Origin of the sequence: Pseudomonas sp. B35(2017), assembly GCF_002113645.1 — a bacterium.
GTDB classification, from domain to species: Bacteria; Pseudomonadota; Gammaproteobacteria; order Pseudomonadales; family Pseudomonadaceae; genus Aquipseudomonas; species Aquipseudomonas ekonensis.
The window spans coordinates 37,253-94,923 of record NZ_NEIZ01000011.1 but is presented as its reverse complement, the minus strand read 5'-3'; the positions used below and the strand labels follow the sequence as shown (position 1 = coordinate 94,923).

Annotated in this window: 46 protein-coding genes (1 of these 46 cut by a window edge); 17 read left to right on the top strand and 29 right to left on the bottom strand. The window is 65.6% G+C overall.

Annotated features, from left to right (window positions below; all coding sequences use genetic code 11):
* Positions 1–995: the 3' portion of a hybrid sensor histidine kinase/response regulator gene (locus tag CAG41_RS18575; protein ID WP_085707301.1), read on the top strand. Its footprint begins 646 nt before the window's first position; the window shows 995 of its 1,641 coding nt (coding positions 647–1,641); its start codon lies beyond the left edge, outside the window; it ends in the stop codon at positions 993–995.
* A 12-nt stretch (positions 996–1,007) separates the two neighbouring features.
* Here the strand turns inward: CAG41_RS18575 and CAG41_RS18570 are convergent, their stop codons facing one another.
* The 4 genes from CAG41_RS18570 to CAG41_RS18555 form a co-directional block, all read right to left on the bottom strand.
* Entirely contained in the window at positions 1,008–1,322 is a 315-nt protein-coding gene (locus CAG41_RS18570; protein ID WP_085586826.1) for a hypothetical protein, read from the bottom strand.
* 192 nt (positions 1,323–1,514) lie between these two features.
* Entirely contained in the window at positions 1,515–2,201 is a 687-nt protein-coding gene (locus CAG41_RS28740; RefSeq protein ID WP_178081844.1) for a phage infection protein, read from the bottom strand.
* Between the two features lie 546 nt (positions 2,202–2,747).
* On the bottom strand, positions 2,748–3,926 hold the full coding sequence (locus CAG41_RS18560; RefSeq protein ID WP_085707300.1) for a cystathionine gamma-synthase: 1,179 nt from the start codon (positions 3,924–3,926) through the stop codon (positions 2,748–2,750).
* Positions 3,923–5,299, bottom strand: coding sequence for a pyridoxal-phosphate dependent enzyme (locus CAG41_RS18555; RefSeq protein ID WP_085586824.1), 1,377 nt, complete (start codon positions 5,297–5,299; stop codon positions 3,923–3,925). Before CAG41_RS18555 ends, CAG41_RS18560 begins: the two co-directional genes overlap by 4 nt.
* 203 nt (positions 5,300–5,502) lie before the next feature.
* Between CAG41_RS18555 and CAG41_RS18550 the strand changes: the two genes are divergently transcribed.
* Together CAG41_RS18550 and map are read left to right on the top strand one after the other, a co-directional pair.
* Entirely contained in the window at positions 5,503–5,763 is a 261-nt protein-coding gene (locus CAG41_RS18550) for a ParD-like family protein (protein ID WP_085586839.1), read from the top strand.
* Positions 5,760–6,557: a type I methionyl aminopeptidase gene (gene map, locus CAG41_RS18545; protein WP_085586823.1), complete on the top strand. Its 798-nt coding sequence runs from the start codon at positions 5,760–5,762 to the stop codon at positions 6,555–6,557. Before CAG41_RS18550 ends, map begins: the two co-directional genes overlap by 4 nt.
* A 210-nt stretch (positions 6,558–6,767) precedes the next feature.
* Here the strand turns inward: map and CAG41_RS18540 are convergent, their stop codons facing one another.
* The 5 genes from CAG41_RS18540 to ribBA form a co-directional block, all read right to left on the bottom strand.
* On the bottom strand, positions 6,768–7,922 hold the full coding sequence (locus CAG41_RS18540; protein ID WP_085586822.1) for an ABC transporter ATP-binding protein: 1,155 nt from the start codon (positions 7,920–7,922) through the stop codon (positions 6,768–6,770).
* A gap of 17 nt (positions 7,923–7,939) precedes the next feature.
* Entirely contained in the window at positions 7,940–8,749 is an 810-nt protein-coding gene (locus CAG41_RS18535) for an ABC transporter permease (protein ID WP_085586821.1), read from the bottom strand.
* A gap of 6 nt (positions 8,750–8,755) precedes the next feature.
* Positions 8,756–9,700 (bottom strand): ABC transporter permease, encoded by a 945-nt coding sequence (locus CAG41_RS18530; RefSeq protein WP_085707299.1) that lies wholly within the window; start codon positions 9,698–9,700, stop codon positions 8,756–8,758.
* Positions 9,697–10,722 carry an ABC transporter substrate-binding protein gene (locus tag CAG41_RS18525; RefSeq protein WP_085586819.1) on the bottom strand — a complete coding sequence of 342 codons (1,026 nt, stop codon included), beginning with the start codon at positions 10,720–10,722 and terminating at the stop codon, positions 9,697–9,699. Before CAG41_RS18525 ends, CAG41_RS18530 begins: the two co-directional genes overlap by 4 nt.
* Positions 10,723–10,889: 167 nt before the next feature.
* A complete protein-coding gene (gene ribBA, locus CAG41_RS18520; protein WP_085586818.1) occupies positions 10,890–11,999 on the bottom strand; it encodes a bifunctional 3,4-dihydroxy-2-butanone-4-phosphate synthase/GTP cyclohydrolase II in 1,110 nt (369 codons plus the stop codon).
* 67 nt (positions 12,000–12,066) lie between these two features.
* Between ribBA and CAG41_RS18515 the strand changes: the two genes are divergently transcribed.
* Complete coding sequence (locus tag CAG41_RS18515) at positions 12,067–12,363, top strand: DUF1330 domain-containing protein (protein ID WP_085707298.1); 297 nt, start codon at positions 12,067–12,069, stop codon at positions 12,361–12,363.
* Between the two features lie 104 nt (positions 12,364–12,467).
* Here CAG41_RS18515 and CAG41_RS18510 read toward each other — a convergent pair whose 3' ends face one another.
* The 7 genes from CAG41_RS18510 to CAG41_RS18480 all read right to left on the bottom strand — a co-directional run bounded on the left by CAG41_RS18510 (position 12,468) and on the right by CAG41_RS18480 (position 17,789).
* A complete protein-coding gene (locus CAG41_RS18510; protein ID WP_085586815.1) occupies positions 12,468–13,031 on the bottom strand; it encodes an NUDIX hydrolase in 564 nt (187 codons plus the stop codon).
* Position 13,032: 1 nt separating this feature from the next.
* Positions 13,033–13,785, bottom strand: a complete 753-nt coding sequence (locus CAG41_RS18505; protein WP_085640548.1) for a GntR family transcriptional regulator — start codon at positions 13,783–13,785, stop codon at positions 13,033–13,035.
* Between the two features lie 37 nt (positions 13,786–13,822).
* A complete protein-coding gene (locus CAG41_RS18500) occupies positions 13,823–14,227 on the bottom strand; it encodes a carboxymuconolactone decarboxylase family protein (protein WP_085707297.1) in 405 nt (134 codons plus the stop codon).
* A 130-nt stretch (positions 14,228–14,357) separates the two neighbouring features.
* Positions 14,358–14,843, bottom strand: coding sequence for a flavin reductase family protein (locus CAG41_RS18495; protein ID WP_085586812.1), 486 nt, complete (start codon positions 14,841–14,843; stop codon positions 14,358–14,360).
* Between the two features lie 12 nt (positions 14,844–14,855).
* Entirely contained in the window at positions 14,856–16,337 is a 1,482-nt protein-coding gene (locus tag CAG41_RS18490; RefSeq protein WP_085586811.1) for an aldehyde dehydrogenase, read from the bottom strand.
* Positions 16,334–17,167 (bottom strand): alpha/beta fold hydrolase, encoded by an 834-nt coding sequence (locus tag CAG41_RS18485; RefSeq protein WP_085586810.1) that lies wholly within the window; start codon positions 17,165–17,167, stop codon positions 16,334–16,336. The genes CAG41_RS18490 and CAG41_RS18485 overlap by 4 nt, the downstream gene beginning before the upstream one ends.
* Before the next feature lie 31 nt (positions 17,168–17,198).
* A complete protein-coding gene (locus CAG41_RS18480; RefSeq protein ID WP_085586809.1) occupies positions 17,199–17,789 on the bottom strand; it encodes an amino acid synthesis family protein in 591 nt (196 codons plus the stop codon).
* Between the two features lie 492 nt (positions 17,790–18,281).
* Here CAG41_RS18480 and CAG41_RS18475 point away from each other — a divergent pair, with 492 nt between their 5' ends.
* Both CAG41_RS18475 and CAG41_RS18470 read left to right on the top strand, forming a co-directional pair.
* The gene (locus CAG41_RS18475; protein WP_085633346.1) at positions 18,282–19,310 is read left to right on the top strand and encodes a YCF48-related protein; all 1,029 of its coding nucleotides are present in this window, start codon (positions 18,282–18,284) and stop codon (positions 19,308–19,310) included.
* Positions 19,311–19,338: 28 nt separating this feature from the next.
* Positions 19,339–21,723 carry an RND family transporter gene (locus CAG41_RS18470; protein ID WP_085586807.1) on the top strand — a complete coding sequence of 795 codons (2,385 nt, stop codon included), beginning with the start codon at positions 19,339–19,341 and terminating at the stop codon, positions 21,721–21,723.
* 195 nt (positions 21,724–21,918) lie between these two features.
* Here the strand turns inward: CAG41_RS18470 and CAG41_RS18465 are convergent, their stop codons facing one another.
* On the bottom strand, positions 21,919–22,638 hold the full coding sequence (locus CAG41_RS18465) for a FadR/GntR family transcriptional regulator (RefSeq protein WP_085633348.1): 720 nt from the start codon (positions 22,636–22,638) through the stop codon (positions 21,919–21,921).
* A 188-nt stretch (positions 22,639–22,826) separates the two neighbouring features.
* Complete coding sequence (locus CAG41_RS18460; RefSeq protein ID WP_085707296.1) at positions 22,827–24,563, bottom strand: IlvD/Edd family dehydratase; 1,737 nt, start codon at positions 24,561–24,563, stop codon at positions 22,827–22,829.
* Between the two features lie 193 nt (positions 24,564–24,756).
* Between CAG41_RS18460 and CAG41_RS18455 the strand changes: the two genes are divergently transcribed.
* The 9 genes from CAG41_RS18455 (at position 24,757) to CAG41_RS18420 (ending at position 31,788) form a co-directional block, all read left to right on the top strand.
* Entirely contained in the window at positions 24,757–26,079 is a 1,323-nt protein-coding gene (locus CAG41_RS18455; protein ID WP_085586957.1) for an MFS transporter, read from the top strand.
* A 60-nt stretch (positions 26,080–26,139) separates the two neighbouring features.
* Positions 26,140–27,132 carry an AraD1 family protein gene (araD1, locus tag CAG41_RS18450; protein ID WP_085707295.1) on the top strand — a complete coding sequence of 331 codons (993 nt, stop codon included), beginning with the start codon at positions 26,140–26,142 and terminating at the stop codon, positions 27,130–27,132.
* 9 nt (positions 27,133–27,141) lie between these two features.
* The gene (locus tag CAG41_RS18445; protein ID WP_085586955.1) at positions 27,142–28,722 is read left to right on the top strand and encodes an aldehyde dehydrogenase (NADP(+)); all 1,581 of its coding nucleotides are present in this window, start codon (positions 27,142–27,144) and stop codon (positions 28,720–28,722) included.
* Between the two features lie 341 nt (positions 28,723–29,063).
* Positions 29,064–29,369: a DUF5629 family protein gene (locus tag CAG41_RS18440; RefSeq protein ID WP_085707294.1), complete on the top strand. Its 306-nt coding sequence runs from the start codon at positions 29,064–29,066 to the stop codon at positions 29,367–29,369.
* Entirely contained in the window at positions 29,356–30,531 is a 1,176-nt protein-coding gene (locus CAG41_RS18435; protein WP_085640534.1) for a lactonase family protein, read from the top strand. Before CAG41_RS18440 ends, CAG41_RS18435 begins: the two co-directional genes overlap by 14 nt.
* Positions 30,532–30,687: 156 nt before the next feature.
* Complete coding sequence (locus CAG41_RS18430) at positions 30,688–30,867, top strand: hypothetical protein (protein WP_085586952.1); 180 nt, start codon at positions 30,688–30,690, stop codon at positions 30,865–30,867.
* A 211-nt stretch (positions 30,868–31,078) separates the two neighbouring features.
* Positions 31,079–31,204 carry a hypothetical protein gene (locus CAG41_RS28875; protein WP_256575774.1) on the top strand — a complete coding sequence of 42 codons (126 nt, stop codon included), beginning with the start codon at positions 31,079–31,081 and terminating at the stop codon, positions 31,202–31,204.
* A 117-nt stretch (positions 31,205–31,321) separates the two neighbouring features.
* Positions 31,322–31,534 carry a hypothetical protein gene (locus CAG41_RS18425; protein ID WP_085586951.1) on the top strand — a complete coding sequence of 71 codons (213 nt, stop codon included), beginning with the start codon at positions 31,322–31,324 and terminating at the stop codon, positions 31,532–31,534.
* Positions 31,531–31,788, top strand: coding sequence for a hypothetical protein (locus tag CAG41_RS18420; protein ID WP_085586950.1), 258 nt, complete (start codon positions 31,531–31,533; stop codon positions 31,786–31,788). The genes CAG41_RS18425 and CAG41_RS18420 overlap by 4 nt, the downstream gene beginning before the upstream one ends.
* A gap of 8 nt (positions 31,789–31,796) precedes the next feature.
* On the opposite strand, the gene CAG41_RS18415 is transcribed toward CAG41_RS18420, so the two are convergent.
* From CAG41_RS18415 to CAG41_RS18405, 3 genes are read right to left on the bottom strand one after another with little or no spacing between them, the layout of a single operon-like run.
* A complete protein-coding gene (locus CAG41_RS18415; RefSeq protein ID WP_085707293.1) occupies positions 31,797–32,393 on the bottom strand; it encodes a glutathione S-transferase in 597 nt (198 codons plus the stop codon).
* The gene (locus tag CAG41_RS18410; RefSeq protein ID WP_085707292.1) at positions 32,390–36,031 is read right to left on the bottom strand and encodes an AAA family ATPase; all 3,642 of its coding nucleotides are present in this window, start codon (positions 36,029–36,031) and stop codon (positions 32,390–32,392) included. Before CAG41_RS18410 ends, CAG41_RS18415 begins: the two co-directional genes overlap by 4 nt.
* Positions 36,028–37,272 (bottom strand): exonuclease SbcCD subunit D C-terminal domain-containing protein, encoded by a 1,245-nt coding sequence (locus tag CAG41_RS18405; RefSeq protein WP_085586947.1) that lies wholly within the window; start codon positions 37,270–37,272, stop codon positions 36,028–36,030. Before CAG41_RS18405 ends, CAG41_RS18410 begins: the two co-directional genes overlap by 4 nt.
* A 430-nt stretch (positions 37,273–37,702) precedes the next feature.
* Here CAG41_RS18405 and CAG41_RS18400 point away from each other — a divergent pair, with 430 nt between their 5' ends.
* Together CAG41_RS18400 and CAG41_RS18395 are read left to right on the top strand one after the other, a co-directional pair.
* The gene (locus CAG41_RS18400; protein WP_085707291.1) at positions 37,703–48,736 is read left to right on the top strand and encodes a filamentous hemagglutinin N-terminal domain-containing protein; all 11,034 of its coding nucleotides are present in this window, start codon (positions 37,703–37,705) and stop codon (positions 48,734–48,736) included.
* On the top strand, positions 48,733–49,224 hold the full coding sequence (locus CAG41_RS18395) for a hypothetical protein (protein ID WP_170930056.1): 492 nt from the start codon (positions 48,733–48,735) through the stop codon (positions 49,222–49,224). The genes CAG41_RS18400 and CAG41_RS18395 overlap by 4 nt, the downstream gene beginning before the upstream one ends.
* 25 nt (positions 49,225–49,249) lie before the next feature.
* Here the strand turns inward: CAG41_RS18395 and CAG41_RS18390 are convergent, their stop codons facing one another.
* The 8 genes from CAG41_RS18390 to CAG41_RS18355 all read right to left on the bottom strand — a co-directional run bounded on the left by CAG41_RS18390 (position 49,250) and on the right by CAG41_RS18355 (position 57,507).
* The gene (locus tag CAG41_RS18390; protein ID WP_085707290.1) at positions 49,250–50,887 is read right to left on the bottom strand and encodes a BatD family protein; all 1,638 of its coding nucleotides are present in this window, start codon (positions 50,885–50,887) and stop codon (positions 49,250–49,252) included.
* Positions 50,884–52,623, bottom strand: coding sequence for a tetratricopeptide repeat protein (locus CAG41_RS18385; RefSeq protein WP_085633369.1), 1,740 nt, complete (start codon positions 52,621–52,623; stop codon positions 50,884–50,886). The genes CAG41_RS18390 and CAG41_RS18385 overlap by 4 nt, the downstream gene beginning before the upstream one ends.
* On the bottom strand, positions 52,620–53,699 hold the full coding sequence (locus CAG41_RS18380) for a VWA domain-containing protein (protein ID WP_085586886.1): 1,080 nt from the start codon (positions 53,697–53,699) through the stop codon (positions 52,620–52,622). Before CAG41_RS18380 ends, CAG41_RS18385 begins: the two co-directional genes overlap by 4 nt.
* Positions 53,692–54,189, bottom strand: coding sequence for a DUF4381 domain-containing protein (locus CAG41_RS18375; RefSeq protein WP_085586887.1), 498 nt, complete (start codon positions 54,187–54,189; stop codon positions 53,692–53,694). The genes CAG41_RS18380 and CAG41_RS18375 overlap by 8 nt, the downstream gene beginning before the upstream one ends.
* Entirely contained in the window at positions 54,186–55,130 is a 945-nt protein-coding gene (locus CAG41_RS18370; RefSeq protein WP_085586888.1) for a DUF58 domain-containing protein, read from the bottom strand. Before CAG41_RS18370 ends, CAG41_RS18375 begins: the two co-directional genes overlap by 4 nt.
* 5 nt (positions 55,131–55,135) lie before the next feature.
* Positions 55,136–56,095, bottom strand: coding sequence for a MoxR family ATPase (locus CAG41_RS18365; RefSeq protein WP_085586889.1), 960 nt, complete (start codon positions 56,093–56,095; stop codon positions 55,136–55,138).
* A gap of 353 nt (positions 56,096–56,448) precedes the next feature.
* Positions 56,449–56,802 (bottom strand): hypothetical protein, encoded by a 354-nt coding sequence (locus tag CAG41_RS18360; RefSeq protein WP_085586890.1) that lies wholly within the window; start codon positions 56,800–56,802, stop codon positions 56,449–56,451.
* 207 nt (positions 56,803–57,009) lie between these two features.
* A complete protein-coding gene (locus tag CAG41_RS18355; RefSeq protein ID WP_139834981.1) occupies positions 57,010–57,507 on the bottom strand; it encodes a hypothetical protein in 498 nt (165 codons plus the stop codon).
* Positions 57,508–57,671: the final 164 nt, after the last annotated feature.

The following is a 57,671-nucleotide window of genomic DNA, read 5'->3' as shown; positions in this document are numbered from 1 at the left end:
GGCTGGTGGACAACATCGACCGTTCGCTGCTCAACGTCTCGCAGCTGTTCCGTTCGATCCTCGACCTCTACACCCTCGACAACGGGCGGATCCAGCCCAAGCTCCAGACGTTCGAACTGGGCGAATGGCTGGCCGACCTGATCCGCCAGAACGCCGAAGCCGCACGCTGGGCCGGCGTGGAACTGCGCCTGCGTCCGTGCCGGCACTGGGTGCGCACCGACCCGGCGCTGCTGGCGACCATGGTGCAGAACGTCCTGTCCAACTGCTTCAAGTACGGTGCGCACCGGCCGGTGCTGATCGGCGTGCGCAAGCGTGCCGGCGGGCTGGCCATCGTCGTGTACGACCGCGGCAACGGCATCGCCGAGGAACATCTGCCGAAGGTCTTCGAGGAGTTCTACCGGGTTCGCCAGTTACGGGACAAGGATGTGGAGGGCGTGGGGCTGGGGCTGTCGATCGTCAAACGGTTGGGGCAACTGATCGGTGTCGGGGTGACGCTGCGCTCGCGGCTCGGGCATGGCACGGCGGTGACCCTGTTCGGATTGCCGTTGGCGACGGCGTCTGCGTTGCCGGCGGTGCGCGATGAGGCGCGTCAGGCGGGCATGCTGACCGGGCTGAAAGTGTGTCTGGTGGAGGATGACCGCAACGTGCTGCTGGCCACGTCGGCGTTGCTGGAGCGTTGGGGGTGCGTGGTGCAGGCCGAGACGACGGGGCAGGGGCTGGTGACGGACTGCGACATCATCGTCGCCGACTACGACCTGGGAGCCCACGGCACCGGCATCGAGTGCATCGACGACATTCGCCGGCAGCGCGGTCAGGCGGTGCCGGCGATGATCATCACCGGGCATGACATCGAGAAAATCCAGGCGGCGCTGCATGACCGTCGGATCGCCATCCTGTCAAAACCGGTGCGTCCGGCCGAGCTGCGCGCGACCTTGCGTGCGCTGCGCGAGCGGCGGGACGAGCCGGTGGGCGCCGGCAGCGACAGCCTGGCGTGAGGGCGGATCCGGTTACCGGTACGGGATCGGCGAGGCGCCTTTGGGCAGGCAGGTCAGCGGCGGCGACATGATCCCCATGCTGGCCACGGCGACGATCGCGCCGCTGGGCAGCTCGCAGTTGTACTCGCCGCCGGCGGTGTAGGCCGTGTAGTAGGTGAGGGTGCTGTCGCTGCGCACGTTGGCGATCTTGGTGACGGGCTGGCCGATCACGGTCTGGGCCCGTTCCTTCATGCTGTCTTCGGTGGGTTTGGCGGTCTGGCAACCGGCGGCGCCGGCCAGCAGGGCGCCGATGACGGCGAGTTTGCAGAGGCGTGAGTGCAGTTTCATGGTGTGTCTTCCTTGGTGTTGTTCTTTTTCCGGGCGCGACGGTGCCGTGCACGGTGCAAGGACCGTGTGGGGAAGCGTCGGGGGTTGCGGGGACTATAGCGCCGGGCGACGCAGCGGTCATTAGCACAAATGTGCTAGCGGGGACGAAACGGGCGGTCGGATGGGACCGCCCGTTTTACCTGGCTGGGCCGGTTATTGAGGGCTGTTGAACTGGTCGGAATAGCTGCCGGTCATGAGCGCCGAGGCGACCCGGTCGGAGCCGACGCCGACGCGGGAGTAGGCCAGCCGGTTGGCGCCGACCTTGTCCGCGCCATCGGCGGCCAGGGCGCCTGCGCCGACATGATCGGAACCGTCGGAGGCCACAGCGCCCGCGCCGACGTGGTCAGAGCCATCGGAAGCCACAGCGCCCGCGCCGACATGATCGGAACCGTCGGAAGCCACGGCGCCCGCGCCGACGTGGTCAGAGCCATCGGAAGCCACGGCGCCTGCGCCGACGTGGTCAGAGCCATCGGAAGCTACAGCGCCTGCGCCGACATGATCGGAACCGTCGGAGGCCACAGCGCCCGCGCCTACATGATCGGAGCCGTCGGAAGCCACAGCGTCCGCGCCGACGTGGTCGGAACCGTCGGAGGCCACAGCGCCCGCGCCTACATGATCGGAGCCGTCGGAAGCCACAGCGCCTGCGCCGACATGGTCGGAGCCGTCGGAAGCCACAGCGCCCGCGCCGACATGGTCAGAACCGTCAGAGGCAACGGCACCCGCACCGACATGATCCGAGCCATCGGACGCCAACGCCTGCGGCTGCGCCGCCCAGGCCACCGGCACCACCACCGTTGCGGCCACCGCAAGAACGACGCCTGTCAAAAGCTTGTGTTTCATGATCTTCTCCACGACCCATCAGCCACAACGCGTCCGAGCGGCGTCCGTCGGCTGCACCGGCGGCAGGGCTCGTTGGCCCGGGGTTAACCAGATTGGCGATTGGCACGGGCGCACCGCCAGGTGCACGGGTGTCGACGTACTGCATGAAACTTCGTTAGCGAACTGAAAAGTATAGTCGGCCAATCGTCGGCGACGGAGGCCGCTCGGCCCGGGGCGATAGTCGGTTAACGTCCTTGCGGGCGGGCGCTAGAAGGAAATCGGTCTAAAAAGGGCGTTTCGGATTTCAAAGCCTTTGCTAGGCTCATAGGTGTAGGCGAACACGCAGACTGATGCGCAAGCGGATAGCGAGGAAGCGTTGGGCGCGTTCCGAAGGGTACACGGTTAGAAAGATCCCCGCGCTGGGATCCAGCCCTTATGCCGTGTGAAGCAGCAGAGCACATTGCCTGTACTGTGGGAGTCCTGATAAACCTCGTAAGCCAGAGACCAGCACTGGCCGCCTACTCGAACACCAAAGCCCGCCTTGCGCGGGCTTTGACGTTTCTGGGCCTATATCTTCGCCAACGCCTGCGCCAGGTCGGCGCGCAGGTCCTCGACATCTTCCACGCCCACGGACAGGCGCACCAGCGTGTCGCCGATGCCCAGCCGCGCGCGGGTCTCTGCCGGGATGGTGGCGTGGGTCATGATCGCCGGGTGCTCGATCAGGCTTTCCACGCCGCCGAGGCTTTCGGCCAGGGCGAAGATCTTCACGTTCTCCAGGAAGCGTCGGGCGCCGGCCAGGTCGCTGTTCACGTCCAGGGAGATCATCCCGCCGAAACCGCGCATCTGCCGTTTCGCCAGTTCATGCTGCGGGTGCGACGGCAGGCCCGGGTAATAGACGCGCTTGACCTGCGGCTGGCGCTCCAGCCACTGCGCCAGTTCCAGGGCGTTGCTGCAATGGCGCTCCATGCGCAGCGCCAGGGTCTTCACGCCGCGCAGGGTGAGGAACGCGTCGAACGGCCCGGTGATCGCGCCGACCGCGTTCTGCAGGAAGCCCAGGCGTTCGGCGAGTTCCGCGTTCTGCCCGACCACGGCGATGCCGCCGATCACGTCGGAGTGACCGTTGAGGTACTTGGTGGTCGAGTGCAGCACGATGTCGAAGCCCAGCTCCAGCGGACGCTGGATGTACGGGCTGGCGAACGTGTTGTCGGCCACGCACAGGATGCCCCGCGCCCGGCAGGTGCGGGCGATGGCCGCGAGGTCGACCAGACCCAGCAACGGGTTGGTCGGGGTCTCGACGATGACCATGCGGGTGTCGTCCTGCAGCGCCGCTTCGAAGGCCGACAGGTCGCTCAGGTCGACATAGGTGAAACGGTGTCCGGCGCTGTGCTGGCGCACCTTGTCGAACAGGCGGAACGTGCCGCCGTACAGGTCGTTGCCCGACACGACGTGCGAGCCGGCCTCAAGCAGTTCGAGCACCGTGGAAATGGTCGCCAGGCCCGAGGCGAAGGCGAACGCCCGGGTGCCGCCCTCCAGGTCCGCCACGCAGCGCTCCAGGGCGAACCGGGTCGGATTGTGCGAGCGGCCGTAGTCGAAGCCCTTGTGCACACCGGGGCTGTCCTGCAGGTAGGTGGAGTTGGCGTAGATCGGCGGCATCAGCGCCCCGGTGGTCGGGTCCGGCGTTTGCCCGGCGTGGATCACGCGGGTGGCGAAGCCCCGTGGCGGGGCGTTTTCATCGTGCTGGCTCATGCCAGGGATCTCCGTAGTTGGTTGAGCATGTCGACGCGGGTGATCAGGCCATGGAAGCCCGAGGCGTCGGCGATGATCGCCACCAGGCCGCGGTTGAGGACCTTCTCCAGCTCGGCCAGGTCGGCGTTCGGCGCCAGGGTCTGCAGCTTGTCGGTCATCGCGCTGGCGACGGTCTTGCGAAAATGCGCAGCGTCCTCATGGACGCCGAGCAGGATGTCGGATTCGTCGATCACACCGACCAGCTGGCGGCCTTCGACCAGGACGGGCAGCTGCGACACATCGGCCAGGCGCATGCGCTGGAAGGCCGTGAGCAGGGTGTCTTCCGGGCCGACGCTGATCACCCGGCCGTCCTCGAAGCGTCGGGCCACCAGGTCGCGCAGGTCGCCGTAGCGCTTGCGCGCCAGCAGGCCCTGGTCGTTCATCCACTGATCGTTGTAGACCTTGGACAGGTAGCGGGTGCCGGTGTCGCAGACGAAGCTGACCACCCGTTTCGGTTCGGTCTGCTCGCGGCAGTAGCGCAGCGCGGCGGCGAACAGGGTGCCGGTGGAGGAACCGCCGAGAATGCCTTCGACCCGCAGCAGTTGGCGGGCGTGGTCAAAGCTTTCTTCGTCGCTGATGGAATAGGCGTGGCGCACGCTGGAGAGGTCGGAGATCGACGGGATGAAGTCCTCGCCGATGCCTTCCACCGCCCAGGAACCGGCGGTGCCGAGGTGGCCGCTGCGGCTGTACTCGGCCATCACCGAGCCGACCGGGTCGGCCAGCACCATTTCAAGGTCCGGCTGCACGCGCTGGAAGAACCGGGTCAGGCCGGTGAGCGTGCCGGCGGAGCCGACGCCGACGACGATGGCGTCCAGGTCATGTTCGGTCTGCGCCCAGATTTCCGGGGCGGTGCTGCATTCGTGGGCCAGCGGGTTGGCGGGGTTGTTGAACTGGTCGGCGAAGAAGGCGCCGGGAATGTCCTTGGCCAGGCGTGCGGCGACGTCCTGGTAGTACTCGGGGTGGCCCTTGCCGACGTCGGAGCGGGTGATGTGCACTTCGGCGCCCATGGCCTTGAGGTGCAGGACCTTTTCGGTGGACATCTTGTCCGGCACCACCAGCACCACCCGGTAGCCTTTGGCGCGGCCCACCAGGGCCAGGCCCAGGCCGGTGTTGCCGGCGGTGGCCTCAACGATGGTGCCGCCGGGCTGGAGGCGGCCGTCGCGTTCGGCGGCGTCGATCATGGCCAGACCGATGCGGTCCTTGATCGATCCGCCGGGGTTCTGCGATTCGAGTTTGAGAAACAGCGTGCACGGCCCGGTGTCGAAGCGGGTGACACGAACCAGCGGTGTGTTGCCTATCAGCCCAAGCACTGCAGGGCGTGAATCCTTTGACATCTCTTCACCTCGTTTGTGGTGATTGATCGCGATCCATTCGCGGGGAACAAGCTCGCATGCAACATAGGCCCGGATGGTCTGCGCCGCAACCTTTCGCTGGTTGGGCCAATGGTTTGGGGCGTGGGTGCGGCAAGGTCCGATTGCGGTTTTCGTTCGAACGCCGCTAATATACGTTCCATATGCATTTCATATCAGGTATTGCCGTGGGCATCGTAAAAATCTCCGAGGACATGCACGAGAACCTGCGCATCTCCAGCAGCGCACTCAGCCGTTCGATCAACGCACAGGCCGAGCACTGGATGCGCATCGGCATGCTTGCCGAGCTGCACCCCAACCTGGATCACAGCGCCATCTGCCGCTTGCTGATCCGCGCCGAGCAGGCGGGCGGTCTCGATCTGCAGCGTCTGTGCACGTTGGCGGATGCCTCGTCTGCGGTCTCGTCTGCGCAGAGGACCGAAGCATGAGAAACCCGATCAAGATCAACACCGCCGCCGACATCGCCCAATCGCGGGAGGCGGGCCGTTTGGCCGCCGAAGTGCTGGCCATGCTGGTGCCCCACGTCAAGGCCGGGGTCTCCACCGACGACCTCGACCGTCTGTGCAACGACTATATCGTCAACGTGCAGAAGGCGATTCCCGCCAACGTCGGTTATCACGGTTTCCCGAAGACGGTGTGCGCGTCGGTCAACGAGGTCGTGTGCCACGGCATTCCGTCGGGCCGCAAGCTGAAGGACGGCGACATCGTCAACCTCGACATCGCGGTGATCAAGGACGGCTGGTTCGGTGACACCAGCCGCATGTACGTGGTCGGCGAGCCGACGCCCGAGGCCCGGCATCTGATCAAGACCACCTACGACGCCATGTGCGCCGGCATCCGCGCCGTGCGCCCGGGCGCGACTCTGGGCGACATTGGCTTCGCGATCCAGAGCCTGGCGGAGCGGGAAGGCTTCAGCGTAGTGCGCGAGTACTGCGGGCACGGCATCGGCAAGGTCTATCACGATGAGCCGCAGGTGCTGCACTACGGGCATCCGAACCAGGGCCTGAAGCTGAAGGCGGGGATGATCTTCACCGTCGAACCGATGCTCAACGCCGGTAAGCGCCATGTGAAAAGCCTGGCCGACGGCTGGACCGTGGTGACCAAGGACCAGTCGCTCTCGGCGCAGTGGGAGCACATGGTGGCGGTGACCGAGGACGGCTTCGAAGTGCTGACGGCGTGGCCGGACGAGATCGCAGGGTTTGCGCCGATCCTTCGGTCGTAAAAACGGGCCGGCACCGCCCGACGCGATGCCGGCCCGAAGGTGACATTTCCTAGACGCCGCGATCCCTGTGGGAGCGGGCTTGCCCGCGATGGCGGCGGGCCAGGCAATGGATATCGGCAGTGCCGGCCTCATCGCTGGCAAGTCGAGTCGTCGCACCGCAGCTCCCACAGGTTCTGTGGTGTGCAGGGATCTCTTGTGGCGATGCCGGGCTCAGTGAGCGCCGGCCGCCTTGTTCAAGTCGCTTTCCGCCCATTCGGTGTACACGCAGGCGTCCGCCGTGGCCCAGCGCACCTGCACCGGATCGCCGGCCTTGAGCGGCATGCCGGCAGCGGACAGGGCCTTGACCGTCATTGCGGTGCCGCCCGGCGTGACCACGCTGCACGTCTGGCTTTCGCCGAGGAACAGCACCTCCACCACCTTGGCCGACACCTCGTTCCAGCCGGCGGCCAGCGGTTCGTTGACCGCTTGCTGCACGCTCAATGCCAGGGCCTTTTCCGGGCGCACCATCAGCAGCACGTCCTGCCCGCTGTGCAGGCCGGCGGTGAGGCGGATCGACAGCGCTTGCCCTTCGAAATCCGCCGCCCCGTTGCCCTGGGCCTTGAGCCGCAGGAAGTTCGAGTTGCCGAGGAACGACGCCACGAAGGCGTTCGGCGGGTTCTGGTACAGGTCGTAGCCGCTGCCCAGGCCGACGATCTTGCCGTGGCTGAAGATCGCGATGCGCTGGGACAGGCGCATGGCTTCTTCCTGGTCGTGGGTCACGTAGACGATGGTGATGCCCAGGCGCCGGTGCAGCTGGCGCAGTTCGTCTTGCAGGTCTTCACGCAGCTTCTTGTCCAGCGCGCCGAGAGGCTCGTCCATCAGCAGGATGCGCGGCTCGTAGACCAGCGCCCGGGCGATGGCGACCCGTTGCTGCTGGCCGCCGGACAACTGCGAAGGGCGGCGGTGGGCGAACTGTTCCAGTTGCACCAGCTTGAGCATCGCATCGACGCGCTTGTCCCGCTCGGCGGCGGCGAGCTTGCGGATCGCCAGGGGGAAGGCGATGTTGTCGCGCACCGAAAGGTGCGGGAACAGCGAGTAGCGCTGGAACACCATGCCGATGTCGCGCTTGTGCGGCGGCACGTTCACCAGCGACTGGCCGTTGACCAGGATCTCGCCGCTGCTCGGCGTCTCGAAGCCGGCGAGCATCGACAGCGTGGTGCTCTTGCCCGAGCCGCTGGAGCCCAGGAAGGTGAGGAATTCGCCGTCCTTGATGTCCAGCGAGATGTTGTCCACGGCGGCGAAATCGCCGTAGTGCTTGTTCAGGTGGCGCAGGCTGACCAGGGGTTTGTCGCTCTGCTGGGATGCGTCTTTGATCACGGCACTCATGTCGTACTCCTGGGCGCTCAGGCGCGGATTTCGTTGCGCCGGCGCAGGGCGGCGGCGATCACCATGACCAGCACCGACAGGCCGATCAGCAGCGTCGAGGCGACGGCGATCACGGGTGTCAGATCCTGACGCAGGGTGGTCCACATTTTCACGGGAAGGGTCTGCAGGGTCGGGCTGGCCATCATCACGCTCAGCACCACTTCGTCCCACGAGACGAGGAAGGCGAAGAGGGCGCCGGCGACCATGCCCGGACGGATCGCCGGGAACGTCACCTTGAACACCGCCTGCAGGCGTGAGGCGCCGCAGATCACCGCCGCGTCTTCGATCGACTGGTCGAACAGCTTCAGCGAGTTGATGATCGAGATGATGGTGAACGGCAGGGCGACGATCACGTGGCTGACGACGAAGGCGAACATCGTCCCGGTGTAGCCGAGCTTGAGGAACAGCGCGTACACCGCCACGGCGATGATCACCAGCGGCACGATCATCGGCAGGGTGAACAGGCCGTAGAGCATTTCCCGGCCGGGAAAGCGCCCGCGCACCAGGGCGAAGGCGGTCGGCAGGCCCAGGGCCACGGCGCAGACGGTGGTCAGCACCGCGACCTTGAGGCTGGCCATGGCCGCGCTCATCCAGTCGGCATTGGAGAAGAACTGCACGTACCACTTCAGTGTCCAGCCCGGCGGCGGGAACACCAGCCACTGGGATGAGCCGAACGACAGCAGCACGATGAACACGATGGGCAGCAGCAGGAACAGGCCGATCAGCCCGGTCGTCGCGTACAGGCCCAGGCGCATCCGGCGGCTCATGGCATTGGGTGTCAGGAGCATGTCGGCTTACCTCGCGTTGCTGGCGCCAACCGGGGATTCCGGCTGAAGCTTCAGGTAGAAGTAGAACAGCACCAGGGTGATGACGATCAGCAACGCGGCGCCGGCGCTGGCCAGGCCCCAGTTGAGGAACGACTGCACCTGCTGAATGATGAACTCCGGCAGCATCATGTTCTGCGCCCCGCCCAGCAGCGCCGGGGTGACGTAGTAACCGAGCGACATCACGAACACCATCAGCCCGCCGGACGCCAGCCCCGGCCGGCACAGCGGCAGGAACACCCGGAAGAAGTTGGTCCAGGGGCTGGCGCCGCAGATCGAGCCGGCCTGCAGGATCATCGGGTCGATGGCCTGCATGGTCGCCTGCAGCGGCAGCACGATGAACGGGATCATGATGTAGCTCATGCCGATCACCACGCCGGTGAGGTTGTGCACCATCTCCAGCGGCTGGTCGATGATGCCCATCGCCATCAGGGCCTTGTTGATCACCCCCGAGGCCTGCAACAGCACCAGCCAGGAGTAGGTGCGCGCCAGCAGGCTGGTCCACATCGACAGCAGCACGATGTTGAGCATCCAGCGGCCCCAGCCGCGCGGCACCAAGGTGATCGCCCAGGCCAGCGGGAAGCCCAGCAGCAGGCTGAACAGGGTCACCAGCCCGGCCACCGAAAAGGTGTTGAGCAGCACCCGCGCGTAGGCCGAGTTGGCGAACAGCTGCTGGTAGTTGCCCAGGCCCGGCTCAGGCTCCAGCACGCCGCGCAGCAGCAGGCCGATCAGCGGCGCGAGAAAGAACAGGCCGAGGAACAGCAGCGCCGGGGCCAGGTTGCCGGCGCCGCGCCAGCGTTGTTTGAGGGACGGGGCTTGCGCCATGGCACTCGCCTTGACCGGGGCCGGGCCGGCAGCGCTGGCAGCGCTCCCGGCGGCAGTGGAGGGACGGGCCGCGGTGGCCGCCATTTTCATTTGACCAGCCATTCGTTCCACCGTGTCGCGATGGCCGGACCGTTCTTGGCCCAGTACGCGAAATCAAGGGTGATCTGATCCTTAGCGTAGGCAGTCGGCAGGTTGGGGGCCAGCGTCGAGTCCAGACGCGCCACGCTGTCGACGTTGACCGGGGCGTAGGCGGTCAGGTTGGAGAAGTCGGCCTGGCCTTTGGCGCTACTGGCGCTGGCCAGGAACTTCATCGCCGCGTCCTTGTTCTTAGAGCCCTTCGGCACGACCAGGATGTCGGCCATCACCAGGTTCTGCTTCCAGCTCACGCCCACCGGCGCGCCGTCCTGCTGCAGGGCGTAGGTGCGGCCGTTCCAGAACTGGCCGAGGCTAGCCTCGCCGGACGCGAGCAATTGCTGCGACTGGGCGCCGCCGCCCCACCAGACGATGTCTTTCTTGATGGTGTCGAGTTTCTTGAAGGCACGGTCCAGGTCCAGCGGGTAGAGCTTGTCCGCCGGCACGCCGTCGGCCAGCAGGGCCAGCTCCAGCACGCCGGGGCTCGGCCATTTGTACAGAGCGCGTTTGCCGGGGTAGGTCTTGGTGTCGAACAGGGCGCTCCAGTCCTGGGGCTTGTTGGCGCCGACCTTGCCTTCGTTGTAGCCGAGCACGAAGGAGAAGAAGAACGAGCCGACGCCGTGGTCGCTGACGAAGCGCGGGTCGATCTTGTCGCGCTGGATCTGCTTGAAGTCGAGGGGTTCGAGCAGGCCTTCGGCGGCGGCGCGCAGGGCGAAGTCGGCTTCGACATCGACCACGTCCCACTGCACGTTGCCGCTTTCGACCATGGCCTTGAGCTTGCCGTAGTCGGTGGGGCCGTCCTGCACGACGGTGATGCCGCTGGCCTTGCTGAACGGGTCGGCCCAGGCCTGCTTCTGCGCATCCTGGGTGCTGCCGCCCCAGCTGACGAAGTTCACGCTTTCGGCGGCCATTGCAGCGGGGCCGGTCACGCTCAGCAGTCCCGCAAGAAGGATTGCGGTTGCAGCTTTGTTCAACACCATTTTCACGCCCTCATTGTTGTGTTTTTCAGCGGGCTTGCGTTGTTGCCCGCCTGTCGGGAGCAGTAGAGGGACGGCTTCGTCAGCTCGTCCGGTCTATGGAATATCATATTATGGTATTCCAAACTTTGTGCAAGCATTTTGCCGTACCGGTTATCCGGCAAACGGCGTCACTCGGTGAAGGGAATGCTCTCGACCACTTCCAGGTCGTAGCCGGTCAAACCGGCATATTTCAGCGGCGGCCCGAGGTGGCGCAGTTTGCCGACGCCCAGGTTCTGCAGAATCTGCGCCCCGGTGCCCACTTCAGAATAGATCCGCGACTGCGAACGGCTGAACTGGCGCGGTGGCTGGGTCAGTTGCGGCACCCGCTCCAGCAGCGCCTGGGAGGACTCATGGTTGGCCAGCACCACGACCACGCCATGGCCCTCGGCCGCGACCCGTTGCAGCGCTGCCCACAGCGTCCAGTTGCGCGGCCCGTTGTACTCGGCGCCGACCAGGTCGCGCAGCGGGTCGATCACATGCACGCGCACCAGCGTCGGCTGCTCGCGGCGCAGTTCGCCCATCACCATGGCCATGTGCACGCCGCCCTCGATGCGGTCCTCGAAGGTGATCAGGCGGAAGGTGCCGTGCACCGTCGGCAGTTCACGTTCACCGATGCGCTCGATGGTGTGCTCGGTGCTCAGGCGGTAGTGGATCAGGTCGGCGATGGTGCCGATCTTGATCCCGTGCTTTCGTGCGAAGGCTTCAAGGTCCGGTCGGCGGGCCATGGTGCCGTCGTCGTTCATCACCTCGACGATCACCGAGGCGGGCGTGAAGCCGGCCAGGCGCGCCAGGTCGCAACCGGCCTCGGTGTGCCCGGCACGGGTCAGCACGCCGCCTTCGCGGGCGCGCAGGGGGAAGATGTGGCCGGGCTGCACCAGATCCTCGGCGCAGGCATCGGGCGCCACCGCGGCGGCCACGGTGCGGGCGCGGTCGGCGGCGGAGATCCCGGTGGTGACGCCCACCGCCGCTTCGATGGAGACGGTGAACGCGGTGCTGAACACGCTGCCGTTGCTCGGCACCATTTGCTCCAGGCCCAGCCGCTGGCAATGTTCGTCGGTCAAGGTCAGGCAGATCAGCCCGCGAGCCTCCCGGGCCATGAAGCTGATCGCTTCGGGCGTGCAGCGGTCGGCGGCCAGCAGCAGGTCGCCTTCGTTCTCCCGGTCCTCGTCATCGACCAGCAGCACCATTTTGCCGAGGCGGTAATCTTCGAGGATTTCTTCGATAGTGTTGAAGGGCATGCTGGACTCCCGGTGTCTGTTGGAAATTTGTGGTATACCATAATACAAATTCAACCGAGAGGTCACTATGAAGGCTTACTGGATTGCTCATGTGGACGTCACCGACCCGAACCGCTACAGCCAATACACCCAACGCGCCCCCAAGGCGTTCGCCGAGTACGGCGGGCGTTTCCTGGCCCGGGGCGGGCGCAGCGAAGCGATGGAGGGCAGGGCGACGCCGCAGCGCAGCGTGGTGATTGAGTTCGACAGCTACGAACAGGCGGTGGCGTGCTATCGCTCGGCGGCGTATCAGGAAGCGAAAAGCTACCGGGAGGAATGGGCGAGGGCGGAAGTCATCATCGTCGAAGGCGTGGCACCACTCTGACCTGGTGGCAGCCAGCCTGCTGGCGATGGCAGTGTTTCCGGCACCGAGGATGGTGTGGCTGACGGCCTCATCGCGAGCAGGCTCGCTCCTACAGAGAGACGCGATCAGCGGATGAAATGAATCTTGCCGCTGTCGTCGTTGCCCACGTAGATGCCGTAGACGCCGGCCTGGCGTTCTTCGATGTAGCGTTCGAGGATCTGGCGGATCGCCGGGTAGTAGATCTTGTCCCAGGGGATGTCTTCGGGGGCGAAGAATTGGCAGTCGAGGGTTTCCGGGCCGTATTGGCCGGTGATCTCCAGGGCGATGGCGCGGAAGATGATGTACACCTCGCTGATCTTCGGCACGCTGAAGATCGAGTAGGGCGAGACGATCTCGGCGCGCACGCCGCTTTCTTCCCAGACTTCGCGCACCGCCGCCTGCTCGGTGGTCTCGCCGCTTTCCATGAAACCTGCCGGCAGCGTCCAGGTGCCCGGACGCGGCGGGATCGCCCGCTGGCACAAAAGGTATTTGCCGTCCTGCTCGATGATGCAGCCGGCGATGATCTTCGGGTTCACATAGTGGATGTAGCCGCAGCCGCGGCACATCAGGCGCTCGTGCGTATCGCCCGGCGGCACCTGCTGACCGAGGTCGGCGCCGCCGCATTTCGGGCAAAAGCTCGGGCTGAACATGTCAGCGGCCTATGCGCGGTTCTTTCAGCGCGATGGGCAGGGTGATCGCCGGGGTGGCGCCGGGCTCTTCCTGCTTGCGCTTGAGGTAGTCGAGGGCGACGGCGGCCGCGGCGCGCACGTGGTCGACCGACGCCTGGTGGGCGGCCAGCGGATCGCCGCTCTTGATCGCCTCGACGATCTTTTCCATTTCCTGGTTGCTGGCGCCGCGGCGGTTCTCCTGGGACACCGACGTCGCCCGCAGGTAGCTGATGCGCGCCTGCAACTGGCGCAGCTGAGTGGCGGCGATATGGTTGCCGGAGCCTTCCAGCAGCACGTCGTAGAAACCCTGCACCGAGTCGATCACCTGCTGCAGCTCGCCGTCCTTGAGCGCCTTGCGGTTCTCCTCCAGCGCTTTCTCCAGGGCTTTGATGTCCTTGGCCTTGGCGCGCAGGGTGAACAGCTGGACGATCAGGCCTTCGAGCACGCAGCGCAGCTCATAGATGTCGACCGCGTCGGCCAGCGTGATGATCGCCACGCGCGGGCCCTTGGCGTCGGCGAACTCCACCAGGCCTTCGGATTCAAGGTGACGCAGGGCCTCACGCACCGACGTGCGGCTCACGCCCAGGCGGTCGCACAGGTCGCGTTCGACCAGGCGGTCGCCCGGCAGGAGCTGGAAGTTCATGATGGCGCTTCGCAGCTTGTCCAGCACGATCTCGCGCAGGGTGACGGGGTTGCGATTGACCTTGAAGCTGTCGTCGAGTGGCAGGCGTTTCATGGAGTCCGCTCTAAATGTGGCTGTCCTTGCGGGGCGGTCAGACAGCCGAGTGTTGACTGGAGGCCTCGGCGTCGGCTTCGGCGAAGGCTTCACGGGCGAGCCGGAAACTGTCTATGGCAGCGGGAACGCCGCAGTAGATGCCGACCTGAAGCAGAATTTCGCGTATTTGCTCACGACTCAAGCCGTTACGCAAGGCGCCGCGCACATGCAGCTTGAGTTCGTGCGGGCGGTTGAGCGCCGAGATCATCGCCAGGTTGATCATGCTGCGCTCCTTGAGCGACAGGCCGTCGCGGCCCCAGACATGGCCCCAGCAATATTCGGTGACCATTTCCTGCAGCGGGCGGGTGAAATCGTCGGCGTTCTCGATCGAACGCTGCACATAGGCCTCGCCCAGCACCTGGGTGCGGATCTGCAGGCCCTTTTCGTATTTTTCGTTATTCATATTCTCAACCTCACCTCAGGCCCTGTGGGAGCTGGCTTGCCAGCGATGACGGCATCACATCGACATCTATGCTGGCTGACCCACCGCCATCGCTGGCAAGCCAGCTCCCACAGTGTTTTGCATTGTTTTCTCAAGTCAGGCTCGGCAACGCGCCGAGCTTGCCCTTGTGATAAATCATCGGCGTCACCGGCTGCGCCGGCAGGATCAGGTTCTTCACCGCGCCGACGATGATCGCGTGGTCGCCGCCGTCGTATTCGCGCCACAGCTCGCACTCGATGATCGCCGTGGCCTTGTCCAGGATCGGGTTGCCCAGTTCGCTCAGGTGCCAGGCGATGCCTTTGGCCTTGTCCTTGCCCTTGCCGGCGAAGGCATAGGCTTCGGCGGTCTGGTCGGCGGACAGCAAGTGGATCGCGAAGCGCTGGCTGTCACGCAGCACCGGGTAGGTGTCGGAGGCGTAGTTGGGGCAGAACAGCACCAGCGCCGGGTCGATCGACAGCGCGCTGAAGGCGCTGGCGGTGATGCCGACGATGCCCCCGTCCGCGTCGAGGGTGGTGACCACCGTGACTCCGGACGGGAAGGAGCCCATCACGTCTTTGTAAATGCCGGGTTCGATCATGTCGCAGGACTCCTAGCGCATCACGAAGGGATCAGGCATCGGGGCCTGGGAAAGGTTGATCCACACCGTTTTCAGTTCGGTGTAGGCCAGCACCGAATCGATGCCGCTTTCGCGTCCGTAGCCACTGTTCTTGAAGCCGCCGATGGGCGCCATCGCCGACACCGCGCGGTAGGTGTTGACCCAGATGATCCCCGAGCGCACGTCACGGGCCAGGCGATGGGCGCGGCCCAGGTCGCGGGTCCAGATGCCGGCGGCGAGGCCGAACTGCGAGTCGTTGGCGATCGCCAGCGCTTCGGCCTCGTCCTTGAAGCGGATCACCGAGGCCACCGGTCCGAACACTTCTTCCTGCATGATCTTCATCGAGTTGCGGTCGCACTCGAACAGCGTCGGTTCATAGAACCAGCCGTCGCCCACGCCCGCCGGACGCTTGCCGCCGATGCGCAGGCGCGCCCCTTCGGCGAGGGCGTCGGCCACCAGGCCTTCGACCACGGCCAGTTGCTGGGCGGTGGCCATCGGGCCCATTTCGCTGCTGTCGTCCTGGGGGTTGCCGATGCGGATGCGCTGGGCGCGCTCGACCAAGCGGCCGACGAACTCATCGTAGATCTCGTCCTGCACCAGCAGGCGCGAGCCGGACACGCAGCTCTGCCCGGACGCCGCGTAGATCCCGGCGATGGCGCCGTTGATGGCGCTGTCGAGGTCGGCGTCGGCGAAAATGATGTTCGGCGATTTGCCGCCCAGCTCCAGCGACAGCTTGGCGAAGTTCTCGGCGCTGCTGCGTACCACGTGCCGGGCGGTCGCCGCGCCGCCGGTGAAGGCGATCTTGCGCACCAACGGATGGCGGGTGAGGGCGGCGCCGGTGCTCGGGCCATACCCGGTGACGACGTTGACCACGCCCGGCGGGATGCCGGCTTCGAGGGCCAGGCGCGCCAGTTCCAGGATCGTCGCCGAGGCGTGCTCGGACGGCTTGATCACGATGGTGTTGCCCGCCGCCAGGGCTGGCGCGAGTTTGATCGCGGTCAGGTACAGCGGGCTGTTCCACGGAATGATCGCGGCGACCACGCCCATGGCTTCGTGCACGGTGTAGGCGAACAGGTCGGGCTTGTCGAGCGGCAGGGTGCCGCCTTCGAGCTTGTCGGCCAGGCCGGCGGTGTAGTGGAAGAATTCCGGCAGGTAGCCGACCTGGCCGCGGGTCTCGCGGATCAGCTTGCCGTTGTCGCGGCTTTCCAGCTGGGCCAGCTGCTCCTTGTTTTCGGCGATCAGGTCACCGAGGCGGCGCAGCAGCTTGCCGCGCGCGGTGGCGGTCAGGCCGCGCCAGGCCGGGCTGTCGAAGGCGGTCTGGGCCGCCTGCACGGCGCGTTCGACATCGGCCTCGTCGGCATCGGGCAGCTCGGCCCAGGGCTCGGCCAGCGCCGGGTTGAGGCTTTCGAAAGTCTTGCCGGAGAGGGCGTCGACCCATTCTCCGCCGATGCACATCTGGAAGCGTGCGAGTGTCATGCAACGATCCCCTTTATATGGTTTTGTCGGGCGTTTGCGGATTCGAGAAATTCCAGCAGCATCTGGTTGACCAGGCGCGGCGACTCTACGGGCATCATATGCCTTTGCTCGGGCAGCACGGCGACCTTCGCGCCGGGGATGCGCCGGGCCAGTTGCTCGGCCATCTCCGGGGTCGAGCCGGGATCCAGCTCGCCCGTGGCGATCAGCGTCGGCACCTGGATGCTGCCCAGGTCGTCGGCGCGGTACATGTCTTGCGTGGCGAACAGCGAATAGGTGGTCAGGTAGCCCTGCGGGTCGTTGCCGGCCAGGGTCTGGCGGATCGCGGCGATCTGCGCCGGGTTGGCCGCCTGGTATTCGCGGCTGAACCAGCGCGACAGCGCGGCTTCAGCGTTGGCGTCCGGCCCGTGCTCGGCGGCCTGGCTGGTGCGGGCGATGACGCCGGCGCGCTGCTCCTCGGTGCGGTTGAACACACTGTTGAGCACCACCAGCCCTTGCAGGCGCTGCGGGTAGTGCAGGGCGAAGGCCCGTGCCACCAGGCCGCCCATGGAAAACCCGATCACGGTGACCTGGGGCAGTTGCAGGTGCTCCAGCAGCTCCAGCAACTGATCGGCGTAGCCGAGCAGGCCGGTGTCGGCGGCCGGTCGCGGACTGGCGCCATGCCCGAGCATGTCGTAGGCGATCACCCGGTACTGCGAGGCGAGGCCGACGATCTGGCCGCCCCACATTTCTTTGTTCAGGCCCACGCCGTGGATCAGCACGACGGGTTGGCCGAGGCCGGTCGCCAGGTAACTGGTGCCGGCGGGGGTGAGTTCAGCGGTGAGCCGAATCATGGAGCGCTCCTGCAATGCTTTCTTATTGTGGTCACTGGGCCTTTTCGGCGGCCAGCTCTTCCAGATCGATGTAGCGGTTGCCGATGCGCGGGTGCAGGCGGCCTCCGTCGGCGCAACCGAGCACCACGACGATCTCGTCGGCGCGCGGCGCGTCTTCGATCTGCATTTCCAGGGTGATGTAGTGCGAGCGCAGGCCTTCGTCGTCCTTGTGCATCATCGGGATCTGGATCGAGGTGCCGGGACCGCCGCGCTTGTTGGTGAAGCTCAGGTAGCTCTTGGCCTTGACCGCTTCGCGGTAGTGATTGCCGAAGCGCAGGGTGTGGATCACCGCGGAGGCGTGTTCGATCTCGCCGTCGGCGCCGACCACGGCGGCCTTGCCGTAGGCTTCGATCTTCTCGGCGCCGCCGATGGCGGCCACCAGGCGTTCGACCATCAGCGCGCCGAGGTCGGAGCAGTTGGCGCGGATCTCCGGTTTCAGGTCTTCGACGAAGCCGCGGCCCAGCCACGGGTTCTTGATCACGACCGCCAGGCCGACCATGGTCACCGGGGTGTCGGTGGCCTTGCCGCCTTCGATGAAAGTCTCTTCGATGTAGCTGACGATCTTGCGGATTTCGAAACTCATGGGCTGCTCCGTAGGGGATAAGAGTGTCTGTGCGTCTGATGGTATACCATAATACCTATCGCGCAAGTCCCCTTCGCAAGTTTTGCGTCATCCATCCGGCGAATGGCTGTTCATTCGGCCGTCATCGCCAGCAGGCTGGCTCCCACATTGTTCTGCTGTGGCCACCGACTCTGCATTCACCCCAGATCCCTGTGGGAGCCAGCCTGCTGGCGATGGGGCCGCTCCGGCCTGCGTCTTTGTGGCCTGACCTGGCGCCTTCGTGAGCAAGCATTCGTCTGCAACAGACCGGTTTGGCGGTTAACAAAAGATAACGTGGCGCCGATTGTCAGACGTTTCCAAAGCCCGATAGGATGAGCCAGCATCCGAAGGGGCTCTGGACTGCGGGTTTCAGGACTATGCTGCACGCAGCGCAGCTGACCGGTCGGTCCCGGAGCACCCTTGCGGCGCCCTTGAAGGCCCGATGGCCCAACAATAATAAATAGGGGAAGGTCTATGGTTCGTTGCCGCCCGCCGGCGTTACGCAAAACCGCACTGCTGGCCACCGCCTGCGCCCTGCTGGGCCTGGCAGCCGTACCGGCCTGTGCACTGGCCGACGAAGCGCCCGCGGACGGGGTCTATTCCACCGCTTCGGCCAAGGCCGCCAAAAGCCTGATGCTCGATGTCGTCCATGCCGGCGCCCGGCTGGTGGCGGTCGGGGATCGCGGCCACATTCTCTATTCCGACGACCAGGGCAAGACCTGGACCCAGGCCAAGGTGCCGACCCGGCAACTGCTCACCGCCGTGTACTTCGTCGACGACCGGCACGGCTGGGCCGTCGGCCATGACGCGCAGATCCTCGCCAGCGAAGACGGCGGCCTGACCTGGACCAAGCAGTTCGAAGACCTCAAGCGCGAAGCGCCGCTGCTCGACGTCTGGTTCAAGGACGCCAGCCACGGCATCGCCGTCGGCGCCTATGGGGCGCTGCTGGAGACCACCGACGGCGGCCAGCACTGGGAAGACGTCAGCGACCGCCTCGACAACGAAGACCAATACCACCTCAACGCCATCGCCGCCGTGAAGGACGCCGGGCTGTTCATCGTCGGCGAGCAGGGCAGCATGTTCCGCTCCGCCGACTGGGGCCAGACCTGGGAAAAGCTCGAAGGCCCGTATGAAGGCTCGCTGTTCGGCGTGATCGGCACCGCGCAGCCGCAGACCCTGCTGGCCTACGGCCTGCGCGGCAACCTCTACCGCTCCACCGACTTCGGCGGCACCTGGGAACAGGTCGAGCTGAAGGCGGCGCGCGGTTCCCTGGAGTTCGGCCTGTCCGGCGCCACGCTGCTCGACGACGGTTCCATCGTGATCGTCGGCAACGGCGGCTCGGTGATCAGCAGCAGCGACAACGGCGAGACTTTCAGCGTGTTCAACCGGCCCGACCGCATTTCGCTGTCGTCGGTCACCGCCGCCGGCAACGGCGACCTGATCCTGACCGGGCAGGGCGGGGTACGCATCACGGCGCCCAACGGCGCCGAGCTGGGCAAATGAGCCGGATCAATAATAAGAAGGCGGGGCTATGACTTCCTTGAGCACTCATCATCAGGACAAGGCGACGTTCCTCGAACGCCTGATCTTCAACAACCGCCCGGCAGTGATCGTGATCTGCCTGCTGGTCAGCATCTTCCTGTTCTGGCAGGCCACGCTGATCCGGCCGTCCACCAGCTTCGAGAAAATGATCCCGCTCAAGCATCCGTTCATCGAGAAGATGATGGAGCACCGCAACGACCTGGCGAACCTGGGCAACACGGTGCGGATCTCGGTGGAGGCCACCGACGGCGACATCTTCTCCAAGGAGTACATGGAGACCCTGCGCCAGATCAACGACGAGGTGTTCTACATCTCCGGCGTCGACCGCTCCGGCCTCAAGTCGCTGTGGAGCCCGAGCGTGCGCTGGACCGAGGTGACCGAGGAAGGCTTCGCCGGCGGCGAAGTGATCCCGCAGAGCTACAACGGCTCCCAGGACAGCCTCGACCTGCTGCGCAACAACGTGCTCAAGTCCGGCCAGGTCGGGCGGCTGGTGGCGAACGACTTCAAGTCGAGCATCGTCGACATCCCGCTGCTGGAGTCCTACCCGGATCCGCAGGACCAGGGCAAGCTGCTGGCGCTGGACTACCGCAAGTTCTCCCATGAGCTGGAAGACAAGATCCGCAACAAGTTCGAGGCGCAGAACCCCAACGTCAAGATCCACATCGTGGGCTTCGCCAAGAAGGTCGGCGACCTGATCGACGGCCTGGTGATGGTGGTGATGTTCTTCGGCGTCGCCTTCGTCATCACCCTGATCCTGCTCTACTGGTTCACCCACTGCATGCGCAGCACCGTGGCGGTGCTGAGCACCACGCTGGTGGCGGTGATCTGGCAACTGGGGCTGATGCATTTCTTCGGCTTCGGGCTCGATCCGTATTCGATGCTGGTGCCGTTCCTGATCTTCGCCATCGGCATCTCCCACGGCGTGCAGAAGATCAACGGCATCGCCTTGCAGTCCAGCGAGGCGGACAACGCCCTGACGGCCGCGCGGCGCACCTTCCGGCAACTGTTCCTGCCGGGGATGATCGCGATCCTGGCGGACGCCGTCGGCTTCATCACCCTGCTGATCATCGACATCGGCGTGATCCGCGAACTGGCCATCGGCGCGTCCATCGGCGTGGCGGTGATCGTGTTCACCAACCTGATCCTGCTGCCGGTGGCGATTTCCTATGTCGGCATCAGCAAGCGCGCCGTGGCCAAGAGCAAGAAAGACGCGAACCGCGAGCATCCGTTCTGGCGCCTGCTGTCGAACTTCGCCAGCTCCAAAGTGGCGCCGGTGTCGATCCTGATCGCGCTGGTCGCCTTCGGCGGCGGCCTCTGGTACAGCAAGAACCTCAAGATCGGCGACCTCGACCAGGGCGCGCCGGAACTGCGGCCGGACTCGCGCTACAACAAGGACAACAACTTCATCATCAGCAACTACTCCACCAGTTCCGACGTGCTGGTGGTGATGGTCAAGACCAAGTCCGAAGGCTGCTCGCGCTACGAGGCGATGGCGCCCATCGACGAGCTGATGTGGAAGATGCAGAACACCGAGGGCGTGCAGTCGGCGATCTCGCTGGTGACCGTGTCCAAGCAGATGATCAAGGGCATGAACGAGGGCAACCTGAAATGGGAGACCCTGTCGCGCAACCCGGACGTGCTGAACAACTCCATCGCCCGGGCCGACGGCCTGTACAACAACAACTGTTCGCTGGCGCCGGTGCTGGTGTTCCTCAACGACCACAAGGCCGAGACCCTGGACCGTGCCGTGAAGGCGGTGCAGGCATTCGCCGCGGACAACAACAAGGACGGCCTGGAGTTCATCCTCGCCGCCGGCAACGCCGGGATCGAGGCGGCCACCAACGAAGTCATCAAGCAGGCTGAGCTGACCATCCTGGTGCTGGTGTACATCTGCGTGGCGGTCATGTGCATGATCACCTTCCGCTCGTGGGCGGCGACCCTGTGCATCGTCCTGCCGCTGGTGCTGACCTCGGTGCTGGGCAACGCGCTGATGGCGTTCATGGGCATCGGCGTCAAGGTCGCGACCCTGCCGGTGGTGGCGCTGGGCGTGGGGATCGGCGTGGACTACGGCATCTACATCTACAGCCGCCTGGAGAGTTTCCTGCGTGCCGGCCTGCCGTTGCAGGAAGCCTACTACCAGACCCTGAAGTCCACCGGCAAGGCCGTGCTGTTCACCGGCCTGTGCCTGGCCATCGGCGTGTGCACCTGGATCTTCTCGGCGATCAAGTTCCAGGCCGACATGGGCCTGATGCTGACCTTCATGCTGTTGTGGAACATGTTCGGCGCGCTGTGGCTGCTGCCGGCGCTGGCGAAGTTCCTGATCAAGCCTGAGAAGCTGGCGGGGCAGAAGGGCAATTCGCTGTTCGCCCACTGATCCTTGGGGGCTGGAACGACAAAGCCGCAACCTCAGGGTTGCGGCTTTTCTGCATTTCACGATTCACACAAAACCCTGTGGGAGCTGGCTTGCCAGCGATGAGGGCTTAACATTCAACGTTGATGTTGGCTATTGGTCCGCTATCGCTGGCAATTCGAATCGTCGCACCGCAGCTCCCACAGGCTTTTTGGTATTTCAGGCGAGGTCGGTGCCGAGCACCACACTCAAGGCACTGCGCGCATCATCCAGCTGCACCAGCGTCGCATGCCGTGCGCCGAGGGCATCGCGGTTCTCTATGGCGGTCAGGATCGCCTTGTGCCGCGGCAGCGCCAGTTCGTGCAGGTTCGGCCGCTGGTTGGAGTGCTTGAGCGCTTCGGCGATCGCCACCGAGAGCATGTTGCACAGGTTGGCGAGCAGGTCGTTGTGGGTGGCGTCGGCGATGCGGCTGTGGAAATCCAGATCCGGCTGCAGCAAGGCTTCCGGCGTCGGCGCCGCCTCCATGCGCCGGTAGGCTTCGCCGATGGCGGCGATGTCGGCCTCGGTGGCGTGCTGGGCGGCGAGGGCGGCGGCGGCCGGCTCGATGATGCTGCGCACGCTGGTCAGCACGTTGAAGAACTCGTTCTGCGGGCTGCTCTGCATCAGCCAGTGCAGCACGTCCGGGTCGAGCATGTGCCATTCGCGGCGCGGCTTGACCACGGTGCCGACCCGCGGCTTCGAATACACCAGCCCCTTGGCCACCAGCACCCGCGTGGCCTCGCGCAGCACCGGCCGGCTCACCGCGTACTCCTCGCAGAGCAAGGCTTCGGCGGGCAGTTTGTCGTCGGGCGCAAAGCGTCCGGAAACGATCTGCAGGCCCAGTTCCTGGACGATGCGCGAGTGCATGCTTTTGCGGTCGGAGGGTTTGCGGTAATCCATGGGGAGCGGGGCGATCCTGTGGGGTGAACGGTGCCCGGCATCATAGCAGGCGTGGCATGGTCTTGAGGCAGGTGCACAAAGCAAATGTGGGAGCTGGCTTGCCAGCGATGGCGGCGTGTCAGTCAACATGAATGTCAGCTGAAAGACCGTAATCGCTGGCAAGCCAGCTCCCACAGGGGAAGGCGTTGTCAGTGGGAGTGGCGCGGGACTTCGGCACCCCGGCAGCCGACCAGGAAGTCGAAGTCGCAGCCCTGGTCTGCCTGCAGCACATGGTCGATGTACAGCTGACGGTAACCCCCCACCAGCAATGGCTGCGGCGGTTGCAGATCGGCCAGGCGCGCCGCCAGTTCGGCGTCCGGGATGTCCAGGTGGAAGCGCCCGCCGGCGCAGTCCAGCTCGATCCAGTCACCTTCTTTCACTGCCGCCAACGGCCCGCCGGCCGCCGCTTCCGGGGCGACGTGCAGCACCACGGTGCCGTACGCCGTGCCGCTCATCCGCGCATCGGAGATGCGCACCATGTCCGTCACGCCCTGGGCCAGCAACTTGGCCGGCAGCCCCATGTTGCCGACCTCGGCCATGCCCGGATAACCCTTCGGCCCGCAGTTTTTCATCACCAGAACCGAGTGGGCATCGACGTCCAGTTCCGGGTCGTTGATCCGTGCCTTGTAGTGGTCGAAGTTCTCGAACACCACGGCGCGGCCGCGATGCTGCATCAGTTCCGGCGTCGCGGCCGATGGCTTGAGCACCGCGCCGAGCGGCGCCAGGTTGCCGCGCAAGACACAGATGCCGCCGTCGGCGCGGATCGGGTTGTCGAGGGTGCGGATCACTTCGTCTTCGCCGTAGATCGGTGCGTCCTGGGTGTTCTCGCGGATGGTTTTGCCGTTGACGGTCAATGCGTCCGGGTTCGGAATCAGGTTGGCCTCACCCAGGCGCCGCAGCACTGCCGGCAAGCCCCCGGCGTAGTAGAACTCTTCCATCAGGAAACGCCCGGACGGCTGCAGGTCGACGAGGGTCGGCATGCCCCGGCCGATGCGCGTCCAGTCGTCCAGATCCAGGTCGACGCCGATGCGTCCGGCGATGGCTTTGAGGTGGATCACCGCGTTGGTCGAACCACCGATCGCCGCGTTGACCCGGATCGCGTTCTCGAACGCCTGCTTGGTCAGGATCTTCGACAGCCGCAGGTCTTCGCGCACCATCTCCACCGCGCGCATGCCGGACATGTGCGCCAGCACGTAGCGCCGCGCGTCCACCGCCGGGATCGCCGCGTTGTGGGGCAGGGAGGTGCCCAGCGCTTCGGCCATGCAGGCCATGGTGGACGCGGTGCCCATGGTGTTGCAGGTGCCGGCGGAGCGGGACATGCCGCCCTCGGCCGCCAAGAAGTCATCGAGCGTGATGGTGCCGGCCTTGACCTGTTCGCTGAGTTGCCAGACCACGGTGCCAGAACCGATGTCCTTGCCCTTGTGCTTGCCGTTGAGCATCGGCCCGCCGGTGACGACGATGGCCGGCACGTCGCAACTGGCCGCGCCCATCAGCAGCGCCGGGGTGGTCTTGTCGCAGCCGGTCAGCAGCACCACGCCGTCGATGGGGTTGCCGCGGATGGCTTCCTCCACGTCCATGCTCGCCAGGTTGCGGGTGAGCATGGCGGTCGGGCGCAGGTTCGACTCGCCGTTGGAGAACACCGGGAATTCCACCGGAAACCCGCCGGCCTCGATCACGCCGCGTTTCACGTGCTCGGCGATCTGGCGAAAGTGCGCGTTGCACGGTGTCAGCTCCGACCAGGTGTTGCAGATGCCGATGATCGGCTTGCCGTGGAACTGATGGTCGGCGATGCCCTGATTCTTCATCCAGCTGCGGTACATGAAGCCGTTCTTGTCGGCGGTGCCGAACCATTGGGCCGAGCGCAGGGCGGGTTTCTTATCAGACATGATCGGTTCTCTTATTGTAAGACTATTGTTTGCGAGCTTTGGCTTAAGCTAAGCGAAAAATGGCTGCTGTGGAAGTGTTGGCGTCTAATAAGTATTACTATATAGTCGATTTCAACGAGAGGATCGGCCCTGGCGAGGTTCGCCTGAGGCATCCCCCGAGGTTCCATAACAACAACAATCGGAGACCGACCCCATGAGCCAGGAACAGCGGCTTGTCCGGCGCATCACCTTGAAACTGATTCCCTTCCTGATCCTGCTGTACCTGATCGCCTACGTGGACCGCTCCGCCGTCGGCTTCGCCAAGCTGCACATGGGCGCCGACATCGGCATCGGCGACGCGGCCTACGGGCTCGGCGCCGGTCTGTTCTTCATCGGTTATTTCCTGCTGGAGATCCCCAGCAACCTGATGCTCGAACGCTTCGGCGCAAGGCGCTGGTTCGCGCGGATCATGATCACCTGGGGCGCCATCACCATCGGCATGGCGTTCGTCCAGGGCCCGCACAGCTTCTATGTGATGCGCTTTCTGCTCGGCGCGGCGGAGGCGGGGTTCTTTCCCGGTGTCCTGTACTACATCACCCAATGGTTCCCGGTGCGCCACCGCGGCAAGATCCTCGGGCTGTTCATCCTGTCCCAGCCCATCGCCATGATGATCACCGGCCCCGTGTCCGGCGGCCTGCTGGGCATGGACGGCATCCTCGGCCTGCATGGCTGGCAATGGCTGTTCATCGTCATTGGCACCCCGGCGATCCTGCTGACCTGGCCGGTGCTGCGCTGGCTGCCGGACGGGCCGGAGCAGGTGGACTGGATGGAACGGTCCGAAAAGGACTGGCTCAGCGGCGAGCTGAAAAAGGATCTGCAGGCATACGGCCAGACCCGTCACGGCAACCCGCTGCATGCGCTCAAGGACACGCGCGTCTTGCTGCTGGCGCTGTTCTACCTGCCGGTGACCTTGAGCATCTACGGCCTGGGCCTGTGGCTGCCGACCCTGATCAAGCAGTTCGGCGGCAGCGACCTGGTCACCGGATTCGTGTCGGCGGTGCCGTACCTCTTCGGCATCGTCGGCCTGCTGATCGTGCCGCGCAGCTCCGACCGGCTGAACGACCGCTATGGCCATCTGGCGGTGCTCTACGTGCTGGGCGCGCTCGGCCTGTTCTTCAGCGCCTGGCTGGCGTTGCCGGCGATGCAGTTGGCGGCGCTGTGCCTGGTGGCGTTCGCGCTGTTTTCCTGCACGGCGGTGTTCTGGACCTTGCCGGGGCGGTTCTTCGCCGGCGCCAGCGCGGCGGCGGGCATCGCGCTGATCAACTCGGTGGGTAACCTGGGCGGCTACATCGGTCCGTTCGTGATCGGGGCGCTGAAGGAATACACCGGCAACCTCGCCTCGGGCTTGTACTTCCTGTCCGGGGTGATGGTGTTCGGACTGATGCTGACCGGTGTGGTCTACCGGGTGCTTGAGCGCAGACACGTGTTGCCGGCAGACCAGTTCGCAGCGAGCGCACGGGGCGCGACTCGCACCTGACGCTACCTGCCGGACACAGGTTTTTCGGTGTTCAGACATTTTGTTGAGAGGAGAGAACACATGCATCTGGTGCAATTCGAATTGAGCAACGGCGAACGCCGCGTCGGCGTGGTCGAGGGCGGTCTGGTGCGGGAGGTGCAGGACGTGCGCGCCGTGCGTGATCTGGCGTTGGCGGCCATCGAGGCCGGCGTCAGCCTCGCGCAGCAGGTGCAGGCCTTCGGCCTGGGCATCAGCCACGATTACGCCGAACTGCGGGAGCAGCTGCGTATCCTGCCGCCGCTCGACCATCCGGATCCGGCGCACCTGCTGGTCAGCGGCACCGGGCTCACGCACCTGGGCAGCGCCTCGGCCCGGGACAAGATGCACCAGCAGGCCGGCGACGAAGCGACGCTGACCGACACCCTGCGCATCTTCAAATGGGGCGTGGAGGGCGGCAAACCGCCGGCGGGGCAGGCCGGGGTGCAGCCGGAGTGGTTCTACAAGGGCGACGGCAGCATCGTCGTGCGGCCGGGGCAGCCGTTCCCGTTGCCGCCGTTCGCCGAAGACGCCGGCGAAGAACCGGAGCTCACCGGGCTCTACGTCATCGGCCACGACGGCAAACCGTACCGCCTCGGTTTTGCCCTGGGCAACGAGTTCTCCGACCACGTGATGGAACGCAAGAACTACCTGTACCTGGCCCATTCGAAACTGCGCAGCTGCAGTTACGGCCCCGAGCTTCGGGTCGGTGAGCTGCCGCCGCACCTGGCCGGCACCAGCCGCATCCTGCGCGACGGCGAAACGCTGTGGCAGAACGAGTTCTTGAGCGGCGAAGCGAACATGTGCCACAGCCTGGCGAACCTCGAATACCACCATTTCAAGTACGCCCAGTTCCTGCGGCCGGGCGATGTGCACATTCATTTCTTCGGCACCGCGACGCTGTCGTTCGCCGACGGTGTCCGCACCCGTCCGGGCGATGTGTTCGAGATCAGCCTGGCCGAATTCGGCGCGCCCCTGGTCAACGGCATCGCCCCGGCCGACGCGGTTTTCGCCCCCGGCAGCATCGGTACCCTTTAAGGAGATCCCATGACTCAGATTCTCGGCCTCAACTACATCGGCGGGCGCCGCAGCGCCGCCGGCAACGTCCAGTTGCAGAGCGTGGACGCCAGCTCCGGCGAACCGTTGCCTTACGGTTTTTTCCAGGCAACGGCGCAGGAGGTGGACGCCGCCGCCCAAGCGGCCGCCGCCGTGTACCCGGCCTACCGCAGCCTCAGCGCAGAGCGCCGGGCGCAGTTCCTCGATGCGATCGCCGATGAGCTCGACGCGCTGGACGACGAGTTCGTGGCCGTGGTCTGCCGCGAAACCGCACTGCCGGCGGCGCGGATCCAAGGGGAGCGCGCCCGCACCAGCGGCCAGATGCGCCTGTTCGCCCAGGTGCTGCGTCGCGGCGACTTCTATGGGGCGCGGATCGATCTGCCGTTGCCGGCGCGTCAGCCGCTGCCGCGTCCGGACCTGCGCCAGTACCGCATCGGCCTCGGGCCGGTGGCAGTGTTCGGCGCCAGCAACTTTCCGTTGGCCTTTTCCACGGCGGGCGGCGACACCGCCGCCGCGCTGGCCGCCGGCTGCCCGGTGGTGTTCAAGGCCCACAGCGGCCACATGGCCACCGCCGAGTGGGTGGCCGATGCGCTGATCCGTGCGGCGGAGAAGACCGGCATGCCGGCGGGCGTGTTCAACATGATCTACGGCGGTGGCGTCGGCGAATGGCTGGTCAAGCATCCGGCGATCCAGGCCGTGGGCTTCACCGGTTCGCTCAAGGGCGGACGGGCGCTGTGCGACATGGCGGCCGCACGCCCGCAGCCGATCCCGGTGTTCGCCGAGATGTCGAGCATCAACCCGGTGATCGTGCTGCCGCAGGCGCTGGCTGCCCGCACGGAGTCCGTGGCCCGTGACCTGACGGCCTCGGTGGTGCAGGGCTGCGGTCAGTTCTGCACCAACCCCGGCCTGGTCATCGGCCTGCGTTCGCCGCAGTTCAGTGGGTTCGTGGCACAACTGGCCGGGCTGATCGCCGATCAACCGGCGCAGACCATGCTCAACGCCGGCACCCTCGCCAGTTACGGCAAGGGCTTGCAGAAGCTGCTGGCCCACGCGGGCATCACGCACCTGGCGGGGAATCCGCAGCAAGGCAACCAGGCGCAGCCGCAGTTGTTCAAGGCCGATGCTCGGTTGCTGATCCAGGGCGACGAGGTGCTTCAGGAGGAAGTGTTCGGGCCGGCCACGGTGGTGGTCGAAGTAGAAGACCAGGCGCAGTTGCATGCGGCGCTCAACGGCCTGCACGGGCAACTCACCGCGACGCTCATCGGTGAGCCGCAAGACTTTGCGCAGTTCCCGGAACTGACGGCGCTGCTGGAGCAGAAGGTCGGGCGGATCCTGCTCAACGGCTATCCGACCGGGGTCGAGGTGTGCGATTCGATGGTGCACGGCGGGCCGTACCCGGCGACCTCCGATGCCCGTGGCACCTCGGTCGGCACGTTGGCGATCGACCGTTTCCTGCGCCCGGTGTGCTTTCAGAACTACCCCGACCACCTGCTGCCGGAACCGCTGAAGAACGCCAATCCGCTGCGCATCCAGCGCCTGGTGGACGGTAAGCCAACGCGCGAGGCCCTCTGACAGATGTCTGTTGTACCGGCCTCATCGCCAGCAGGCTGGCTCCCACAGGACTTGCGGTGATCTGCCATTTCTGCGAACACCGCTAAATCCTGTGGGAGCTTGCCTGCAAGCGATGAGGCCATCACAGCCGACATCTCTGTTGCCTGATCCACCGTCATCGCTGGCAAGCCAGCTCCCACAGGTTTTTGTGGTGTACCTAGATCCTGCAAACACCCGAGATACCTGTGGGAGATTGCCTGCAAGCGATGGGGCCGGCACTGTCGGCCTCTGTACCCACCTGCGTTCCCGCAGAGGATCCAGCCTCACATTGAGCTATCATTGCCGCTTTCCCCCTGAAAGACATGATTGCCATGACTGCCGTACCCAACTCCCTTCTCGACGCCCTCGAACGTTGCGGGATGGTCGAAATCGACGGCCTGCACGCCTTCGAATTCGCCCTCGACGAAGTCGACAACCTGCACATCGAATGCATAGACGGGCGCTTGTCCAAACACTGGGAATTCACCCCGGCCCAGGTCAAGGCCGCGACCTTCGACGAATCCCTTCAGAGCTGGCTGATCGTCGGCGCCAGCGGCGAACACCGTCTGGTCTGCCTCGACGCCTTCGGCGGTGGCGACGATGAGGATGACGCTCATGAAGATGCGTAAGTTCTGGCCGCTGCTGATGGCCGGCAGCGTCGGCGCGATGGGCCTTTCCAGCGCCTCGGCCGAAACCTTCCAGTTGCTGGTGGGCTCCTACACGGCGGGCGCGAGCCAAGGCATCTACCGGATGAGTTTCGACAGCGCCACCGGCCGCATCGGGCCCAACCCGCTGCAAGTGGTCAAGAGCGCCAACCCGTCGTGGCTCACCTTGTCCAAGGATCAGCGCAAGCTGTTCGTGGTCAACGAAAACGGCCCCGGCCAGAAAGACCCGGTGGGTCGCGTCAGCAGCTACGCGATCAACCCGAAGACCCAGGCCCTGAGCCTGATCAGCCAGGTGCAGAGCCTGGGCAACGAGCCGACCCATTCGAGCCTCAGCGGCGACGCCAGCCACCTGTTCGTCAGCAACTACTCGGTGGCTGAGGATCCGGGCGGCACGCTGGCGGTGGTGCCGGTGGGCAGCGACGGCCGCCTGAAGCCGGTGGTGCAGATGAGCGCCCACCCGGCCAGCCGGGTGAACCCGGAGCGTCAGGCATCGAACCATGTGCATTCCACGGTCTCCTCGCCGGACGGCCGCTACGTGTTCTCCAATGACCTGGGCGCGGACAAGGTCTTCATCTACCGCTACGACCCGAAGGCCAACCCCGAGCTGCCGCTGACCCCGGCGAAAACCGCGTCGGTGGAACTGCCGCCGGGCAGCGGCCCGCGTCACCTGCTGTTCAGCGCCGACGGCAAGCACGCCTGGCTGACCATGGAAATGAGCGCCCAAGTGGCGGTGTTCGACTACCGGGACGGGGTGCTGACCCAGACCCAACTGGTGGACCTGGCGGCCGGCCAGCCGACCTCGGACAAGGCCGCAGCCGCTTTGCACGCCTCCGCCGACGGCAAGTTCCTGTACGTCAGCAACCGGGGCACGGCCAACCAGATGCTGGTGTTCGCCATCGACCCTGCCAGCGGCAAGCTCAGCGAGCTGCAACGGCGTTCGGTGGAGGGCGATCACCCCCGTGAGTTCAGCCTCGACCCCACCGGCAAGTTCCTGCTGATCGCCAACCAGAAGAGCAACGGCATCGTCGTGCTTGAGCGCGACGACAAGACCGGTCTGCTGGGCAAAGTCGTGCAGACGTTGCCGATGGATGCCCCGAGCGACCTCAAGTTCCTGCTGCGTCAATGAGCCGCAGGCCCCGGTTCGCGGGGCCTGCGCCTTTGTATTAATCGCGCTGATAACAGCTAATGCCATAAAGCATTTCAAGCGGCGGACCCTCGAGCGTTAAGTTTGCTTCACGGCCCGAACGGGCAAGCAAGCCAACCGAACACGAGGGTTACCGCCATGAACTTCAATCTCTTTTCCGTGATTGCCGCGTCCGCCATCTCCGCTTCCGTGGCCCTGCCAGCCAGCGCCAGCGTCGAAGTCAGCGACAAGAAATCCCACACCCAGAGCTACACCCAGAAGTACCTGCAACAGAGCGCCAACTTCTACGCCGCTCTGGACCACAAAGCCCAACACTGAAACTCTTCCCGCACTGCACCCGTTATGCAGGAGCGAAGTCATTGACGCCGCCGCAGTTTTCCAAGCGTTGGCCGCAACAGTGATGTCGCTCCTGCATAACCGTTTGCGACAGCATCTGCCGGATATCACTGTCCGCGCTTGATATCACATAGCCATGAACGTAAAGTTGACGCTGATTTTTTGACTCCTTCCCCGCATAAGGATCGACAGCATGGCGATGCGTCTGGCCGTGGTACTCCTGTTTCTCTATTCCACCCCCATCCTGTCGGCTGCCGAGCCTGTCGCCGGCGAGCCGGAAGCCGCGTTCGAACGCCTCATGAGTATTATTGAAGGCTGAGATAGACCGGTTTAATGATCAACGAAGCTGATGGTCACTATGGATAACCCTGAGTGGTTCCTTCGGCTTTTTTGATCGATTCTGTGGGCCTCGAAACAGGTTCACGGAGTCCACATCATGGCCAGTTCCCTCATCGCTTACGCCAAACGCGGCGCTTACCTGGCCATCGGTCTGTACCTGGTCATGGTGTTGTCCGTCAGCCTCGTCTCGCAGTCGCAGCACCGCTTCGACGCACCGGTCCAGGTCGCCCATCCCGGCATTCAGTTCGAGCTCCGTTCCCACGGCGCAACGGCGGACGCGGCTGAACTGGCGGGAGTCGGCGGAGCATGAAAGGCTACAGACTCTGGATCATCGCCGGCCTTGCGTTCATGACCAACGGCGCCTCGCTCTTGGGCTTCGGCCAAGGTTCGGTCGGCGGCCTGGCCCGGGCCATAGAGGCCAACCACACCATCGCCCACAACATCGAACGGGCCAACGCTTTGGGGCTGCTGGCCGGCAATCCGCCGGTCAAGTCCGAGCGTGATTTCCTCGGGCCGTTCGAAGTGGATTGCTCGGCCATCGGCATGTGTGAAGTGCTGGCCTGAACCCGGGATTACTTTTTCATGATGCCGGTGAACAGGTCGGATTCGAGAAAGCGCTGCAACCATCGCTGCAACCGCACGTAAGGCGTCTGCGCGAACCACTCGCGGTCGACGTGGGCGAACTGGCGCACGAAGGGCAGCAGCGCGATGTCGGCCAGGCACGGATGGTCGGCCAGCAGGTACGCGCGCTTGCCGAGCAGCTCGTCGAGCTTTTGCAGGAACAGCGTCCCCTCGGCGCGATAGGCCTCCATCGGCTGCTCCGGGTAGCGTTCGGCGTACTTGTACCGGTTCAGGTTCACCTTGAACACTTGGTCGTTGCCGTAGATCAGCTTCTCCATCCACAGGGCGTGGAACGAATCGTCCTTGAGCAGCCAGTCGTCCGGATCGTTCTGCGCCAGTGCCCAGCGCATGATCTCCAGGCTCTCGTCGATCACCCGGCCGCCGGCGTCGAGCACCGGCACCGTGCCTTTGGGCGAGAGCTCCAGCATCCTCGCCGGCTTGGCCTTGAGGCTGACCTCGACGATGTCCACCGGCACCCCCGCATAGCGCAGCGCCATCCGCGCGCGCATGGCGTAGGGGCAGCGGCGGAACGAGTAGAGCGTGTTCATTTCACCTCCACGGTGCTCAAGCCGTTGCCCTGGCGTCGCACCTGGATCTGCACCGGAATCCGTTCGTGCATTTCCTGCACGTGGGAAATCACCGCCACCTTGCGTCCCTGGGCCTGCAAGCCGTCGAGGGCATCCATGGCCAGTTGCAGGGATTCCGGATCCAGGCTGCCGAAGCCTTCGTCGATGAACAGCGATTCGATCTTCAGCGTGCTCGACGCCATCGACGCCAGCCCCAGCGCCAGGGCCAGCGACACCAGGAACGTCTCGCCGCCGGACAGCGAATGCACCGAGCGCAGTTCGTCGCCCATCTCCGTGTCCATCACCAGCAGGCCGAGCATGCTGCCGCCGCGCTTGAGCCGATAGCGCTTGACCAACTGGCGCAGTTGCACGTTGGCGTGGTGCACCAGCAGGTCGAGGTTGTAGGCCTGGGCGATCTTGCGGAAGGTGTCGCCGGTGGCCGAGCCGATCAACGCATTGAGCCGGGCCCAGCGCTGGTATTCGGCGTAGGCCTCGGCGATCCGCTGCGCCAGCGCCTGATTGGCGTTCTGCCGGCGCTGGTCTTCGGCCTGCTCGGCACGCAGTTCGGCGCACTGCTGCTCGCTGACGGCGAGCTGTCGTTGCAGGTCGGCGAGGGCGGTCGCCAATGCGTCGGCCTCCAGGCCGCCGTTGCGCTGCGCCTGGTGCTCGAGCAGGCGCTGGTCACGCTCCTGCAGCAGGACGTTGGCCTGCTCGATGGCCTTCTCGTTGTGCTGCAGGCGCTGGCGCAGTTCGCTGACTTGCCCGTCGTCGATCCGCAGCAGGTCTTCGAGGCCCTCGTCGTCGAGCTCGGGGTGCCGCGCGCGCCAGTCGGCGATCTTGCCGGCCAGCTCCCGATCCTCGGTGTCCAGCGCTTGCCAGCGTTCTTGCTGCGCCTTGAGTTCCGCCGCCGTCTGCACCTGTTGCGTGCGCAGATCTTGCAGGGCGTGGGCGGTGTCGGCCTCGGCGCGGCGGGCCTGCTCCACGGCGTGCTCCAGCCGCTGCTGCCATTGCTCGGCGCTGGTGTGTTCGCCGAGCAACTGCGCCAGCTTCTGTTGGCTGGCCAGTTGCTGCTCGGCCAAGTCATTGAATTGCCGCTCGGCGGCCTGCGCCTGCTCGGCGCGGCTCCGCTGACGCTCCTGCTCTTTGTCCAGCGTCTGCTGGCGTTCCTGCTGTTCCTCCAACGCCTCCTTCTGCTGATCGACCTGCGCCAGGCGCTCGGCGATCTGGCGGTCAAGCTGCATGAAGGCGGCCGCCGGCTCGACGCGCAGCGCTTGCAGGGTGTCCGCCGGGAGCAGGTTGGCGAAGGCGTCGAGTTCTTCGTCGAGGCGTTGCCGGTCGCTGTCCAGTTCCCGCTGCTGATGGCTCAGGTGCTGCGCCGCCTGCTGATGGGCGGATTCGGTCTTGCGCAACTGCTGGGTCAGCCGCGCCGCGTCCTGTTGCAGGGTGAGCAGGTCGCTCTGGCGCTGTTCGTCCTGGGCGATGCTCAGGTTCAGCTGATCGTTCTGCCGCACGAGCCAGGCGTCACGCTTGTCGGCGTCCTGAACCTTCAACTGCGTAGCCAACGGATGCGCGTCAAGGGTCGGCGCCAAGGCGTGCTGTTGCGCGGTCAGTTGCTCTTGTTGCTGCAGCAGCTCTTTCTGCCGGGCGATGACGGCACCGACGGCCGTACGCAGTTCGATCAGCGATTCCTTGAGCCGCTCCACCGCTTGCAGCGCGTTGGCCTGTTCGCTCTCGTCATGCCGGCCGAGGCTTTGCAGCAGCGCTTCGGGCTGATGGTACGGATGCGCATCGCTGCCGCAGACCGGGCAAGGCTGGCCGTCCTGCAACTGCGTGCGCAGTTCCTCGACGCTGGCGCTGCGGGCCAGGCGCTGGCGTTCCAGCAGCTCGCGGGTGACCGTGAGGGTCTGTTCGGCGACGGCCAGTTCGGCCTTGGCCTTCACCCCGTCCTGGGTCAGGCGGTCGCGTTCCTGCTGGGCTTCGACCAGGCGTTGCTGCAGGTCGGCGCTGCGGGTGCCCAGTTCCTGATGGTGGCTCCACAGACGCGTCAGGTCTTCGACGGCGCGCAGCTGCTTGCGGTTGTCCTGCAGCAGGTTGCCGAGGAGGCCGATCTGTTCGGCGACCGCGTCCGGTTCGGCGCCGGCCTCCTTGAACAGCACGTCCAGCTCCTGTTTCTGCCGGGCGAGGTCTTCGGCGCTGCGGGTGGCGGCCTGTTCAAGGCTGGCCAGTTCGGCCTGGCCCTTGTTCAGGCGGTTGCCGATCAGCATCAGCTGTTGCAGGCGGTCGCGGTAGGCGTTCCAGGCATCGCTCAACGGCGCCAGGTGGGCGCTTTGCCCGAGCCCGCCTGCGATGTCCCGCAAGCGTTCGGCGACCTCGGCCTGTCTCTCCACCAAGGCTTGAATGCCGGCCTGGCCCTGGGCGCAGGCTTGTTCCGCGAGCTGCCTGGCTTCGGCGCTGAGGGCGGTTTCCTTGGCCAGGCGGGCGAGGGTGCTTTGCTCCTCGAAGGCGATACGCAGCAGCGGCGTGCTGTCGCCTTGCCGTTGTTGCACCTCGCCCAGGGCGGCCTTCGCCGCGTCGAGACCTTGCGCAAGTTGCGATTGGCGTTCGGCCAGTTCGGTCTGCTGCTGCGTGTGGGCGGCGATCTGCTCGGCCAACGGCGTCAGCAGCGCTTCCAGTTCGGACTTGCGGGCGAACTGGTGCCGCTGCGGCCCGAGCTGTTCCAGCCGGGTCAGCCTCAGGCGCTCGGCGGCCAGGCCTTCCCACTGCTGTTGCGCGCCGTGCAACTGCTCGGCGGCGGCCTGCTGCGCTTCCTGCAAGCGGCTCAGTTCCTTCAGCCAGGCCTGTTGCTGGTCAAGCTGCTTGAGCTGCGCCTGTTGCCCCTTCAGGTGCTGTTGCGCCGCGTTGAAGCGCTCGTCCAGTTCGGCGCGAGCCTCCGGTGCCAGCGGCGTGACCCCCACGGCTTGTTCCTGCAGCAGCCTGTGCGCCTCGCGGGCCTCTTTGGCCTTGTCGAAAGCGCGCCGGCCCAGGCGGGTGTAGAGCGCGGTGTCGGTGAGTTTTTCCAGCAGTTCGCTGCGGTCGTTGTCGTCGGCCTTGAGGAAGGCGCTGAACTCGCTCTGGGCCAGCAGCACGGCGCGGGTGAACTGCTCGAAGTTCAGCCCCAGGGCCGCTTCCAGTTGGGTCTTGTATTCGCCTTTCTGGCTGGCCAGCAGTTGATCCTGGTCGATGTCGCGCAGGCTCTGGCGGCTGACCTGCAATTTGCCGGCGGCTTTCTCGCGGGCACGGTTGGCTTCCCAGCGGGCGCGGTAGCGGCGGCCGTCGACGCCGACGAAGTCCACTTCGGCGAAGCCTTCGCCGGTGCCGCGGCGCAGCAGGGTGCGCGGGTCGCCGGTGGCGATCTCGCCGTCGGCGTCCGGTACCTTGGCGTCGCGGCCGGTGTTGCTGAGCCGCGGCACCGCGCCGAACAGCGCCAGGCACAGGGCATCGAGCAGGGTGCTCTTGCCGGCGCCGGTCGGGCCGGTGATGGCGAACAGGCCGGCGCTGGCCAGCGGTTCGGCGGTGAAGTCGATTTCGAACGGGCCGGCCAGCGAGGCCAGGTTCTTCAGGCGGATGGCGAGGATCTTCATGGCTGGCCGACCTCCATCTGTACGTCCTGGAGCAGTTCGGCGAAGTCCTTGAGGGTCTGCTCGTCGGCCTCGTTGCCGTAGCTGTCGAACCAGGCCCGGCTGAACAGTTCCTGCGGGGTGAGCTGGTCCAGCTCGATCAGGGCATCGCCCTCGTCGGTGCCGTTCCGTCCGCCGCTGCCGGCGTATTCGGCAGCGATCCGCACCAGCCGCACGGCCTTGCCTTGCAGGGCGCTTTCCACTTGCTGGCGCAGGTCCGGCTGCGGCTCGTCGAGCTGCACGCGCACTTCCAGCCAAGGTTGGCGCTGGGTCTCGGCAAGCAGGTCGATGTTCGGCAGGTCCGCCAGTTGCAAAAGGATGTCGGCCAGCGGCGCCGGGCCGACGCGTTGCAGGTGCACGGAGCGGGGGATCAGTCGGGGTTCGACGCTGACCAGGGTTTCGCCGTCGAGGGTGACGTCGAGGATCTGGTGCTGATAGTTGATCTCCGAGAACGACAGGGGGATCGGCGAGCCGCTGTAGCGGATCCGTTCCTCGCCGTTGACCTTCTGCGGCTTGTGCAGGTGGCCGAGGGCGACGTAGCTGACGGTGGGCCCGAACAGGCTGGCCGGCAGGGCCTCGGCGTTGCCGATGATCAGGCTGCGCTCGGAGTCCTCCGACACCGAGCCGCCGGCCATGTGCGCATGGCTGACGGCGATCAGCGCCTGGCCGGGCGCGCGTTTGGCGTTCGCCGCATCGATCAGGCGCTCATGCACCTGGCCGATGCCGTGCAGGTAGTCGTCGCCCAAGTGCGGGCCGGTCACCTCGGCGGGCCGCAGGAACGGCAGCGCCAAGCACCACGCGGCGACCTCGCCCGAGGCGTCCGGCACCGGCAGCAACAGGCGTTCGGTGTCGAGCTGCCCGTCATCGAGCCACAGCACCCGGCCTAGCGCATGGGTGCGCAACCGTCGCATCAGCGGCGCGGGCAGTTCGATCCGCGAGCCGGAATCGTGGTTGCCGGCGATCATCACGATGGTCAGCGCGGGCTGTTGTTCGTGGGCGCTGACGATGAAGTCGTAGAGGCGCTCCTGGGCTTTGACCGGCGGGTTGACCGTGTCGAAGATGTCGCCGGCGATCAGCAGCGCATCCGGCTGCGCCAGCTGCAGTTGCTTGAGCAGCCATTCGAGGAAGCAGGCGTGCTCGAAATCGCGCTCCTGGCCGTGCAGGTTCTGTCCAAGGTGCCAGTCGGAGGTGTGAAACAGACGCAAGGCGGACTCCGCATCAGGATTGAGGTGATGGCCGCTGCAAAGTCGGGAGGCCAAAGAGGGGAGAGTCTACTGGCAAATGCGTCGATTGTGGTCGAACTCGCGTGCGTCCTCGCTTCGGGGGATTTACAAGCATCGGGAGGACAATCTATTAATTGACGCCAGAATAGTGGCATTTTAGTATTTCGATATTGTTTTGATATCATTTTTTGCTTCGAGGGATCGGACATGCACTCACGCCTCTTTGCGGCGAGGCCGGGCGCAGGCTTGCCCTGTCTGCCCATGCCTGCCGTTGTCCTTGATGGAGCCGTTGCGCACTTCGATGCGCACTTCTTCTGACCTGTCTTCCTGGCGCCGTCTGCGCTGACCGGGCGCAAGGCGCCGCACTGCTGCATCTGCATTCTTCTAAAAACAATTATCCGAGATCATCGACATGGATGTTCGCCACCCGACCCTCCCGGCCGGCCAACCCGCTGCTGCCGTCATTCCGCGCGAGCGCTTCTTGGGCATGCCCAAGCGCGGGCTGGCGTTCCTGCTGGCGAACGTCATGTTCTGGCAGCCGTTGTGGGCGCAGGCGGACGGGATCGTGGTGGCCAACCCCGGCACCGGGCTGGACCGGGCCGGCAACGGCGTGCCGATCGTCAACATCGCCACGCCCAACGGCACGGGGCTGTCGCACAACCAGTTCAACGACTACAACGTCGGCGCCCAGGGGGTGATCCTCAACAACGCGGCCACCCAGACCGCCGCCACCCAACTGGGCGGCCACATCATCGGCAACCCGAACCTGAAGAACAGCGGCTCGGCCCAGACCATCCTCAACGAAGTGGTCGGCGGCAGCCCGAGCCAGCTGCGCGGCTACACCGAGGTGGCGGGGCAGTCGGCGCGGGTGATCGTGGCCAACCCCTACGGCATCACCTGCAGCGGCTGCGGCTTCATCAACGCACCGCGGGTCACGCTGACCACCGGCAAGCCGGTGCTGGACAACGGACGCCTCGACCGCTTCCAGGTCGACCAGGGCAGCGTCGCCATCGAAGGCGAGGGCCTGAACGCGGGCAACGTCGACCGCTTCGAGATCATCACCCGCAGCGCCAAGATCAACGCCCGGCTCCAGGCGCAGAACCTGGCCATCGTCGCCGGACGCAACGACGTCAACGCCGACAGCCTCAACGCCACGGCCCGCGCCGACGACGGCAGCGCCAAGCCGCAGCTGGCCATCGACAGCTCGGCCCTGGGCGGGATGTACGCCGGGGCGATCAAGCTGGTGGGCACCGAGGCCGGGGTCGGCGTGAAGCTCGACGGCAAACTGATCGCCAGCGGCGGCGACATCCAGCTCGACGCCAACGGCCAGCTGAGCCTGGCCGAGGCCTCGGCCACCGGCGCCGTCAACGTCAAGGCCGCCGGCCTCGATGCGCGCGGCGCGGTCTACGCCGGCACCGCGCTGAACGTGCAGACCCAGGGCGACCTGACCAACCGCCAGACCCTCGCCGCCCGCGACAGCATCGCCCTGACGGCGGGCGGTCAGCTGAGCAACGCCGGCATCGTCGAGGCCGGGGTCAATGCCGACAACAGCCGCAACGCCAACGGCGATGTGAGCCTGAGCGCGCAGAGCCTCAGCAACAACGGCAAGAGCGTGGTCGCCAGCCGCAACCTGACCGTCACTGTGGCGCAGAACCTGAACAACCAGGGCGGCACGCTCAGCGGGCAGCGCACGGCGGTCACGGCCGGAACGCTGGACAACCGCGACGGTGCGCGGGTGCTGGGCGGCCAGTCCCTGAGCCTGAATGCCGGCCAGGTGCTGAACGGCAAGGGCGTCATCAACAGCGGCGGCAACTTCAACGGCAACGTCGGGCAGTTCAGCAACTCCGGCGGCGAGTTCTCCAGCCAAACCGACAGCGTCCTGGTCGTCACCGCGCTCGACAACGTCGCCGGCATCATGACCGCCGGCCGTTTGCTGGACCTGAGCGCATTGGGTGCGATCAACAACAGCGCCGGCAAGATCGGCGCAAAGCAAAATGTGATCGTGCGCGCGCAGCAACTCGACAACAGCCAGCAAGGCCAGTTGACCAGTGAAGGCACGCTGACCACCCGGATCGGCGGCCAGCTCGACAACCGCAAAGGCTTGATCCAGGCCAACGGCGCGATGGATGTGCAGGCCACCCGCCTGGACAACGGCGCGGGCAAGGTATCGTCGCTCAACACCCTGATCCTCAACAGCACGAACACCGACAACCGAGGCGGCTTGATTCGTGCCGATCTGGCGACGAAGCTGACGGTCGGAGAACTGGACAACCGTGAAAAGGGACGGATATCCGGCAAGGGCGACATCGAGGCGAACATCGACGTCCTAAGCCAACAGGGCGGTGAACTGGTCGCCGAAGGCAACCTGACGCTGACCGGCAAGCAGCTGGGCAACCGCGAGGACAGCCTGGTCGCTTCGCTCAAGGCCCTGACCGTGAACGTCGATCAGATCGACAACCGGGGCGGTTCGCTGTCCGGCGGGCAGGGCCTGCTGATCAGCGGTGCGCGCCTGGACAACAGCGACAACGGCAAGGTGCTGTCCGACACGACCCTGGGCCTGAAGGTCGCGCAGATCATCAACGCCACCAACGGCCTGATCTTCGGCAAGGGCGCCGTGACGCTGAGCGGCATCGGCCTGAGCAACGTGGGCGGACGGATCGTCACCCAGAAGGACCTGAAGCTGGCCTTCGACGAGGTCATCGACAACCAGAACGGCCTGATCAGCGGCGACGGCCGCTTGACCCTCGATGCCGGGCGCCTCGACAACCGCTTGGGCAAACTGTCGGGCCTTGAGGCGATCGCGCTGACCAGCGTCGGCGCCGCGCTGAACCAGGGTGGCCTGATCGTTTCGCAAAAAGGCCTGACCTTCGCCAGCGGCAGCCTCGACAACAGCGACGCCGGCCTGATCAGCGCCAAGGGTGACTCGACCCTGAGCACCGGCGAGTTCAAGAACCGCCGGGGCGGCAGCCTGGCCACCGACGGCACGCTGCTGCTGACGGCCGCGCACCTGGACAACGGCGGCGGCAAGATCGGCAGCCAGCAGCAGATGACGGTATCGCTCACGTCGCTGGAGCAGGACGGCGGCGAACTGTTCAGCAACGGCGACCTGACGCTCGACATGAACCGGGGCCTGCTGGACAACCGGCGCGGCAACCTCCGCACGCCCGGCCAGTTGCTGCTCAAGAACCTCGGCGAGGTGAACAACGGCGCCGGCGAGATCGCCGGCGCCAAGGCCTGGAGCCTGACTGCGCAGAGCCTGAGCAACGACGGCGGCAAACTGCTGAGCAACGAGAAGCTCACCCTGGTCGTCGACCGGGCGCTGAGCAACGTCAAGGGGCTGATCGCCGCCGCCGGCCTCGACAGCCGCAGCGCCAGCCTGGACAACACCGACGGCGAAATCCGCATCCGCGGGGAGGCGGGGCTCACCGTCAGCGACACCTTCGGCAACCAGGCCGGGGTGGTCATCGCCGACGCCAGCCTGACCGTCGACGCCGCCAGCCTGGACAACCGCCGCGAAGGCCTGGTGGGCGCCGCAAAAGTGCTGAAACTCACCGTCGGCCGCCTCGACAACCGCACCGGCGAGCTGTCGGGCAAGGCCGACGTGAGCCTCACCGGCGCCTGGCTCGACAACAGCGACAGCGGCTACCTCCTGGCCGGCGGCAACCTGGCGCTGACCGTGGGCGAGGTGTTCAACCGCAACGGCGGCGTGCTGGCCGGCGATGCGGGGCTGACGCTGACCGGGGCGACCCTGGAGAACAGCGGCCGGCTGAGCACGTTGCGTGATTTGTCGATCAACCTGTCGTCGACCCTGAACAACGATCAGGGCCGTCTCGTCAGCGAAGGCGCGCTGTCGGTCAATGCCCAGAGCCTGAGCAACGACAAGGGCGTGGTCTCCAGCGCCAAGGCCCTGAGCGTCGACACCCACGGAGCCGTGAGCAACAAGGGCGGCCAACTGCTGACCGACGCCGCGCTCACCCTCAACAGCCAGTCGCTGGACAACCAGGACAAGGGCGTCATCAGCAGCAAGGGCAACCTGAGCCTCACCACCGGCGCGCTGAACAACAGCCGCGGGAGCCTCTTCTCCGGCGGCCGGCTTGAGCTCGATGCGGGCCAGGTGACCAACACCGCCGGCAGCCTGGGCGCCGCCACCGAGTTGGCGGGCAAGGTCCGCGGCCTGGATCAGCAGGGCGGCAAGCTCTTCAGCCAAGGCAGCCTGAGCCTGGACCTGCAAGGCGGCGCGCTGAACAACGAAGACGGACTCATCAACGCACCCGGTGTGCTGTCGTTGACCCACCTCGTCGGGATCGACAACCGCAACGGCGAGATCTCCAGCGCACAGGCCTTCGACCTGATCGCCGAGTCCCTGGACAACAGCGGCGGCCAGGTGCTGAGCAACCAGAAGCTGACCCTGACGCTCGACAAGGCCCTGACCTCGGTCAAGGGCAAGATCGCCGCAGCGGCGCTTGAGGTTCGTGCCGCGAGCCTGGACAACAGCGACGGCGGGGTGCTGCTCAGCGACAGCGACCTGAGCGTGACCGTCGACGGCCTGCTGGACAACGGCAACGGCACGGTCAAGGCCGCCAAGCAACTGACCCTCAGCAGCACCGGCCTGAACAACCGGGGCGGCACGTTGCTGGGCGGCACCGGCATCGGCATCGACCTGGGCACGACGGCGGCGGATCTCAATAACCAGAACGGCCTGATCAACACCAAGGGCGTGCTGAGCATTGCGCACCTGCGCGACCTGGACAACCGCAAGGGCGAGATCTCCAGCGTCAACGGCTTCAGCCTGACCGGCAACCGCCTGGACAACCGTGGCGGCAACCTGATCAGCAACGACCGCCTGCACCTGACGGCAGCCGAAACCCTGAACCAGGGCGGCCTGGTGTCCGGCTGGAACGGCGTGACCGTCGACGGCGGCAGCCTCGACAACAGCCAGGAAGGCACGGTCTCCAGCCAGTTCGGCGATCTGACCATCGACCTCAGCGGCGCGTTGGTCAACCACAGCAAGGGCGGTCTGGGCGGCAAGCGCGAGGTGACCATCAAGGCGGCCAGCCTCGACAACACCGCCGGCATCATCACCAGCGGCGCCAAGCAGACGCTGACCGTCACCGGCGGTACGCTGACCAACGCCTCGGGCGGCCTGATCGAAAGCAGCGGCACCCTCGACATCCGCGCCACTGGCCTGAACAACGCCGGCGGCCGCATCACCGCCGGCCAGGCGATGACCTTCACCGGCACGTGGCTGGACAACAGCGGCGGCAGCCTGGTCGGCGACGGCAGCGTTGCCCTCGACCTGCTCGGCGCCCTGACCAACATCAACGGCGCCCTCGGCAGCGCGGGCCCGTTGACGGTGCTGCGCGCCAGCGGCATCGACAACCGAGGCGGCCAGGTGATCAGCCAGGGCTCCTTGAGCCTGCTGACCGGCGGCGACCTGAACAACAGTGGGCGCGGCACGGTCTCGGCCAACGGCGAGTTGGCGATCACAGCCGACGGCACCGTGCACAACGACACCGACGGGCTGATCTTCAGCCGCGACGCCGGCGTGAACATCAAGGCCAGCGCCTTCGGCAACGGCAAAGGCGCGGTGCAGAGCTACTCCGCATTGACGGTGGACGCGGGCACCGGGGCCATCGACAACCAGGGCGGCAAGCTCATCGCCCGGACCGGTGACCTGAACCTCACCGCCGCCAGCCTCGACAGCCGCGGCGGCGTGCTGTCCAGCCTCAAGGGCCTGCTGCAGACCCGCCTGACCGGCGTGCTGCGCAACGGCCAGGGCGGCAAGCTTGAAGGCGCACGCCTCGACCTGCGGGCCTTGGGCGGCATCTACAGCGACGGCGGACGCATCGCCGCCAACGCCGGCGACATCCTGCTCAACGCCGGCGGCAACGCCATCGACAACAGCGGCGGCGGGATCTACGCCAAAGGCGCGGTGAACATGGTCGCCGGCTCGCTGAACAACAATGCGGGCCAGGTCAGCGGCAACGGCATCGGTCTGGGGCTCGACGGCAACCTGAGCAACCGCGGCGGCCTGATCGAAAGCGCCGCTTTGCTGGCCATCCGCGCCGCCAACCTCGACAACCAGGGCGGCAAGCTGCGGGCGCTGGGCAGCGGCGGTAAGACCGATTTCCAGATCGGCAGCCTGTTCGACAACCGCAACGGCCTGGTGGAGACCGCCAACACGGACTTCATCCTGAACGCGCCGAGCCTGCTCAACGCAGGCGGCACCATGACGCACGTGGGGACGGGGGAATTCGGCCTCTCGACCGCCAACGTCATGAACGCCGGCGGCGCGCTGGTCACCCGTGGCGGCCTGACGCTCAACGCCGACAGCTGGACCAACAGCAGCGTGATCCAGGCCGGCCGCCTGACCGTCAACGTCAACCGCTTCACCCAGACCGCCAGTGGGCAACTGCTGGCCTCGGACAAACTGGTCGGGCGCGGCGCGAGCTGGACCAACGACGGGTTGATCGCCAGCGACGGCGAGCTGGATATCCAGTTGAGCGGCGGGTACGGCGGCAATGGCCGCCTGAGCAGCCTGGGCAATCTGACGTTTGCGGCGGCACAACTCGGCTTGACCAACGCCGCCAGCATCGGCGCAGGCGGGCAGGGCAAAGTCACCGTGGGCGGGTTGCTCAACAACGCCGGCGGACGCTTGACGGCCGGCGGTGACTTGACGATCGATGCCGGCGCCGTGACCAACAGCGGCACGCTGGGCGCGGCTCAGACGCTGACGGTGAGGACGGCCAGCCTGCTCAATGACCGTGGGCTGATCTTCAGCGGCGGCAACATGAACCTGCTGGTCAATGACTTCACCAACCAGACCGGCGATGTCTACAGCATCGGCAATCTCACGATCGGCGGAAAGGACGGGGGGCGCGCCAATGCCGTCAACAACCAGGCCGCGTCGATCAATGTCGATGGCGATTTTTCGCTGTCGGCCAACAGCTTCAACAACAAGACCGAAGGCGTGGTCGGCGAGGAGAAGTTCATCTCGGGTGACATCACCTTCGACGGCTCCGCGACGTTCTATGTCAACGAAAGCTTCGAATCGACCTCGACGATCTCAGGCCCCCAGGCGTCCCTCAATGTGGCGGGCAACCTGACCGGCAACGTCGGAGCGTTCACCAACACGGCCTCGCTGATATCGGCCGGCAAGAACATCAAGCTCGACGTCGACACCTTCGACAACTTCGGCCTGCAGTCGGGCACCTTCACCCGCTCGCGGATCTTCAAGCTCGGCGGGTTGCCCGGCAAGCAGACGAGCTGGATCAGCACCGACCTGCAAGCCTATGCAGACCGCAACTCCAAAAACCAGTACGACTACATCGAAACCTGGCATGAGCCGGACAAGGGCGGAACGCATTGGGACTACACCGCGATCGCCAAGCAGATGCTCGGCAAGACCAACGCGAAGTTCGGCACCGGCCCCGAGGTCGCCGTCCCCGGCCAGATTCTGGCGGGCGACCTGAAAAAGGACACCCGTGTCTTCACTGACGGCGGCGGCAGCGTTTCCTCCGTTGTCCAGGCGGGTCAGGCGGTTGAGATCAACGCCAAAACCACGATCCGCAACGGTAACCTCAATCCCTATACCCACTTCGACGGCACGGCCAAGGAGGGGACGGACACCGGTGTGAAGAGCGCCGTCAAGCCAACGGTCATCTTCTTGAATCCACAACTGCCGCCGGATCTGGCCCAGCAACAGGTCAACCCGTTGGCGCTGCCGGGCTTCACCCTGCCGACCGGGGAAAACGGCCTGTTCCGTTACAGCGGCAAAGGCGGCAGCGAGCCGGCGGTGACGCCCGGCAAGGACTGGACCATCGGCACCGTCGCCGCCGGCACCACCCAGCGCTCGGACGGCATGCCTTCCCGGCCGGCCACCGAGCTGACGTTCGACAAGAGCGGTCCGGTCTCGACGACCAAGCGCGACCTGACCCTGGCCGCCCGTCCGTCGCTGAACCTCAATGGCCAGACGGCGCCGATCAACGTCAACGCGGTCGCCGGCGACGGTCCGGTCGGCGTGCTGGCGCCCGACCGCACTCAGGCCTCGTTCGATGTGCCGCGGGTTCAGGGGCTGCCCGACACCAGCGTGCGCTCCAACCCGCACAAATACCTGATCGAGACCAACCCGGCGCTGACTGACCTCAAGTCGTTCATGAGCTCGGACTACCTGCTGGGCAAACTCGGCTACGACCCCGACACCAGCGCCAAGCGCCTGGGCGACGGCCTGTTCGAGCAGCGCCTGGTGCAGCAGGCCGTGGTCGCCCGCACGGGCCAGCGCTTCATCGACGGCCAGACCTCCGACGAAGCGATGTTCAAGTACCTGATGAACAACGCGGTGGCGAGCAAGAACGAGCTCAACCTGTCCGTCGGCGTGACCCTGACCGCTCAGCAAGTGGCGGCGCTGACCCACGACATCGTCTGGCTCGAAGAGCACGAAGTGAACGGCGAAAAGGTCCTGGTGCCGGTGCTGTACCTGGCCCAGGCCAACAATCGACTGGCGCCGAACGGGGCGTTGATCCAGGGACACGATGTCGATCTGATCGCAGGCAAAGACCTGGTCAACGCAGGCACGTTGCGCGCCAGCAACAATCTGGCCGCGAGCGCCGGGCTGGACCTGACCAACAGCGGCCTGATCGAAGCGGGGAACCGCCTGGGCCTGCTGGCCGTGCATGACATCGTCAACAAGTCGGGCGGCATCATCGCCGGGCGAGACGTCAACCTTGTGACCTTGACGGGGGACATCGTCAACGAGCGTTCGGTGAGCACCGATGCCTTCGACGGCAAGGGCAAGTCGTTCCAGCGTGACGTCGTCGACAGTGCAGCGCGCATCGAGGCGGCGAATGACCTGACGATCTTCTCGGGCCGGGACATGCTCAGCGTGGGAGGTTCGATGTCCAGCGGGCGGGATGTCCGGATCGAGGCCAGTCGGGACATCGCCATCGCTTCGGCTCAACAGATCAACGTCGACGGCGGTGCCCGGCAGAGCAGCTCCGTCACTCAGTTCGGCTCAAGCCTGAGTGCCGGACGCGATATCTCGATGAGTGCGGGTCGTGACTTTGCCGCAGTCGCCAGTGACATGAACGCCAAACGCAATTTCACGCTCATTGCGGACGGCGATGTGACCATCGCTTCCGGGGCCGATGAAAGCCACTCCTATTACAAGACCAAGAAGGTGACCGCCCAGGAAGACCACGTCAAACAGATCGCCAGCACGATCACTGCCGGCGGCGATGTCGCCATTCGGGCAGGCGATGACCTGACGTTGATCTCCAGCCGGATCAAGGCCGGCAACGAAGCCTATCTGGTGGCCAGGGACGAGCTCGAAGTATTGGCCGCGCAAGACACGGACTACTCGCTGTACGACAAAAAGGACAAGGGCAGTTTCGGCAGGAAGAAACTGCGTCATGACGAAGTCACGCAGGTGACGCATGTCGGCAGTGAAATCACGACCGGAGGCAACATGGCGCTGGTCAGCGGCGGCGACCAGAGATTCCAGGTCGCGAAGCTCGACAGTGGTGGCGGCATCAGCCTGGACAGCGGCGGTAAGATCGTGTTCGAAGGGGTCAAGGACCTTCACGACGAGAGCCATACCAAGACCAACGACAGCGCTTTCTGGGTATCGTCCAAGGGCAAGGGCAACACGGACGAGACGTTCCGTCAGACACAGATGTCCGCCAAGGGCGAAATCGCCATCAAGGCGGTGGAAGGCCTTAAGATCGATGTGAAGCAGATCAATCAGCAGACGGTCAGCGAATCCATCGATGCCATGGTCAAGGCCGATCCGCAGATGGCGTGGCTCAAGCAGGCCGAAGCGCGCGGAGACGTGGACTGGCGGCAAGTGAAGGAAATCCACGAGTCGTTCAAATACTCGAACTCCGGGCTCGGGCCGGCCTCTCAACTGATCATCGCCATTGCGATGGCCGCCATCATCGGGCCGATGATGGCGGGCATGAACGCGATGCTGCAGGGCGTGGCCATCACCGCCGCGACGAAAGCGACGGTCAGCACGATCGATAACCGGGGCAACCTCGGGAAAATCCTGAAAGACATGACCTCCGAAGATGCCATCAAAAGCTACGTTGTCGCCGCGGCCACGGCGGGGGTCACCCAGGGGTTGAAGTTCGACGTGGGCAACATCAGCCTGACCCCGGAGGGGTTCAAGGTCATAGCCACCAAGGTGACGGCCGACGCCCTGATCAAAACGGTCGTCTACGGCGGCAGCTTCAAGGACAACCTGGTCAGCTCGGCTACCGGAACGCTGACTGCCATCGGCGCGGCCATGGGGGCGGGCGCCATCGGAGACTTGAAGCTGCCTGAAGGCAGCATCGAGAAAATTCTGCTGCACGCTGGCCTGGGCGGGCTGCTGTCCAAGGCCATGGGAGGGGATTTCCGCACGGGGGCGATCGCCGGCGGTGCCAACGAGTTCCTGGTGGGCCTGCTCGGGGACAAACTGTTGCCGGCCAACTATGTGCCGGGCACGCCTGAATACATTCAGGCACAGGCCAACCTGCTGGCCATTTCCCAGATCGTAGGCGTGCTGGGGGCCACGGCGTCAGGGGGTGACCCGAGCACGGCGGCCTCGGTGGCGGCCAATGGGACGCTCTACAACTATCTGTCCCACCAGGCCTTCTCGGAGGTTGAAGACTGCCTGAACGGCAAGACGTGCTCCACCAAAGAGGAAAAGAACGCTGCCATCGCGAAGGCGGAGAAGCTCAGCGAGTTCCTCGATTCGGAGATGCGCAGCATGTGCGACAAGGCCCCCCAGAGCGACGGCTGCCGCACGGCAGTCAACGCGGCGCTGAAGTACATCGCCATGCAGGACGCCTGGAATGTCATGCACAACGACGTGGCGCGCACATCGCACACGACCTTCGACTACCTCTACAACACGCAAGGGGCCTCAGACCGCCTGGTGACGTACCTGAACACCATCGACAACCGGGCCAACTTCTTCGGGGCCAGCAACCTGTATGAACAGGAACTGGGGATCGGGGCCAACTGGTTCGGGGGCGCTGAGGCGGTATCCAGAGCGCCGTTGACTGGGTTGGGGGCGGACGGGAACGGATCCTTCCTGAGCTTTGGCCTGGGCTGGTTCCTGGCCCCGGTCTACGACTGGCGCAAGGCGGCGGGGGACGCGCTGATCACGGGCGGCTTCGATAATTTCAAAGACCTGTACAACAAATCGGCCACTGATCCGGTTGCCTGGGACATCAAACAGTTGAAAAACGAACAGTCGCTGCTGCAGACCATCCATGAGAAGTTCCTGGGTGACCATTCATGGTTCACGACCGTCGGCAAATACGCCACGGACACGTCGCTCAATCCGCTCATCGGCGACAAGCAAGGTGTCGACGGCGGTGTGGTCATCCTGGATTACCGCTCAAGGGTGAACTATGGCTGCAAGCTCTTGGGCCTGTCGAAAGCCCAGGGCTGCACCCCATGATCAAGGCTCGATACCCACGCGGGAAGGTCTTCCTGGCCTTCTTCCTGTGCCCGATGGTGGTCGGGGGGATCGCCGGAATCATCAAGACGGCCACAGTGTTTGCCCACTTGATCGATACGCCGAAACTGCTGGGGGAAGTCAGGGGGGGCGAACTGCTGCTGATGCCCTTCCTGGCGCCTTTCCTCGCGCAGTTGGTGTTCTTTCTGCCTTTTCTGTTTTTTGCGCTGGCGATCGCTTTGATGAAGGTCAGGAAGACGGCGCTGAACTGTTTGCTGGTCGCTCTGGCAGGCGCCGGAGTCGCCGCCGGATGGATGTTCTGGTTCGTATTGCTCGTTGTGCGGAACAACGACATCAACGGCGGCGAGATTTCGGATTACTGGCTGGAGCTATCGGTGTCGTTCCTGGCGTCGATGGCCAGCTGCTGGCTGGCCGCCCGGACATTTCTGCCGCAGCAGGACTCCGAAGACCGGGCACCTGACGGGCAATGACGCCGCAGGTGGCGACGTCGCGCGGTCATTTGGGGTAGAGCGGCGGCAACCCGCTGTCGCCCACCGGATCCTTCGCCCGCTCAGCCGCCGGAATGGTGCGGATCGCCCGCCACAAGTCTTCGCCTTGCCAGTGCTGGCCGGTTTCACTGTAGAGCGCGCCGTTGAGGCCGTCCAGGGCATCGGACAGCGGCACGAAGCGGGCGGCCATGTCGGCCAGGGTTTCCGGTTGCTGGCGGGCCCAGGCGTCGAGGGCCTGGCGGGTGGCGTGGGGGTCGTTGGCTTGGCTGGCGCGCTTGATGTCGTCAAGCAGCGTGCGCGGGCTCGGGCCGGTCTGGGCGGCGCGCAGGATCGCCGGTTGCCAGCGGGCCCGCCACCACAGGCCGAAGCCGAGGGCGGTGGTGCACGCCAGGACCAGCGTGCTGAGTTTCCACCACCACAGCGCTTCGCTGTCGGCGCCGCCCGAGGCCTGGGTGCCGGCCGGAGTGTCCACCTGCAGGCTCGGGTTGCTCGCCACTTGCAGGGTGCGCGCCGGCAGGCTGCTGTGTTCCAGGTGATCTTCGAAGGTGTTCCACCAGACCACTTCCACCGTCGGCAGCTCGATGGCGCCGCTGCGGCTGGGCACCAGCGCCTCGCGCTCCTCGCGGCTGCCGGTCAGGCCCCGGTCGCCGCTCTGATTGCTGAGCACCGGTTGGTCCGGATAGCGGCGCAAGCCGTTGGCCTCGGTGGCCGGCAGCGCGGGCAACTGGGAACTGGCCAGGCCTTCGGCCTTGAGGGTCAGGCTGCGGGTCAGGGAATCGCCGACCTGCAGGTGATCCGGCTCCGGGTTCCAGCTCTCGCTCAGGGTCAGGCTGCGGGCCGGCAGCCACGGCGCGTCGGCCGGGTAGGTGATGGGTTTGGGCTTGACCGTCAGCGCCGTCGCGGCGGAGCTGATGCGCATCAGCTTGCCCGGCTTCGGCCCTTGGGTGGAGGTGTCCGCGGACGGTCGCGTATCGACCAGCGTTGCGCTGAACGTCTGCGGGGCGATGCTCAGCAGGCCGCTGTGCTGGGGGTAGATCGCGTAGCGCATTTCGATCACGCCGTGGCGCACGCCGTTGATGTCTTTTTCGTAGGTGCGGGTGTCGCCCAACTGTTCGATGCGCGCGTCGGCGATCTGCAGCGGCGTCAGGCTGCTGTCGTCGTACAGCGACACCGAATGGTAGATGCGCACGGTCAGCACCGCCTGGGCCTGCACGTAGACGCTGCTCTGGTCGAGGCTGGCCTCGATGAACACCGGATCCAGGCCGTCGGCGCTCTCGCGGTCGTCGCTCTCGACCACCTGCACGGTGATCGGCTGGCTCTGCGCGTCGCCCAGCTGCAGCGGCGGAATCACCACGCTGCCGTTGTTTTTCGGCAGCAGGGTGACGATCCAGCGCGTGGTGGCGCGGTTGTCGCCGTTGAGGGTGTTCAACTGGTTGACCTGACGGGTGCCGCGCACTTCGAACTGCGGCTCCAGCGGGGCCAGGTCCGGCTTGCCGAACTGCGTGACATCGTTGGATTCCAGGGTGAGCTCCACCGTCTCGCCGGAGTTCAGGCGCGTGCGGTCCACGCTGGCTGTCAGCCCGGCCGCCTGGGCGGTGGCCGTGCAGATCAGCAGGGGCAGCAAGAGTGCGGTGAAACGGCTCATCGAATGTTTTCCTGATCCTGATGTTGTTGCTGTTCGTACCAGAACTTGCGTCGCAGCAGTTCACCCGGATCGTCCGGGATCTTGCCCAGCCATTGTTCCAGTGCCTGGCGCTGCTCGCCTTCGAGGTTGTCTTCGGCGGGGCGCAGCAGCGGCGGTGTGGCGTTCTGTTCGCCCTGCGGTTCGCTTTCGCTCAGCTCATCGGTGCCCGGCAGCGGCGGGGCGGTCGGCGGCGGTTCGCTGGCCGCAGGCGGCGGTGCGGTGTCGCTCGGGGATTCGCTGTTGGCCACAGGCGGCGTCGCGGCCGGTGGCGGCGGTTCGTCGCCCGGCAGGTTCTGCGGCGTCGACGGCTTCTGCGGTTCGGCGGGCGGCGGGGCGTTTTTCTGTTTCAGCAGGTTCTCCACCAAGGCCTTGTTGGTCAGTGCCGGGCGCAGGTCCGGTTGGCGCTCCAGGGCTTGATCGTAGGCGTCCAGCGCCGCTTCCAGCTCGCCGCTCCTGGCCAGGGCATTGCCTCGATTGTAGTGGGCGCGGGCGTCGTTGCCTTCGGCGAAGCGCTGGGCGGCGCCGCTGTAGTCGCCGGCCTCGTACAGCGCCACCCCTTGCCATTGCGGATCTTCGAAGTGCTTGGCCGCTTCGGCCGGGCGCTTCTGCTTGAGCAGGTGCAGGCCCTGTTGGTCGGGACGCAGCCACAGGTCTTCGAAATCGAACGCGTAGCCGGGCAGCGGCAGGCACCACAGCAGCGGCAGGCAAAACAGCCAGCCGCGGCGCCCGGCGCAGGCGGCGAGCAGCAACAGCGGCAGCAGCAGCCAATAGCCCTGGTCGGCCCAGGTGTCCAGGCGCAGGGTCTGGCCGTCGTCGCGCAGGCTGCGGGGGCCGTCGAGCAGGCCGAGGGCGCGCAGGTCGGACTCGTCCAGGCGGGCGCCGCGGTACTCGCCGCCCACCGAATTGAGAAACGCATTGAGGCCCGCGCCGTCCAGCTGCGGCACGCGGATCGCGCCTTGGGCGTCCTTGAGGAAACTGCCGTCCTCCTGGGCGATCGGCGCGCCTTCGGCGGTGCCGACCCCGAGCATCAGCAGTTGCGGGGACTGCCCGCCCAGCGCCCGGCGAATGCCCAGGCGTTCCTCTTCCGACAGCGACGAACCGATCAGCAGGATTCGCCCCTGGCCCAAGGCGCCCTGTTTGAGCAGGGTCAGGGCCTTGTTCACCGCCAGGTCGGCGCGATGACCGCTTTGCGGCATCAGCGACGGCTTGAGCGCGTCCAGCAGGTTGCGGCTGGTGGCCAGATCATCGGAGAGCGGCACCAGCGTGTGGGCGCTGCCGGCGAACACGACGATGGCGGTCTGCGCGTCGCTGCGTGCCTGCAACAGGTCGAACAGCTTGCGCCGTGCCTGTTCCAGCCGGGTCGGCGGCGAGTCGGTGGCCAGCATCTCCGGGGTCAGTTCCAGCAGCACCACCAGCGGGTCGGCGGGTTTCTGGGTGGTCTGCTCGACCCGTTCCCAGCTCGGCCCGAGCAGCGCCGCGAGGGCCAGCAGCCAGGCCACGCCGAGGGCGATCCACGGCAGTTTGCTGTCGCGTCCGCCGCCCCCGCGCAGGAGAGTGGAATGGAAGGCCGGCGGCAGGATCACCTGCCAGCGCCCGGCGCGCTTCTGCCGGTGCCAGAGCTGCCAGAGCAGCCAACCCAGCAACGGCAGCAGCAACAGCCACCAGGGGCGGAACCAGTGCGGCCAGAGCGTGATCATCGACGCCTCCGCAGACGCAGGCGCTTGAGGCGGGCACGCCAGTCAGGCAATGGGCTCTGCAAATACAATTCCTTGCTGAAGAGGCGTTGCAGCGGGTTGTCCGGCCACAGCTCGCGGACCACCAGCAACAGGCTCAGCAGCAGCGCCAGCGCCAGCGGCCATTGATACAGCGCCTGGGCCGGGCGGGCCTGGGTCGGTTGCTGGGCCACCGGTTCGAGGCGGTCGAGGGTGTCCTTGACCGCTTGCAGCTCCTGGCCGTCGCGGGCACGGAAATAGCGGCCGCCCGTGGCCTCGGCGATGGCCTTGAGCGCCGGCTCGTCGAGGTCCAGGGTCGGGTTCGCGCCGAGCAGGGCGGTGCTGCCGCTCGACTCGGGGTCGGCGCCGATGCCGATCGGGTAGATTCTCACGCCCTCGCCGGCGGCCAGGCGGGCGGCGGTCAATGGGTCGATTTCGCCGCCGTTGTTGGCGCCGTCGGTGACCAGCACCAGCACGCGGCTCTGGGCCGGACGCATGCGCAGGCGCTTGAGGGCCAGGCCGATGGCGTCGCCGATGGCGGTGTTCTTGCCGGCGATGCCGATCCGCGCCTCGTCGAGCCAGACCCGCACCGTGTGGCGGTCGAAGGTCAAAGGCGCCTGCAGGTACGCCTGGCTGCCGAACAGGATCAGGCCGACCCGGTCGCCGTCGCGGCTTTCCAGGAAGTCACCGAGCAAGTGCTGCACCAGCGACAGGCGGCTGATGTCTTCGTCCTGCCATTGCATGTCGGGGAAGTCCATCGAGCCGGACACGTCCACCGCCACCAGCAGGTCGCGGCCGCTGGCAGCGATCGGCAACGGTTCGCCCAGCCATTGCGGGCGGGCGGCGGCGATCAGCAGAAACAGCCACAGCAACAGGAACGGCGCCTGCTGCCGCCAGGCCGGCAGGTTGGCCCGGGCCCGGCGGCGGGCGAGGCCTTCGAGGTCGGCGAGAAAGCTCACCTTCAGCGCGGGCTCGCCGCTGTCGGCCACCGGCAGCACCAGGCGCATCAGCCAGGGCAGCGGCAGCAGTGCGAAGACCCACGGCCAGGCGAACTCAAACATGCTTGCGGATCCAGGTGTCGACCGCTTGGGTCAGGCCGGCGATGGCCTTGTCGTCGAGCTTGCATTCGGGTTTGTAGGCGCCTTCGACCAGCACCATCCAGCGCGTCAGGCCGGCGGCCGGGCAGCGGTTGTCGAGGAACGCCAGCCATTTGCGGCCGTTGAGGGTGTGGCTTTGGCTGTTCGGGTAATGGTTGCGGCACAGGCGCTTGAGCAGGCCGTTGAGCTGCTGCAGCCAGGCACCGGCGGGCGCGCCGTCATAGGGCTTGGCCATTTGCGCCAGTTCGGCGAGGGCGGCCAGGCGTACCGGATCCAGCGGCAGTTCGGCCCGCACGATCGGGCGCTTCTTCACCGGAATGAGCCGGCGCAGGCGCCACAGGGCGAAACCCGCCAGGGGCAGCAGCAGAAGCAGCAGCCACCAGCCCGGCGCCGGCGGCCAGAAGGCGACCGGTGGCGGGGACATCAGCGGCTGCAGTTGTTCGAGGCCGTTCATCGTGCGCTGCCCGGACGCTGCGGATTGAGGAACTCACGCATCTGCTCGACCATTTCGCTCTGGGTGCTCAGGGGCATCAGCAGTACGCGCAGCTTCTGCGCCAGCAGCTCCCAACGGGCGATCCGCGCTTCGGCCTGGGCGCGGTAGGTCTGGCGCAGGTCGAAGTTGAGGGTGTCCAGCTCCAGTTGCGCACCGCGCTCGGCGAACCGCAGCAGCCCGGCGGCCGGCAGGGCGTGATCCAGCGGGTCGGACAGCGGCAACAGCAACAGGTCGCAGTGGCGCGACAGCAGGCTCAGTTGCTGTTCGGCGCTGTCGGACAGCACCCGCTCGTCGCAGATCACGATCACCAGGCTGCCCGGCCGCAGCACCTCGCGGGCGCGGCGCAACGCCACGCCGAACGCATCGCGGTCCGGTTCGCGCTCGCTGTGCAGCGCCTGGTTGGCGCGCACCAGCCGGTTGAGCAGTTGCAGCAGGCTCTGCTTGCTGCGCCGCGGCTTGATCTCGTAATGCTCGTTGTCGCCGAACACCAGTCCGCCGACCCGGTCGTTGTGGCCCAGCGCCGCCCAGCCGATCAGAGCCGCCGCCTGCGCGGCGAGCACCGACTTGAACATCAGCCCGGAGCCGAAGAACAGCCGTCGGCTCTGCTCGACCATGATGAAGATCGGCCGCTCGCGCTCCTCGTGGAACAGCTTGGTGTGCGGCTCCTGGGTGCGGGCGGTCACGCGCCAGTCGATGGTGCGCACGTCGTCGCCGGCCTGGTAGACCCGCACCTGGTCGAAGTCCACGCCGCGGCCGCGGAACTTCGAATGGTGCAGGCCGATCAGCGGGCTGCGCTGGCTCGGCGTGGAAAACAGCTGCACCTCACGGACGCGGTGACGCATCTCGATCAGCTCGGCGAGGCTGACGCGGATGCCCGGTTCGGACGGCAGGGGGGCGTTCATGGCGGTCAAGCGACGGCAACGACGTCAAGGATGCGCTGCACCACCCGGTCTTGGTCGATGCCGGCGGCTTCCGCCTCGAACGACAGGATGATGCGGTGGCGCAGCACGTCGAACAGCACGGCCTGGATGTCTTCCGGGCTGACGAAATCGCGGCCGGCGAGCCAGGCGTGGGCCCGGGCGCAGCGGTCGAGGGCGATGGAACCGCGGGGGCTGGCGCCGTAGGCGATCCACTCGGCCATTTCCGGGTCGAACTTGGCCGGGTTGCGCGTGGCCATGACCAGTTGCACCAGGTATTCCTCCACGGCGTCGGCCATGTACAGCCCGAGGATTTCCTTGCGCGCCGCGAAGATCGCCTGCTGGCTGACCCGCCGCTCAGGCTTGGTCTCGCCGTTGAGGGCTTCGCCGCGGGCCTGCTGGAGGATGCGCCGTTCGACGGCCGCGTCCGGGAAACCGATCTTGACGTGCAGCAGGAAGCGGTCGAGCTGGGCTTCGGGCAGCGGGTAGGTGCCTTCCTGCTCGATCGGGTTCTGCGTGGCCATCACCAGGAACAGCGGCGACAGTTCATAGGTGCTGCGCCCGACGCTGACCTGGCGTTCGGCCATGGCTTCGAGCAATGCCGACTGCACCTTGGCCGGGGCACGGTTGATTTCGTCCGCCAGCACCAGGTTGTGGAAGATCGGGCCTTGCTGGAACACGAAGCTGCCGGTCTCCGGACGGTAGATCTCGGTGCCGGTGACGTCCGCCGGCAGCAGGTCGGGGGTGAACTGGATGCGATGGAACTGGGCATCGATGCCTTCGGCCAGCTCTTTGATCGCCTTGGTCTTGGCCAGGCCCGGCGCGCCCTCGACCAGCATGTGGCCGTCGGCGAGCAGGGCGATGAGCAGGCGCTCGATGAGTTTTTCCTGGCCGAGGATCTGCGTTGAAAGAAAGGTGCGCAGCGCCAGCAGCGCTTCACGATGTTCCATCGGTGACTGTTCCTGGAAAGGGTGGCCGCAGACGTTCGGATAACGCCGGGGCTGGGGGCGTTACTTTAATCCATCGCGGGGGGTGGCGACTAACGGCATTTTGCGCAAAGTGCGGGAAATGACCGGGTAACGATCGCATGGGGGGATGGCTGTCACCGCTCCAGTGCGGGCAACGCGGATCAAGCGGACTTCGGCCGTGCACAAAGTCCTGCGGGAGCCAGCCTGCTGGCGATGGCGCCTGCACGGATGCCATCGCCAGCAGGCTGGCTCCCACAGGGGATGTGCGCGATACAGATCCGGGGGGGCAGGCTTGCTCCGGGTGGCGATCCGACGATGGGCCCGCCCTGGCGACTTCAGGCCTGGCGGATGTAAGTGCCGGTGCCGTCCAGAATGTTCTTCAGGGTCTCTTCGACCTCGTCGAGATCCACCATGTCCGGGTTGAAGGTGATCTCCAGCACGTCGTCACCGTTCAGCGCATCGGCATCCGCCGCCGCGATTTCGATCTTCAGCAGGGTTTTGGTCAGGGTGACCTTCACACCTTCCAGGGTCGAAGGGTCGCCATCCAGGGTGATCTCCAGTTCATCCTCGTCCGGGTAGCGGCTCATCAGGAACATTTCGCCCTTGTCGCTGTGGCAGCAGAGCATGGCCATGTTGTCTTCTTCGTCGTCGCACGGATTGACGATGAGCAGGGCGGTGGTCATTTGCATGGGGAGGATTCCTGAGGGGCCGGACGCGATGGGGCGGAGAAAAAGTGTGATTCTGCCAGTCCGAAGAGGAATCTGCTGCTACATCTTCAATTTTTTTGCCTCTTGCTCAGCCAACGTTCGATCTTGAATCGTGGGATGGAGTACAGAGAAGGAACAAACAAAAAAGGGGTGCCAAAGAGAACATCGCCAAGGCATGAGTCATGCCCCTTACATCACCTTTTTTGCCAGCGGTTCAATGATTCGATAATAGAAACAGACCATGAGCAGGAATATGCACACCGGAGTGAATGCTATGTATAGCAGTATCGATGATGAAAATAGCGTGTAGAACAGAAAGTTTTGTCCTGCGATCCTGAGCTTCTCGTTTCGGATCGCCAGGTCGACGGAATTGAAATAAGCCTGGTGTGCGAAAAATAGGCAGAGGAGTAGGAATGCAAAGGCCGTGGCCATTATTTTTATGGCTGAATTGCGCTGCAGGTCTTTCTTTATTGTGTCAATCCTTTTGCAGTTTCTGAACAAAAGGATCGCGCCGGCTATTGGCCCCGTCAGTGCGATGTAATTCGTGGTGATTTTTGAGCTCAGTGGCAGCTTTGAAGACCAGAAGCCGATGTCGTCGACCAGGTAGGCATCGAGGAAATGCTCGAGGGCAGTATGTAGCGGCTCGCCTATGAGCGGGACTATCAAGTTGACAAGCAGCATCGGCATCGTGATTGCCAAAAGGAAAGCCAATGATATTGTCGGCTTTTCTTTTTTTTTTTTTTTTTTTTTTTTTTTTTTGTTTTTTTTTTTTTTTTAATTAAAATAGGTTTGTTGTTTTTTTTTGTTTTTTATTTTTTTTATTTTTTTTTTATGTTTAATTAAAGGGTTTG

Coding starts and splice junctions, on each gene's coding strand:
- CAG41_RS18570 (WP_085586826.1), bottom strand. CDS start 1,322: ATGAAACTGCACTCACGCCTCTGCAAACTCGCCGTCATCGGCGCCCTG.
- CAG41_RS28740 (WP_178081844.1), bottom strand. CDS start 2,201: ATGAAACACAAGCTTTTGACAGGCGTCGTTCTTGCGGTGGCCGCAACG.
- CAG41_RS18560 (WP_085707300.1), bottom strand. CDS start 3,926: ATGAGCCAGCACGATGAAAACGCCCCGCCACGGGGCTTCGCCACCCGC.
- CAG41_RS18555 (WP_085586824.1), bottom strand. CDS start 5,299: ATGTCAAAGGATTCACGCCCTGCAGTGCTTGGGCTGATAGGCAACACA.
- map (WP_085586823.1), top strand. CDS start 5,760: ATGAGAAACCCGATCAAGATCAACACCGCCGCCGACATCGCCCAATCG.
- CAG41_RS18540 (WP_085586822.1), bottom strand. CDS start 7,922: ATGAGTGCCGTGATCAAAGACGCATCCCAGCAGAGCGACAAACCCCTG.
- CAG41_RS18535 (WP_085586821.1), bottom strand. CDS start 8,749: ATGCTCCTGACACCCAATGCCATGAGCCGCCGGATGCGCCTGGGCCTG.
- CAG41_RS18530 (WP_085707299.1), bottom strand. CDS start 9,700: ATGAAAATGGCGGCCACCGCGGCCCGTCCCTCCACTGCCGCCGGGAGC.
- CAG41_RS18525 (WP_085586819.1), bottom strand. CDS start 10,722: ATGGTGTTGAACAAAGCTGCAACCGCAATCCTTCTTGCGGGACTGCTG.
- ribBA (WP_085586818.1), bottom strand. CDS start 11,999: ATGCCCTTCAACACTATCGAAGAAATCCTCGAAGATTACCGCCTCGGC.
- CAG41_RS18515 (WP_085707298.1), top strand. CDS start 12,067: ATGAAGGCTTACTGGATTGCTCATGTGGACGTCACCGACCCGAACCGC.
- CAG41_RS18510 (WP_085586815.1), bottom strand. CDS start 13,031: ATGTTCAGCCCGAGCTTTTGCCCGAAATGCGGCGGCGCCGACCTCGGT.
- CAG41_RS18505 (WP_085640548.1), bottom strand. CDS start 13,785: ATGAAACGCCTGCCACTCGACGACAGCTTCAAGGTCAATCGCAACCCC.
- CAG41_RS18500 (WP_085707297.1), bottom strand. CDS start 14,227: ATGAATAACGAAAAATACGAAAAGGGCCTGCAGATCCGCACCCAGGTG.
- CAG41_RS18495 (WP_085586812.1), bottom strand. CDS start 14,843: ATGATCGAACCCGGCATTTACAAAGACGTGATGGGCTCCTTCCCGTCC.
- CAG41_RS18490 (WP_085586811.1), bottom strand. CDS start 16,337: ATGACACTCGCACGCTTCCAGATGTGCATCGGCGGAGAATGGGTCGAC.
- CAG41_RS18485 (WP_085586810.1), bottom strand. CDS start 17,167: ATGATTCGGCTCACCGCTGAACTCACCCCCGCCGGCACCAGTTACCTG.
- CAG41_RS18480 (WP_085586809.1), bottom strand. CDS start 17,789: ATGAGTTTCGAAATCCGCAAGATCGTCAGCTACATCGAAGAGACTTTC.
- CAG41_RS18475 (WP_085633346.1), top strand. CDS start 18,282: ATGGTTCGTTGCCGCCCGCCGGCGTTACGCAAAACCGCACTGCTGGCC.
- CAG41_RS18470 (WP_085586807.1), top strand. CDS start 19,339: ATGACTTCCTTGAGCACTCATCATCAGGACAAGGCGACGTTCCTCGAA.
- CAG41_RS18465 (WP_085633348.1), bottom strand. CDS start 22,638: ATGGATTACCGCAAACCCTCCGACCGCAAAAGCATGCACTCGCGCATC.
- CAG41_RS18460 (WP_085707296.1), bottom strand. CDS start 24,563: ATGTCTGATAAGAAACCCGCCCTGCGCTCGGCCCAATGGTTCGGCACC.
- CAG41_RS18455 (WP_085586957.1), top strand. CDS start 24,757: ATGAGCCAGGAACAGCGGCTTGTCCGGCGCATCACCTTGAAACTGATT.
- araD1 (WP_085707295.1), top strand. CDS start 26,140: ATGCATCTGGTGCAATTCGAATTGAGCAACGGCGAACGCCGCGTCGGC.
- CAG41_RS18445 (WP_085586955.1), top strand. CDS start 27,142: ATGACTCAGATTCTCGGCCTCAACTACATCGGCGGGCGCCGCAGCGCC.
- CAG41_RS18440 (WP_085707294.1), top strand. CDS start 29,064: ATGATTGCCATGACTGCCGTACCCAACTCCCTTCTCGACGCCCTCGAA.
- CAG41_RS18435 (WP_085640534.1), top strand. CDS start 29,356: ATGAAGATGCGTAAGTTCTGGCCGCTGCTGATGGCCGGCAGCGTCGGC.
- CAG41_RS18430 (WP_085586952.1), top strand. CDS start 30,688: ATGAACTTCAATCTCTTTTCCGTGATTGCCGCGTCCGCCATCTCCGCT.
- CAG41_RS28875 (WP_256575774.1), top strand. CDS start 31,079: ATGGCGATGCGTCTGGCCGTGGTACTCCTGTTTCTCTATTCCACCCCC.
- CAG41_RS18425 (WP_085586951.1), top strand. CDS start 31,322: ATGGCCAGTTCCCTCATCGCTTACGCCAAACGCGGCGCTTACCTGGCC.
- CAG41_RS18420 (WP_085586950.1), top strand. CDS start 31,531: ATGAAAGGCTACAGACTCTGGATCATCGCCGGCCTTGCGTTCATGACC.
- CAG41_RS18415 (WP_085707293.1), bottom strand. CDS start 32,393: ATGAACACGCTCTACTCGTTCCGCCGCTGCCCCTACGCCATGCGCGCG.
- CAG41_RS18410 (WP_085707292.1), bottom strand. CDS start 36,031: ATGAAGATCCTCGCCATCCGCCTGAAGAACCTGGCCTCGCTGGCCGGC.
- CAG41_RS18400 (WP_085707291.1), top strand. CDS start 37,703: ATGGATGTTCGCCACCCGACCCTCCCGGCCGGCCAACCCGCTGCTGCC.
- CAG41_RS18395 (WP_170930056.1), top strand. CDS start 48,733: ATGATCAAGGCTCGATACCCACGCGGGAAGGTCTTCCTGGCCTTCTTC.
- CAG41_RS18390 (WP_085707290.1), bottom strand. CDS start 50,887: ATGAGCCGTTTCACCGCACTCTTGCTGCCCCTGCTGATCTGCACGGCC.
- CAG41_RS18385 (WP_085633369.1), bottom strand. CDS start 52,623: ATGATCACGCTCTGGCCGCACTGGTTCCGCCCCTGGTGGCTGTTGCTG.
- CAG41_RS18380 (WP_085586886.1), bottom strand. CDS start 53,699: ATGTTTGAGTTCGCCTGGCCGTGGGTCTTCGCACTGCTGCCGCTGCCC.
- CAG41_RS18375 (WP_085586887.1), bottom strand. CDS start 54,189: ATGAACGGCCTCGAACAACTGCAGCCGCTGATGTCCCCGCCACCGGTC.
- CAG41_RS18370 (WP_085586888.1), bottom strand. CDS start 55,130: ATGAACGCCCCCCTGCCGTCCGAACCGGGCATCCGCGTCAGCCTCGCC.
- CAG41_RS18365 (WP_085586889.1), bottom strand. CDS start 56,095: ATGGAACATCGTGAAGCGCTGCTGGCGCTGCGCACCTTTCTTTCAACG.
- CAG41_RS18360 (WP_085586890.1), bottom strand. CDS start 56,802: ATGCAAATGACCACCGCCCTGCTCATCGTCAATCCGTGCGACGACGAA.
- CAG41_RS18355 (WP_139834981.1), bottom strand. CDS start 57,507: ATGCCGATGCTGCTTGTCAACTTGATAGTCCCGCTCATAGGCGAGCCG.